The 54,988-nt window shown below is 69.8% G+C and carries 53 protein-coding genes (1 of these 53 only partly in view); 20 read left to right on the top strand and 33 right to left on the bottom strand.

Annotation, left to right across the window (positions count from 1 at the left end; all coding sequences use genetic code 11):
- The 4 genes in view from EIM47_RS04055 to EIM47_RS04045 are tightly spaced (at most 57 nt apart) and all read left to right on the top strand, a layout consistent with a single transcriptional unit that may run on beyond the window.
- On the top strand, positions 1–777 hold the 3' portion of the coding sequence (locus EIM47_RS04055) for a DUF72 domain-containing protein (protein ID WP_125076213.1). The gene continues 60 nt to the left of window position 1, outside the view; the window shows 777 of its 837 coding nt (coding positions 61–837); its start codon lies beyond the left edge, outside the window; it ends in the stop codon at positions 775–777.
- Positions 778–834: 57 nt separating this feature from the next.
- Positions 835–1,284: a DUF2238 domain-containing protein gene (locus EIM47_RS04050; RefSeq protein ID WP_240626152.1), complete on the top strand. Its 450-nt coding sequence runs from the start codon at positions 835–837 to the stop codon at positions 1,282–1,284.
- Between the two features lie 8 nt (positions 1,285–1,292).
- Complete coding sequence (locus tag EIM47_RS15880; RefSeq protein WP_240626150.1) at positions 1,293–1,487, top strand: DUF2238 domain-containing protein; 195 nt, start codon at positions 1,293–1,295, stop codon at positions 1,485–1,487.
- A 46-nt stretch (positions 1,488–1,533) separates the two neighbouring features.
- Positions 1,534–2,475 (top strand): DMT family transporter, encoded by a 942-nt coding sequence (locus EIM47_RS04045; RefSeq protein WP_125076212.1) that lies wholly within the window; start codon positions 1,534–1,536, stop codon positions 2,473–2,475.
- A 1-nt stretch (position 2,476) separates the two neighbouring features.
- Here EIM47_RS04045 and EIM47_RS04040 read toward each other — a convergent pair whose 3' ends face one another.
- The 15 genes from EIM47_RS04040 to EIM47_RS03980 form a co-directional block, all read right to left on the bottom strand.
- The gene (locus EIM47_RS04040) at positions 2,477–3,568 is read right to left on the bottom strand and encodes a sensor domain-containing diguanylate cyclase (RefSeq protein ID WP_028914755.1); all 1,092 of its coding nucleotides are present in this window, start codon (positions 3,566–3,568) and stop codon (positions 2,477–2,479) included.
- A 5-nt stretch (positions 3,569–3,573) separates the two neighbouring features.
- Entirely contained in the window at positions 3,574–4,302 is a 729-nt protein-coding gene (locus EIM47_RS04035) for a pseudouridine synthase (protein ID WP_125076211.1), read from the bottom strand.
- A gap of 64 nt (positions 4,303–4,366) precedes the next feature.
- Positions 4,367–5,974, bottom strand: a complete 1,608-nt coding sequence (locus EIM47_RS04030) for a GGDEF domain-containing protein (RefSeq protein ID WP_125076210.1) — start codon at positions 5,972–5,974, stop codon at positions 4,367–4,369.
- A gap of 179 nt (positions 5,975–6,153) precedes the next feature.
- A complete protein-coding gene (locus EIM47_RS04025; RefSeq protein WP_125076209.1) occupies positions 6,154–7,998 on the bottom strand; it encodes a DEAD/DEAH box helicase in 1,845 nt (614 codons plus the stop codon).
- 174 nt (positions 7,999–8,172) lie between these two features.
- The gene (locus EIM47_RS04020) at positions 8,173–9,357 is read right to left on the bottom strand and encodes a hypothetical protein (RefSeq protein WP_125076208.1); all 1,185 of its coding nucleotides are present in this window, start codon (positions 9,355–9,357) and stop codon (positions 8,173–8,175) included.
- An 83-nt stretch (positions 9,358–9,440) separates the two neighbouring features.
- Positions 9,441–9,839, bottom strand: a complete 399-nt coding sequence (locus EIM47_RS04015) for an MAPEG family protein (protein WP_125076207.1) — start codon at positions 9,837–9,839, stop codon at positions 9,441–9,443.
- A 421-nt stretch (positions 9,840–10,260) separates the two neighbouring features.
- Positions 10,261–10,815: a hypothetical protein gene (locus EIM47_RS04010; protein ID WP_125076206.1), complete on the bottom strand. Its 555-nt coding sequence runs from the start codon at positions 10,813–10,815 to the stop codon at positions 10,261–10,263.
- A gap of 82 nt (positions 10,816–10,897) precedes the next feature.
- Positions 10,898–11,323: a DUF695 domain-containing protein gene (locus EIM47_RS04005; protein WP_125076205.1), complete on the bottom strand. Its 426-nt coding sequence runs from the start codon at positions 11,321–11,323 to the stop codon at positions 10,898–10,900.
- An 86-nt stretch (positions 11,324–11,409) separates the two neighbouring features.
- Positions 11,410–12,969, bottom strand: a complete 1,560-nt coding sequence (locus tag EIM47_RS04000) for an RNA-directed DNA polymerase (RefSeq protein ID WP_125076204.1) — start codon at positions 12,967–12,969, stop codon at positions 11,410–11,412.
- A 75-nt stretch (positions 12,970–13,044) separates the two neighbouring features.
- Complete coding sequence (locus EIM47_RS03995) at positions 13,045–13,656, bottom strand: uracil-DNA glycosylase (protein ID WP_164514539.1); 612 nt, start codon at positions 13,654–13,656, stop codon at positions 13,045–13,047.
- Positions 13,657–13,728: 72 nt separating this feature from the next.
- A complete protein-coding gene (locus EIM47_RS15645; RefSeq protein ID WP_164514538.1) occupies positions 13,729–14,145 on the bottom strand; it encodes a hypothetical protein in 417 nt (138 codons plus the stop codon).
- Between the two features lie 129 nt (positions 14,146–14,274).
- Positions 14,275–14,808, bottom strand: coding sequence for a hypothetical protein (locus tag EIM47_RS03990; RefSeq protein ID WP_125076202.1), 534 nt, complete (start codon positions 14,806–14,808; stop codon positions 14,275–14,277).
- A gap of 1,019 nt (positions 14,809–15,827) precedes the next feature.
- Entirely contained in the window at positions 15,828–16,331 is a 504-nt protein-coding gene (locus EIM47_RS15640) for a hypothetical protein (protein WP_164514537.1), read from the bottom strand.
- Between the two features lie 93 nt (positions 16,332–16,424).
- Positions 16,425–16,898: a hypothetical protein gene (locus EIM47_RS03985; protein WP_125076201.1), complete on the bottom strand. Its 474-nt coding sequence runs from the start codon at positions 16,896–16,898 to the stop codon at positions 16,425–16,427.
- A gap of 154 nt (positions 16,899–17,052) precedes the next feature.
- Positions 17,053–17,454, bottom strand: coding sequence for a hypothetical protein (locus EIM47_RS03980; RefSeq protein WP_164514536.1), 402 nt, complete (start codon positions 17,452–17,454; stop codon positions 17,053–17,055).
- Between the two features lie 549 nt (positions 17,455–18,003).
- Here EIM47_RS03980 and EIM47_RS03975 point away from each other — a divergent pair.
- Entirely contained in the window at positions 18,004–19,011 is a 1,008-nt protein-coding gene (locus EIM47_RS03975; RefSeq protein WP_125076199.1) for an integron integrase, read from the top strand.
- Positions 19,012–19,675: 664 nt separating this feature from the next.
- Here EIM47_RS03975 and hutU read toward each other — a convergent pair.
- Positions 19,676–21,349: a urocanate hydratase gene (gene hutU / locus EIM47_RS03970; RefSeq protein ID WP_125076198.1), complete on the bottom strand. Its 1,674-nt coding sequence runs from the start codon at positions 21,347–21,349 to the stop codon at positions 19,676–19,678.
- Positions 21,350–21,430: 81 nt separating this feature from the next.
- The gene (locus tag EIM47_RS03965) at positions 21,431–21,877 is read right to left on the bottom strand and encodes a hypothetical protein (protein ID WP_028914767.1); all 447 of its coding nucleotides are present in this window, start codon (positions 21,875–21,877) and stop codon (positions 21,431–21,433) included.
- A gap of 192 nt (positions 21,878–22,069) precedes the next feature.
- Between EIM47_RS03965 and EIM47_RS03960 the strand changes: the two genes are divergently transcribed.
- The 3 genes from EIM47_RS03960 to EIM47_RS03950 all read left to right on the top strand — a co-directional run bounded on the left by EIM47_RS03960 (position 22,070) and on the right by EIM47_RS03950 (position 25,477).
- Entirely contained in the window at positions 22,070–23,308 is a 1,239-nt protein-coding gene (locus EIM47_RS03960) for an ectonucleotide pyrophosphatase/phosphodiesterase (protein WP_050992142.1), read from the top strand.
- Positions 23,309–23,405: 97 nt separating this feature from the next.
- Positions 23,406–24,932 carry an AlkA N-terminal domain-containing protein gene (locus EIM47_RS03955; protein ID WP_125076197.1) on the top strand — a complete coding sequence of 509 codons (1,527 nt, stop codon included), beginning with the start codon at positions 23,406–23,408 and terminating at the stop codon, positions 24,930–24,932.
- Positions 24,929–25,477: a methylated-DNA--[protein]-cysteine S-methyltransferase gene (locus tag EIM47_RS03950; protein ID WP_019397975.1), complete on the top strand. Its 549-nt coding sequence runs from the start codon at positions 24,929–24,931 to the stop codon at positions 25,475–25,477. The genes EIM47_RS03955 and EIM47_RS03950 overlap by 4 nt, the downstream gene beginning before the upstream one ends.
- 312 nt (positions 25,478–25,789) lie before the next feature.
- Here the strand turns inward: EIM47_RS03950 and trpA are convergent, their stop codons facing one another.
- Positions 25,790–26,593: a tryptophan synthase subunit alpha gene (gene trpA / locus EIM47_RS03945; protein ID WP_026010385.1), complete on the bottom strand. Its 804-nt coding sequence runs from the start codon at positions 26,591–26,593 to the stop codon at positions 25,790–25,792.
- A gap of 83 nt (positions 26,594–26,676) precedes the next feature.
- Positions 26,677–27,891 carry a tryptophan synthase subunit beta gene (trpB, locus tag EIM47_RS03940; protein ID WP_019397973.1) on the bottom strand — a complete coding sequence of 405 codons (1,215 nt, stop codon included), beginning with the start codon at positions 27,889–27,891 and terminating at the stop codon, positions 26,677–26,679.
- Positions 27,892–27,984: 93 nt separating this feature from the next.
- Between trpB and EIM47_RS03935 the strand changes: the two genes are divergently transcribed.
- Positions 27,985–28,872 carry a LysR family transcriptional regulator gene (locus EIM47_RS03935; protein ID WP_125076196.1) on the top strand — a complete coding sequence of 296 codons (888 nt, stop codon included), beginning with the start codon at positions 27,985–27,987 and terminating at the stop codon, positions 28,870–28,872.
- 633 nt (positions 28,873–29,505) lie between these two features.
- Here EIM47_RS03935 and EIM47_RS15635 read toward each other — a convergent pair.
- The 3 genes from EIM47_RS15635 to EIM47_RS03925 all read right to left on the bottom strand — a co-directional run bounded on the left by EIM47_RS15635 (position 29,506) and on the right by EIM47_RS03925 (position 33,266).
- On the bottom strand, positions 29,506–29,658 hold the full coding sequence (locus EIM47_RS15635) for a hypothetical protein (protein ID WP_164514535.1): 153 nt from the start codon (positions 29,656–29,658) through the stop codon (positions 29,506–29,508).
- A 73-nt stretch (positions 29,659–29,731) separates the two neighbouring features.
- Entirely contained in the window at positions 29,732–31,846 is a 2,115-nt protein-coding gene (locus EIM47_RS03930) for a peptidase domain-containing ABC transporter (protein WP_125076195.1), read from the bottom strand.
- A gap of 157 nt (positions 31,847–32,003) precedes the next feature.
- Positions 32,004–33,266 (bottom strand): HlyD family efflux transporter periplasmic adaptor subunit, encoded by a 1,263-nt coding sequence (locus tag EIM47_RS03925; RefSeq protein WP_164514534.1) that lies wholly within the window; start codon positions 33,264–33,266, stop codon positions 32,004–32,006.
- Between the two features lie 417 nt (positions 33,267–33,683).
- On the opposite strand from EIM47_RS03925, the gene EIM47_RS03920 reads away from it, so the two are divergent.
- Positions 33,684–34,049: a helix-turn-helix domain-containing protein gene (locus EIM47_RS03920; RefSeq protein ID WP_240626148.1), complete on the top strand. Its 366-nt coding sequence runs from the start codon at positions 33,684–33,686 to the stop codon at positions 34,047–34,049.
- Between the two features lie 481 nt (positions 34,050–34,530).
- Here EIM47_RS03920 and EIM47_RS03915 read toward each other — a convergent pair whose 3' ends face one another.
- The 7 genes from EIM47_RS03915 to prmB all read right to left on the bottom strand — a co-directional run bounded on the left by EIM47_RS03915 (position 34,531) and on the right by prmB (position 42,580).
- Positions 34,531–35,187, bottom strand: a complete 657-nt coding sequence (locus EIM47_RS03915; protein WP_019397962.1) for a phosphoribosylanthranilate isomerase — start codon at positions 35,185–35,187, stop codon at positions 34,531–34,533.
- Complete coding sequence (gene truA, locus EIM47_RS03910; RefSeq protein WP_019397961.1) at positions 35,184–35,957, bottom strand: tRNA pseudouridine(38-40) synthase TruA; 774 nt, start codon at positions 35,955–35,957, stop codon at positions 35,184–35,186. Before truA ends, EIM47_RS03915 begins: the two co-directional genes overlap by 4 nt.
- A 6-nt stretch (positions 35,958–35,963) precedes the next feature.
- Positions 35,964–37,730 (bottom strand): FimV/HubP family polar landmark protein, encoded by a 1,767-nt coding sequence (locus EIM47_RS03905; protein WP_125076192.1) that lies wholly within the window; start codon positions 37,728–37,730, stop codon positions 35,964–35,966.
- A gap of 421 nt (positions 37,731–38,151) precedes the next feature.
- Positions 38,152–39,177, bottom strand: a complete 1,026-nt coding sequence (locus EIM47_RS03900) for an aspartate-semialdehyde dehydrogenase (protein ID WP_125076191.1) — start codon at positions 39,175–39,177, stop codon at positions 38,152–38,154.
- Positions 39,178–39,301: 124 nt separating this feature from the next.
- Positions 39,302–40,342, bottom strand: coding sequence for a D-glycerate dehydrogenase (locus EIM47_RS03895; protein WP_125076190.1), 1,041 nt, complete (start codon positions 40,340–40,342; stop codon positions 39,302–39,304).
- A 10-nt stretch (positions 40,343–40,352) separates the two neighbouring features.
- Entirely contained in the window at positions 40,353–41,477 is a 1,125-nt protein-coding gene (gene aroC, locus EIM47_RS03890; RefSeq protein ID WP_125076189.1) for a chorismate synthase, read from the bottom strand.
- Positions 41,478–41,647: 170 nt separating this feature from the next.
- On the bottom strand, positions 41,648–42,580 hold the full coding sequence (gene prmB, locus EIM47_RS03885) for a 50S ribosomal protein L3 N(5)-glutamine methyltransferase (RefSeq protein ID WP_125076188.1): 933 nt from the start codon (positions 42,578–42,580) through the stop codon (positions 41,648–41,650).
- 122 nt (positions 42,581–42,702) lie between these two features.
- On the opposite strand from prmB, the gene EIM47_RS03880 reads away from it, so the two are divergent.
- Both EIM47_RS03880 and asd read left to right on the top strand, forming a co-directional pair.
- Entirely contained in the window at positions 42,703–43,356 is a 654-nt protein-coding gene (locus tag EIM47_RS03880; protein WP_125076187.1) for an SCO family protein, read from the top strand.
- Positions 43,353–44,201: an archaetidylserine decarboxylase gene (gene asd, locus EIM47_RS03875; RefSeq protein ID WP_125076186.1), complete on the top strand. Its 849-nt coding sequence runs from the start codon at positions 43,353–43,355 to the stop codon at positions 44,199–44,201. Before EIM47_RS03880 ends, asd begins: the two co-directional genes overlap by 4 nt.
- Before the next feature lie 96 nt (positions 44,202–44,297).
- On the opposite strand, the gene EIM47_RS03870 is transcribed toward asd, so the two are convergent.
- Positions 44,298–45,860, bottom strand: coding sequence for a transglycosylase SLT domain-containing protein (locus EIM47_RS03870; protein ID WP_039731787.1), 1,563 nt, complete (start codon positions 45,858–45,860; stop codon positions 44,298–44,300).
- A gap of 107 nt (positions 45,861–45,967) precedes the next feature.
- Here EIM47_RS03870 and EIM47_RS03865 point away from each other — a divergent pair, with 107 nt between their 5' ends.
- From EIM47_RS03865 to EIM47_RS03855, 3 genes are all read left to right on the top strand, one after another.
- Positions 45,968–47,524: a helicase HerA-like domain-containing protein gene (locus tag EIM47_RS03865; RefSeq protein WP_028914777.1), complete on the top strand. Its 1,557-nt coding sequence runs from the start codon at positions 45,968–45,970 to the stop codon at positions 47,522–47,524.
- A gap of 97 nt (positions 47,525–47,621) precedes the next feature.
- Positions 47,622–48,122, top strand: a complete 501-nt coding sequence (gene greB / locus EIM47_RS03860) for a transcription elongation factor GreB (RefSeq protein WP_028914778.1) — start codon at positions 47,622–47,624, stop codon at positions 48,120–48,122.
- Between the two features lie 95 nt (positions 48,123–48,217).
- A complete protein-coding gene (locus EIM47_RS03855) occupies positions 48,218–49,237 on the top strand; it encodes a DegV family protein (RefSeq protein WP_125076185.1) in 1,020 nt (339 codons plus the stop codon).
- Positions 49,238–49,406: 169 nt separating this feature from the next.
- On the opposite strand, the gene rimO is transcribed toward EIM47_RS03855, so the two are convergent.
- Positions 49,407–50,774 (bottom strand): 30S ribosomal protein S12 methylthiotransferase RimO, encoded by a 1,368-nt coding sequence (rimO, locus tag EIM47_RS03850; protein ID WP_125076184.1) that lies wholly within the window; start codon positions 50,772–50,774, stop codon positions 49,407–49,409.
- Positions 50,775–50,926: 152 nt separating this feature from the next.
- Here rimO and EIM47_RS03845 point away from each other — a divergent pair, with 152 nt between their 5' ends.
- From EIM47_RS03845 to EIM47_RS03835, 4 genes are all read left to right on the top strand, one after another.
- A complete protein-coding gene (locus EIM47_RS03845) occupies positions 50,927–51,628 on the top strand; it encodes a dienelactone hydrolase family protein (protein WP_019399901.1) in 702 nt (233 codons plus the stop codon).
- Positions 51,625–52,032: an HIT family protein gene (locus EIM47_RS03840; protein ID WP_037034477.1), complete on the top strand. Its 408-nt coding sequence runs from the start codon at positions 51,625–51,627 to the stop codon at positions 52,030–52,032. Before EIM47_RS03845 ends, EIM47_RS03840 begins: the two co-directional genes overlap by 4 nt.
- A gap of 29 nt (positions 52,033–52,061) precedes the next feature.
- A complete protein-coding gene (locus EIM47_RS15630; RefSeq protein WP_019399899.1) occupies positions 52,062–52,226 on the top strand; it encodes a DUF5668 domain-containing protein in 165 nt (54 codons plus the stop codon).
- Between the two features lie 110 nt (positions 52,227–52,336).
- Positions 52,337–52,516, top strand: a complete 180-nt coding sequence (locus EIM47_RS03835; RefSeq protein WP_019399898.1) for a DUF5668 domain-containing protein — start codon at positions 52,337–52,339, stop codon at positions 52,514–52,516.
- 18 nt (positions 52,517–52,534) lie between these two features.
- Here EIM47_RS03835 and dcd read toward each other — a convergent pair whose 3' ends face one another.
- Complete coding sequence (gene dcd, locus EIM47_RS03830; protein WP_019399897.1) at positions 52,535–53,107, bottom strand: dCTP deaminase; 573 nt, start codon at positions 53,105–53,107, stop codon at positions 52,535–52,537.
- Between the two features lie 118 nt (positions 53,108–53,225).
- Complete coding sequence (gene apbC / locus EIM47_RS03825) at positions 53,226–54,296, bottom strand: iron-sulfur cluster carrier protein ApbC (protein WP_232210971.1); 1,071 nt, start codon at positions 54,294–54,296, stop codon at positions 53,226–53,228.
- 214 nt (positions 54,297–54,510) lie between these two features.
- Here apbC and EIM47_RS03820 point away from each other — a divergent pair, with 214 nt between their 5' ends.
- Positions 54,511–54,951, top strand: coding sequence for a DUF2147 domain-containing protein (locus tag EIM47_RS03820; protein ID WP_019399895.1), 441 nt, complete (start codon positions 54,511–54,513; stop codon positions 54,949–54,951).
- Positions 54,952–54,988: the final 37 nt, after the last annotated feature.

Below are 54,988 nucleotides of genomic sequence, written 5' to 3'. Positions count from 1 at the left end.
ATCGGCGGCTGGACCTATGCGCCGTGGCGCGGCGGCGTGTTCTACCCGGAGAAGCTGGTGCAGCGGCGCGAGCTGGAATACGCCAGCCGCCACGTCACCGCGATCGAGATCAACGGCACCTACTACGGCGCGCAGAAACCGGAGACCTACGCCCGCTGGCGCGACGAGACCCCGCCGGGCTTCGTGTTCACCGCCAAGGCGCCGAAGCGGATCATGGCCAGCCGCCGCCTGGCCGGCACCGGCGCGCAGGTGCAGGACTTCGCCGGCGGCATCGCCACCCTGGGCGACCGCCTCGGCGCCATCCTGTGGCAGTTCGACCGCGGCCAGAGCCCGTCGCTGGAGGCGCTGGCCGACTTCGTCGCCCTGCTGCCGCCGGAGGTGGACGGCCTGCGCCTGCGCCACGCGCTGGAACTGCGCGACCCCGCGGCCTTCACCCCGGAGCTGCTGGCCCTGCTGCGCCGGCACAACATCGCCCTGGTCGCGGCCGCCTCCGACGAGCACCCGTCCTTCGCCGACATCACCGCCGACTTCGTCTACGCGCGGGTGATGCAGGCGCGCGCCGGGCTGGCGCAGGGCTATGCGGACGCGGAGCTGGACGCCTGGGCCGCACGGGCCCGCGCCTGGCATGCCGGCGAGGATCCGGCGGACCTGGCGCACGTCGGTCCGCCGCTGCCGCCCGCGAAGCCGCGCGAGGTGTTCGTGTTCTTCATCGCCGCGGCCAAGGAGCGCAACCCGGCCGCGGCCATGGCCTTGCTGCAGCGTCTGTCCGCGGCCTGAGTCCGCCCGTCGCCGGCCCCTGCCCGGCCGCGGCGGTCCGTGCGAGGATGCGCGCCCATGAGCGCGCCCGCATCCGTACGCCGTCCCGTTCCCACCCGCCATGCCCTGGCCCTGCTCGCCGCCTACGCGGCGATCTGGACCGCCCTGGCCATCAATCCCAGCTACCGCGAGGACTGGGCCCTGGAGAACGTGCTGGTGGTGGCCGCGGTGGCGCTGCTGCCGGTGCTGTGGCGGCGCATGCCGCTGGCCTGGCCCAGCTGCATCGGCCTGTTCGTGTTCGGCGTGCTGCACGCCATCGGCGCGCACTACACCTATGCCGAGGTGCCGTACGACGCGTTCTTCCGCGACCACTTCGGCTTCTCGGTCGATGCCCTGTTCGGCTTCCAGCGCAATACCTACGACCGCCTGGTGCACTTCGGCTACGGCCTGCTGCTGGCCCCGGCCTGCGTCGAGCTGCTGGACCGGGTGGCGCCGCCGCGCGGGCATGGCGCTACGTGCTGCCGGTGAGCTTCGTGATGTCCCACGCGCTGTTGTTCGAGATCTTCGAGTGGCTGGCCGCCAGCATGTTCGGCGGCGACCTGGGCCAGGCCTACCTGGGCACCCAGGGCGACGAGTGGGACGCGCAGAAGGACATGCTGCTGGCCACCCTGGGCGCGGCCTTGTCGGTCACGGCGCTGGGCCTGGCCGGCTGGCTGTCGCCGCGGCGCTGAGCCCATGGACGCGCGCCGGCGGCCCCGCCGCGGGCGATAATGCGCCATGCCGATGAACCCCCACACCCGCGCCCTGCTGCAGGTCCACTTCTGCGTCCTGCTGTGGGGCTTCACCGCCATCCTCGGCAAGCTGATCGCGCTGCCCGCGCTGCCCCTGGTGTGGTGGCGCATGCTGCTGGTGGTCGCCGCCCTGGCCCTGCTGCCGCGCGTATGGCGCGGGCTGCGCGCAATGCCGCCGCGGCTGGTGGCCGGCTACGCCGGCGTCGGCGTGCTGGTGGCCCTGCACTGGCTGACCTTCTACGGTGCGATCAAGCTGGCCAATGCCTCGGTGGCGGCCACCTGCATCGCCCTGGCGCCGGTGTTCACCGCGGTGATCGAGCCCTGGGTGGCGCGGCGCCCGTTCCGCCCGCGCGAGCTGGTGCTGGGCGTGGCGGTGCTGCCGGGCGTGGCCCTGGTGGTCGGTGGCGTGCCGGACGGCATGCGCGCCGGCGTGGCGGTGGGCGCGCTCTCGGCGCTGCTGGTGGCGGTGTTCGGCTCGCTCAACAAGCGCCTGGTCGAGCATGCCGATCCGCTGACCGTCACCGCGCTGGAACTGGGCGCCGGCACCCTGGTGCTGGGCGCGCTGGCGCCGCTGATGCCGCTGCTGGCGCCGGAGTTCGCCGGCCGGCTGCTGGCCCTGCCGGGCCTGCGCGACGGCATCCTGCTGCTGGTCCTGGCGCTGGCCTGCACCCTGCTGCCGTTCGCGCTGGCGCTGGTGGCGCTGCGCCGGCTCAGCGCCTACGCGGTGCAGCTGGTGACCAACCTCGAGCCGGTGTACGCGATCGTGCTGGCGGCGCTGCTGCTGGGCGAGCAGCGCGAGCTGAGCCTGCAGTTCTACCTGGGCGTGGCCATCGTCCTGGCCGCGGTGTTCCTGGACCCGCTGCTGTCGCGCCGGCGCCCGGCGGCGAGCACGCCGGCGGCGGACGCCGCGCGCCAGCTGGTGGACTGATTCAGTCGGCCACTTCCACCCGCGCGCGGCCGCCGACCTTGGCGCGGTACATGGCCGCGTCGGCGCGGGCCACCGCCTGCCCCGGCTCCTCGCCGGGGCGCCACTGCGCCACGCCGATGCTGGCGGTCACCCCGCCGCCGCCCTCCACCACCGCCACCGCGCGGACCAGGCTCTCGCAATGCGCGCGCGCCTGCCCCAGGTCCAGGCCCGGCAGCAGCAGCGCGAACTCCTCGCCGCCATACCGCGCCGCCACGCCCACGCCCTGCATCCGCTCGCCCAGCGCGTGGCCGACCTGGACCAGCACGCGGTCGCCGGCGGCGTGGCCGTAGGTGTCGTTGATCGATTTGAAGTGGTCCAGGTCCAGCACCGCCAGCGACAGCGGCGTGCCCTCGCGCCCCGCCCGCTCCACCGCCGCGCGCAGTGCCTCGCCGTAGCCTCGGCGGTTGCGCAGCCCGGTCAGCGGGTCGGTACGGGTCTGCTCGGCCAGGTCGGCGTTCTGCGCCTCCAGCAGCTGCGAGTAGTGCAGCAGCTGCTGCTCGTACCAAGCGCATTCGCGCACGTACAGGTTCAGCGCCTCGGTGGTGCGGCGCAGTTCGATCAGGAAGCCGGCCTGGCGCGCCAGCGCGCGCAGCGCCTCCGCGCCCTCCTCGCCCAGTACCCGCGGGCGGCTGTCGAACACGCACAGGCTGCCCAGGGCGTGGCCTTCGGCATCCAGCAGCGGCACCCCGGCGTAGAAGCGGATGTGCAGGCCGCCGGTGACCAGCGGGTTGGCGGCAAAGCGCGGGTCGCGGGTGGCGTCCTCCACCACCAGCATGCGCTGCGGCTCGAGGATGGTGTGCGCGCAAAAGGCGGCGTCGCGCGGGGTCTCGCAGGCGTCGAAGCCGGTGCGCGCCTTGAACCACTGGCGCTCGGCGTCGATCAGCGAGACCGCCGCCATCGGCGCGCCGGTGATCGCCGAGGCCAGCGCCACCAGGTCGTCGAACGCCTGCTCGCGCGGGGTGTCGAGCAGGCGGGTGGCGCGCAACGCCGCCAGCCGTTCGGCTTCGTTGCCCGGCCGCGGCGGACGCGGCGCTGGTGCTGTTGCCGGCTGCATGGTCTTCACCAGTTGTCGAACTGCGGGAGCAGGCCGCGCAGTTCCTCCGGGGTCAGGTTGCGCCACTGCCCGGGCTTGAGTGCGCCGAGCCTGACGTTGTCGATGCGCACCCGCCGCAGCTGGGTGACGCGGTAGCCGAACGCGGCTGACATCAGCCGGATCTGCCGGTTCAGGCCCTGGCGCAGCACGATGCGGAAGCCGAACTTGGCGATCCGGCTGGTGCGGCACGGCAGGGTCATCTGCCCGTGCACCGGCACGCCGCGGGCCATGCCGCGCAGGAACTCGTCGGTCACCGGCTTGTTCACCGCCACCAGGTACTCCTTCTCGTGCCCGTTCTCGGCGCGCAGGATCTCGTTGACGATGTCGCCGTTGCTGGTCATCAGGATCAGACCTTCGGAATCCTTGTCCAGGCGGCCGATCGGGAAGATCCGCTGCTCGTGCCCCACGAAGTCCACGATATTGCCCTTGACCGAGCTCTCGGTGGTACAGGTGATGCCCACCGGCTTGTTCAGGGCGATGTAGACGTGGCGGCGCTTGCCCGGCCTGGCCGCGCGCGCCTTCAGCGGCTGGCCGTCGACCCGCACCTCGTCGCCAGGGGCGACCGTGGTGCCGATGCCGGCGGGGCCGCCGTTGACGGTCACCCGGCGCGCGGCGACCAGGCGGTCGGCCTCGCGGCGTGAACAGAAGCCGGTGGCGGCGATGTACTTGTTGAGGCGGACGGCGTCTTCGGTCATGGCCCATTATCCGCTTCCGGCCGCCGCCGCGCTGCGTCGCGCGCTCCCCGTGGTCGGGAACGGCTCAGCCGGCCAGCTGGACCTGGTCGCGCCCGCCGCGCTTGGCCGCGTACATGGCCTGGTCGGCCCGGCGCAGCAACGCCGCGGCATCGGCATCGCCGTCGCGCAGGGTGGCCACGCCGATGCTGGCGGTCAGCGACAGCCCCTCCAGGCCCAGCTCGCGCGCGGTGGCGGCCAGGCGCACGCGCAGGGCATGCATGCGCTGCACCGCCGAGTCCGCGGCCACGCCCGGCAGCAGCATCAGGAACTCCTCGCCGCCCATGCGCGCCGCCTCGGAGGCACCGCGCACCGTGGCCCGCAGCGCCTGCGCCACCGCCACCAGCACCCGGTCGCCGGCCTCGTGGCCGTGGTCGTCGTTGATCGCCTTGAAGTGGTCGATGTCGATGAAGGCCACGCTCAGCGCCGTGCCGTCCTCGCGGGCGACGGCGAACATCTCGCCCAGCCGGCGCAGGCCGGCGCGGCGGTTGGGCAGCCCGGTCAGCGGGTCGGTCTCGGCCAGCTGCTGCATCTCGTCGCGCTGGCGGCGCAGGCGGCCCAGACGCAGGTTCAGCGCATAGGCGCTGACCGCCAGGAACCAGGTGATCGCCAGCTGGATCACCTCGACCCGGTACTCGATCAGCAGGCGGCTGCCGGCCAGCTCCAGCAGCGCGATCAGGGCGAACGGCAGCATCCCCGCCAGCGCCGGCAGCACCCCCGGGCGCTGCCGCCACAGCCGGTGCAGGGCCCAGCCCAAGATCAGCAGGTAGACCATGCGGAACGCCAGCTCGACCCCGACCGCCAGCGGCTCCAGCCACGCCAGCGGAGCCAGCAGCACGGTGAGGCTGGCGGCGATCCAGGTGCCGGCGGTGGCCAGGACCATGCGCCGGCGCACGCCCGGCGGGAGGCCGGGGCCGGCCACCAGCAGCCCCATGCCGCACAGCACCGCGCCCAGGCCCATGCTGGACAGGCCCACGAACCAGCGCGGCTCGTGCCCGGCCACCGGCAGCCAGGGTTCCGGATAGCCGCTGAGGCCGCTGAGCACCGCCTGCCAGACCACCGACAGGCCGCACAGCGCCGCATAGCCGAGGAAGGTCCAGTCGCGCGCGCCGGGATAGGCCATCAGCGCCGTGGCCGCCAGCACCAGGGCCACCGCCAGGCACGCGGTGCGCACCACCAGGCGCAGGGTGTCCACGTGCTGCACCTCGCTGGGCGCGCCGATGCGGATGGTCGGGATCCAGCCGGGCTTGAGTGCCGGTTGCCAGTACACGATCACCGGGTCCTGGTTACCGGCCTGCGGCACGATCACCATGCCCACGCCCGCGCGGAAGCGGGAATCGCGGGTGCGGGCGTCGTGCATCAGCCCGCACACCCGGTGCCCACCGTACTCCAGGCGCACCTCGCCGGCGAACACGTTGAACACGCTCACCGCCTGCGGCACGCCGGGCCAGCCGCCCGGCGGCGGATGCACCACCGCCCGCGCCGGCGGCACCGGGGCGTCGGCGGGGCAATCGCGGGTGCGAGGCTGTTCCTGGGTGGGCTGGCCGGTCACCAGGTGGGCGGTCGGCGGCCAGCGCTGGATGCGGCCGAAGGCATTGGCGACCACCACCGCGATCGCCAGCAACGCGAGCACCATCAAGCCGACCCTGGGCCAGGTCCATGGATGGAGCCGCGCGCGGCCCGGTCTGCTCCGTTGCGGTTTCACCCGCCCATAATACGGAGCGCGGCCACGGTCACCCACGGGCCTGGATCATCCTTTGGGATTGTTGCTTTTGTGACCGACATCAGCCTACCCCGGGGCCGGCCCCGCGCCGGTCAGGAACGCGGGCGCGGCGGTCCCTTGCGGTGCGGTTTCGGGCCGCGCGGTGCGGGGCGCGTCCCGGTCGGGCGGAAACGCCCGCGCGCCGGCGGCGCGTTGGGCGACGGCGCATGGCTGCCATCCCAGCGGCTGATGCGCAGCTGCTGCCCGACCACCCAGGCCTTCTGCAGCACGCCCATGATCTCCGGCGGCATGCCGGCCGGCAGGTCGAGGATCGAATGGTCCTCGTGGATGTCGATGCGGCCGATGTAGCGCGCCTCCAGCCCGGCCTCGTTGGCGATCGCGCCGACGATGTTGCCCGGCTTGACCCCGTGCACGTGCCCGACCTCGACCCGGTAGGTCTCCATGCCCGGCTGCGGCGCCTCGCGCGGCGGCTTGGGCGCGCGCGGGGCGCGCGGGGCGAAGTCGTCGTCGCGGCCGCGCGGCGGACGCGGGCCAGGCTCGCGCTCCTCGAACGCGCGCGGCTCGCGGGCCGGGCGCGGCTCGCGCGGGGCCGGCTCGTCGCGGGCCTCCAGCAGCAGCGGCACGTCGCCCTGCAGCAGGCGCGCCAGGGCGGCGGCGATCTCGGCCGCGCCCACGTCGTGCTCGGTCGCATAGCGGTCGACCAGCTCGCGGTATTCCTCCAGGCCACCAGCCTCCAGGGCACTGCTGATGCGCTCGAAGAACCGCGCCACGCGGCGATCGTTGACCGCCTGCACGGTCGGCAGGCGCATTTCCTCGATCGGCTGCCGGGTGGCGCGCTCGATCGCGCGCAGCATGCCCTTCTCGCGCGGGGTGACGAACAGGATCGCCTCGCCGCTGCGCCCGGCGCGGCCGGTGCGGCCGATGCGGTGGACGTAGCTCTCGGTGTCGTAGGGGATGTCGTAGTTGAGGACGTGGCTGATGCGCTCCACGTCCAGGCCGCGCGCGGCCACGTCGGTGGCTACCAGCACGTCCAGGCGGCCGTCCTTGAGCTGCTGGATGGTGCGCTCGCGCTGCTGCTGCTGCATGTCGCCGTTGATCGCCGCGGCGGCCACGCCGCGCGCCTGCAGCTTGTTGGCCAGCTCCTCGGTGGCGGCCTTGGTGCGCGCGAACACGATCATCGCGTCGTAAGGCTCGGCCTCCAGGATCCGGGTCAGGGCGTCGAGCTTGTGCAGGCCGCTGACGAACCAGTAGCGCTGGCGGATGTTGGCCGAGGTGGTGGTCTTGGCCGCGATGGTCACCTCGACCGGATCGCGCAGGTAGGTCTGGGCGATGCGCCGGATCGGCGGCGGCATGGTCGCCGAGAACAGCGCCACCTGGCGCTGCGGCGGGGTCTTCTGCAGCACCGCCTCGACGTCGTCGATGAAGCCCATGCGCAGCATCTCGTCGGCCTCGTCCAGCACCAGCGCGCGCAGGGCCGACAGGTCCAGCGAGCCGCGCTCGAGATGGTCGATGATGCGCCCGGGGGTGCCGACCACCACGTGCACGCCGCGGCGCAGCGCGTGCAGCTGCGGGCCGTAGCCCTGGCCGCCGTAGATCGGCAGCACCTGGAAGCCGGGCATCTTCGCCGCGTAGCGCTGGAACGCCTCGGCGACCTGGATGGCCAGTTCGCGGGTCGGCGCCAGCACCAGCGCCTGCGGCCTGGCCTGGGCCAGGTCCAGCCGGGCCAGGATCGGCAGGGCGAAGGCCGCGGTCTTGCCGGTACCGGTCTGGGCGGTGCCCAGCACGTCGCGGCCGGACAGCAGCGCGGGGATGGTGGCGGCCTGGATCGGCGAGGGGGTTTCGTAGCCGACTTCGGTCAGGGCAGCCAGCAACGGCTGCGGCAGGCCGAGTTCGCCGAAGCTCGGCGCGGCAGGGGTTTCTTGGGCGGGGGAAGACATCCGGGACTCCGGCGGCGGCGCCTGGAGGCGCGGCGGGGACACATGAAAGTTCGCCATTGTGCGCTGCAACGCGGGGTTTGTCGCCCCACGGCGGGATTCGGACGGGCCGTCCATTCAGCCCCATCATGCGCCGGGCCGCCGTGTACCGGCCGCGAAGCCCGGTGGCGGGCAGCCTCAGCCGCCGCCGGCAACCCCGGTGGCCGCGCCGGCCGGCGCGCTGGCAGCGGCCGCCTCGCTGGCACCCTCGCCGTCCGGTTCGCCGGCGGTGGACTCGGCGTCCAGCAGCACCACTTCCACCGCGTTGAACTCGGCCAGCGGGCTCTCCGCCGGGCAGGTGTCGTCGGGGAAACCAAGCCCGCGGCGCAGCTCCAGGCCGCAGGCATTGCGCGCGTACACCTCGCGCTCGCCGCGGCAGCGCTCCTCGAACGCGCGGATCCAGCGGTCGCGCCGCTGCATGAAGTCGTCGCCGCACTTGGCCAGCAGCCGCATCCGGTCCAGGTCGTCCTGGGCGGCGTTGTTGCCGTCCAGGCCGTAGGCGGCCAGTTCGTCCTGGTTGAGCAGGCGCAGGCTGCGGTTGGGCACGGTCTTCATCACGTCGGCCAGCAGCGGCGAGGCGCCGTTGCGTTCCAGGTAGGCGCGCACGGTCCCGTACACCGCCTGCAGCTCGGTGTTGAGCTCCTGGCGGCTGGTGGCGGTAGAGCTGAGGCGGATGATGCGGTGGATGCCCACGCGCCCGGCCAGCACCCGACTGTCGCCGCCGGCCAGCACGAACACGCAGGCGCTGTGGCAGACCGAGTCCTCGCGCACCCACAGGGTCCAGTGGTGGTTGCCGATCCAGTCGCCAGCGCGGATCGCGTCCTCGACCTGGCCGCCGGTGGAGTCCAGGTCCAGCACGCGGTGGACGATGCCCAGCTCGTCGGCGGTCACCGTGACCCGCTGCACCAGGGCGGTGAACTCGGGGCTGATCTTGCCGGTATAGCGCACGCGCACGACCTGCCCTTCGCGGCAGGCCTCGACGCCCTCGCGCAGCGCTTCGCGCTCCAGCGAGGCCAGCGCCGCGCCGTCGCCCTCGCGGTAGTCCAGGCTGCAGCTGATCCAGGCCTGGCCGGACAGCTCGCGCGGCGACCAGTCCACCTCGCCCTCCGGCTCGGCCGCCTGCCCCTGCGGCAATGCCTCCACCGACATGGCCTCTTCCGGCATCGGATCGCGGCTGACCGCGCCACCCTCTTCCGGCGAGGCCACTGGCTGGGTCTGGACCTCTTCCTCATCGGCCACGAAACGCTGGCAGGCGACCAGCACCCCAATGGCCGCGGCCAGCAGCAGGACCACGGACAGGATTTGGCGGGAGGCCTTGGACATGGAAGGACGGTCGGCTTGCATGCACCCAGTCTAGGCGGTGCCCGGCCGCGCCGGACAACCGTCGATGAACGTCGACGAACGGTTCAGCGCAACAGCGGCAGCAGCACCAGCAGCAGGCCGGCCATCGAGACGCCCCATGCCAGCGAACGCAGGTAGCGCACGCCGTACAGGTACAGCGGCACGTACACCACGCGCGCCCAGAAATAGAGCTGCACCCCGAGCGCGGTCCAGGCATCGGCCTGGCCGGTGGCGACCACCGCCAGCACCGCGGCGGCGAAGAACGGGAAGGTCTCCATGAAGTTGCGGAACGCGCGGTCGGCGCGCCCGGCCCTGGGCGGGAGCGGACCCGGATCGGCATCGCGCGGCCCGGTATTCCATTCGACCCCGCGCTGGCGGGTCACCAGCATGCCGGCCAGCAGCAACTGCGCCACGCCCAGCACCACCGACCAGCCCAGATAATGGATCTCGATGCCCACGGCCACCTCCTGTGATGTAGGCCCACAGGTTAGCAACGGCGTTGGGGCTACGATATGCGCATGTCGAACGCGCGCCTGCCCCCGGTCCCGGAGCCTCCTTCCCCCGGGCCGCAAGGCCTGCTGCGCGAGATCCGCCACGTGCGCCCGCTGCCGCCTGGCCGGCTCGGTTTCTAGCTGCGCGCCGCCCTGGCCATGGGCATCCTGGTCCTCGCCGGCTGGCTGGCCGGGGATAGGCCAGCGCCATGACCGAAGGGCGGCCTGCAACGCGGGCAAGCCCGCGACCTGATTGCCTGAGATGCTCACCGACCCGGCGCCTTCCCCGCGCTCTAGCCGATGCGATGACGCACACCACCTGCCCATTGCGTTCCCCTGCCGAAGCCCGACGCCGCATCCCCTGCTACCAAACACCCCAGCCCTAACGCCAGAATTAAGCCGTGCCGCGAAGCGGCATCGGCTTGAATGATTTGTTAGGCCGCACACCAAGCGCTTTGGCAGTCTCTTCAAGCGGTGTACTGAAACCAAGCTTCTTAGCTGGTCGGGAATTCATGTCAATTACCAGCTGGTCAAGACTGCAGCGGTTCAAGCCGCCATCCTGTTCAATGAAGGCCTCGTAATCGAGTGCACAGTTGGTCAGCACGCCGAGTTTGGAAAGATCAGCTGCTCGCGCAAATGCAACAGCGCGATACCCGTTCATCACTCGCTCCCGCACATGGTCCGGGTAACCGGCGAGCTCAAGCACTAGGGAAATGCCCCGAACCAAGCTTATGAACAGCTTTTCGGCCGTGAGGCGCTCTCCCTCCAGCATGAGGAAGCTCAGCTGAGTGCGACTGCTCATATACACAAAGGCGTTGCGCTCTGCCATTGGCAAGAACGTAACGTACCAATTGCCAAGCGGCGCGTCGGTCGCCTGAGCTTCGCCCAAGTGATCTCGTTTGATACGAGCTCTCGTAGCTATGGCGCGTGTAATGATCAGATTAGCCATGGCATGTCATATGCGGCCTAACACCTGAGTTAAGCCGCGCCGCGAAGCGGCGTCGGCTCGAATGAATTGTTAGCCGCCGCAGTCATTGCGAAAAATTGTCCACAATTGAACGGCGATACTCCCATGCTGGGTCTGGGAAGTACTCAATCTGAATTGGGTAGCGCGGCTTTCCGGCGAGGGCTTGGTTAAGTGCATAGATGAACTGCTGATAGTCTCGAACGTAGTAAGCGAGCTCGCTTGTGCCGCCGCCGCGAATGATATGAATGAGGATGCTGTTCCTCTCAGGATCATTCAAGGGAGACAAATGCTCCTCAAGCTCGTGTAGAGCCAAGAGCGTTGCCTTGCCTGGCAAACCCGCATCCCCGTAGTGCCATTCAATGATTACGGCAGTTGAATAGAGGGCTGCGTCAAAGCCGCTTGGGAATGAGTCCCGCAACTCCCAAAACTTTTCACCGTCTTCATCATCATTAGTGACGTACTGAGTCCAGTCCTCGCGAAGCTCTTCCATCAGTTCCCCTCAGAGTTGGTGCGACGGCTAACGCATGAATTAAGCCGACCCGCGAAGCGGGTTCGGCTTGAATGATTTGTTAGGTGTCAAACCAACTTTTCCAAGACCCCGTTCACCCCTTGCACGATCTTCCAGTGTCGACGCTCGTCGACCCCAAGCTTTCGAGTAGCGGACAGGATCCCAAGCCGAAGTAGAGGGGAAGCTGTGGCATACGAGTCCATGACCGCCACAGCTTGAGCTCGCGTGCCAGACTTATGAATTACCAATGCGCAGGCGCGCTTGATTACCTCTGAGCTGCTGTCGGTGAACAGTTTCATAATTTCACTGGCATGATTCCAGTCCTCAGACGAAGCAAAAATGTGCAAGATCCACATTGCGTAGTACGGTGGGGGTGGCCGCCGCTTACTTTGCAGTGGCTTGAGGAGCTTCTTTGCGATCTTCTTCCGCTCGGCAGCAGTAAGGTCATCAAAAGAGAGCACGTACGTAGCGATGTGCTCTGCCACCGGATACAAAAGTTCCGCGTTGTCGATTACAAGCTCAAGAACTTCTCGCTTTAGGTCCGCAGGGGCGCCTGGAATGCGGGGCAACTTAGTGAGTGCGTAAGTTACCGCTTGGTAGTCAACGAGTGCAGTGTCCTCCATCGAGTGCCGCAGCAATCCAACCACATCGTGACCTTGGAGGTTCTCTAAGATGTCTTGGATTTCTTCTTCCGAAGGCTCCTCCGCGTCTCCATAAAGATCGCCCGCGTCTCGGAACATCTGAACCACGGCATCTCTGTCAGTCAAAAGATCCTCATGCCCAACGAGATGATCTTCCCTGTAGCGGCCGATCGGAATGATTTGGGTCTTTGCAGACTGAAGCGTTAGGCCGTGCCTGGTGTAGAGCCACTCCCCTAGGGTAAAGAGAACGGATTGAGCTTCGTACTCGCTCTTCGTGAACATGACGAAGTCATCGACCCAGCGCGCGAACTCGATCTTTGCCGTATCTAGCTGCGTATCTACGTCAATGAGTAGCGCCTCAGCGAGAAGTCTCGACGCATACGGCCCCACAGGTATGCCATAGCTATCTTTCCCCATCAGGTTGCCGATCAACTTCCTGACGAGAACTCTTGCGACGTCACGTACGCGCTGCGTGGTTGCTACGCTTTCAATTACATTCTCGAGCCTATGCTGATAAATCCTAGCGTAGAAGTCCGCTATATCCGCTATGGCGACATATTTGAACGCAGGCCGCTGCGCTAGCTCTGCAAGTCTGCGTTTAAATGAGTCGTATGAGCCTCTTACACTATAGAGTTCACCGTCGACCAGCGACGCGCGGTAGGAAAACACCCGCTTGGATCGTGTTGGGAGGCGATTGGCCTCTATGTCGCGCTTTGCTATTAACGTCAGCGCTGTGTATATCAATAGGTCTTGAGGATGTAGCAGATGAAGCACGCGGACGTTAGCGCGATTCTTCGGAGAGAATACAGTTAACGGCTTGTACGGGATGTATGTATCTAAATCAATCTGAGCGATTGCATCTCGGACTGCCGCCCAGTTAGCAACGACCTCGCCCCATTCCGGGGGTGCGGGCAACATTGCGCTGTATCCATGTCTCTGGATGGCCGCAAACGCGTTATCTAGCTCTTGTGTGGTTAGCGAGAACATTTCATTGACACCTAACACCTGAATTAAGCCGCGCCGCGAAGCGGCGTCGACTTGAATGAATTGTTAGGGTGCATTCTAGGTTAGCTGCAAAGCGGAGAATCCCGAGACAAAGCCGGGATACCCGCGCATGCTTGGGTGTGAGAATGTGCGGAACTTAGTTGATGGATAGCGATTTTGTAGAAGAGTTGCCGAGATTGAGCCGACAGCAACAATCGTATGCGGCTTAAGTATCTGGATTACTTCATCTAGGTAGGTTATACCGATCGCCGTTTCCTCCCGGCTTGGCATTCGATTCCTGGTAGGGTCACCAGGCTGGTATGGATGAAAGGGGAACGTGTTCCAGAATGCGGGCACGGAACTCTTTCCTTCTAGTTGATTCCATACCTTTGTTGCCGTGATTTCAGTGGCGTTTCCGTTCACCGTTACCAAGCTCCTCAGCTTGACAAGAAATGGGTGGGTGCGTTCATTGATTACGCGCTGGCTAGTAAAAGGCACGCCACATTGAGTGCAACCTTTGTAGCCGGGGGCTTCTCCAACCAGTAGGTGGCCAGAGTATGGAAAGGTGAGAAGCAGCGAAAGGTAGGCGTGAAGATTTTTTGCGATATCTGGCTTCAGGTAGGGATTTGTGACGCATTCAAGCACCGGCTGATTGGAGAGGCGCTGGACGAAATTTTCAATTGCAGACATGCCAAAACCTTCCATGCACCCTAACACCTGAATTAAGCCGAGCCGCGAAGCGGCTTCGGCTTGAATGAATTGTTAGGCAGACTCGCGGCCCGCCAACACATCACGCAGCTCTTTAATGCGACGAAGTAAGAAGCACCAAAGGTATGGCAGGGAAAACAGTAGTAGAACTACAAGGGCGATCCCGGCAGCGTCCTCCTTGATGTTATCGATCCGGCCTTGTACATCAACCAACTCTCTTTGAATGCCGGTAGCTCCGCCTAGACTTTGGAGAACTTGCGGGTCGCAAACGAGCTTGGGCGAGTCTTTGCCTTGTGGCTCGGATGAGGGCGGGTCAAATTGATCAAATGGGTTTGGCTTTGTGCACTCCTGCACGAGCCTTTCAAGGCTGCGCCTCTCAGGTGCGACTCGAACCGAGTAGGTAAGGATGCCAATCCCAATCGCCGCAACCAAACCAATCAACATCAGTCGGAGCGTGCTTTTGTGGGTCACGAAAATCCCCCTTGCCTGCCTAACGCCTGAGTTAAGCCGCGCCGCGAAGCGGAGTCGGCTTGAATGAATTGTTAGGGCTTACGCGGTGGAGGCGGCGGTATATAGCCTTTGCCCGGAGTGCGTGCACCATCATTTGGTCTGTCGCCCGGCGGACGGCTTGGCGGCGTCGGCGGTGACGGGGGCGGCCTGCTTGGTGGATTGCTGGGTCTCTTGTCTGACATGTGCGGCATCCCTTGCTGATAGGTTGGAATAAATGAACGCTGCCATGAAACAAACGCCTACCACGAACAGCAACGCTCCAGAGGCATTCAAATTTCGTGTGATCTTTGAAAATATGCCACCGGGGGTTTGCTTGTAGATGCTTCCATCATCGCATTGTTGGATTGCCTGTCTCAATGCGAGGTGGCTTGCAAAGAATGAGGAGAGAATGGCCAGCGAGCTAAGCGCCCATGAGAACCATGCTATAAGGACCCATGCGGGGTGATGGATTGCACCGGGACCTATGATGTCTTTGACAAAGGCGAACGATATGCCCAAGGCGCCTCCCGATAGAGATAGAACTGCCTTGTCAAAGTCATCCTGAGCCTTTTGCTCAGCGCTTATCAACCATTGCCGATACTCGCCGGGCGGCTTTTTTGGCGGCTCACATGCTTCATCAACCATGATCTCTCCTGTAAGCCCTAACACCTAAGTTAAGCCGAGACGCGCAGTGGAGCGAAGCACATGGCAAGCTTTACCTGCCATGTGCTTTGCGGAACGAAGCGGCTTCGGCTTGAACGCATTGTTAGGCGGCACCGGCATCAGGTTGCTCCACGTGGCAAGTCGCGGAGGGGCACAAGGCTCAATGCACTCTTGGCAGCGGAAGATGGTGCAGCGCACTTTGTCTTGAAAACGACCAATCGCTTTAGACTGTTAACTTTCCGAACAAAATCCCAGTCATGAACTGGGGCGCACGCCTCAATGATAATTGCTTCCACGCTTTCCGGAATTGAGTCGTAGGCGAACGTGTCCCTACCGACGTTCTTGAGCTCTAACTGTTTAAGGGACCTCAGTGGGGGTAACGCCCGCAGGTTTCGCGCGTGTGTGATTTCGAGGTCAACCAAGTGATTCATATCGTTGATAAAATCAATAGACTCCCCAAAATACCTCACTAACTGCAGCGTCTCAACGCTTGGCGGTAATGGGAATGGGCTAGCGTTCTTGGCCCTGCCAATTTCATAAAGATACGCACTCTTCAGCGCACCCAAGGACTCGAGCCCTGAGGATTTGGGGTGCCATTGATAGCAAATCGTCTGTAACGATGTGAAGATCGAAAAATCTATAGAGAGCTTCCGGCCGACTATGCGGAGATACTTAGCGTGGCTGATTGGCAATAGCTTTGTGCAAGAGAGAGTTTTTGAGAAGTTTACGAACTCGAAATGCTCAACTCCGGTCGCATCTTCAAGAAACCCCCAGTCCGTAACAGCCTCTCCTCGAATGAAGAGCCCCACAGGCAGCCCTTGATCTAAGAGTTGGCGTGCAAAGCATGTGGCTTCGCGCTCACGCCCCGGCAGCACATGAACCAAATGCTGGTCGTGGCATCTGAAGTCATCAACTCGTAGTAAGTCCGTCATGCCGCCTAACACCTGAATTAAGCCGCGCCGCGAAGCGGCGTCGGCTTGAATGAATTGTTAGGCCGCTGCCTACGTACGTGACTCGTCATTGTGTCTGGGCTTGCCACTGCTGGCCCTGCCTTCAGCGAATGACTGGGCGATGGATCTCGCTGCCGTCTCAGCTGTGCCCCAAGCCTTCCCACTTGCTTTGGCGGCAGCGTGAATGGCTAACTCAGCCTTGTCGTTCTTGGTCGGGCTTTTTGGGTTGGAGAGAAACACACCGAGGAAACCAACTGCAAAGGCAGCAAGACTAACAGTCATAAGCGTTGCAATTGTCTGCTCCTTGCGGATCGGTGCCATCTGCTGTGCGGCTCTGAGATCTGCTTCAGCCCGCACGCGATCTCCAATAGCGCCAGTCCTTCCACTACCGCGCAGCTCGTCCCAAGTGGGGCGATAACTCAACGCCTCCTGCGCTCTTATTACCTCTGAATCGGAGGAAATGGGTCGGCTAGCCACGACCGCGACTCCAGCAAGGAGTAACACCCCTAGGGCCAGCAAGGCTAGCGAGAACGCTCTGAGCTTCTTGTTTTCCATGTCGGTGAAGTAAGAAAGTGAGTTGGAAGCGGCCTAACGCCTGAGTTAAGCCGACCCGCGAAGCGGGGTCGGCTTGAATGAATTGTTAGGCTGCTAGGTGCGATCACCTATTGCCTGCTGGTAGTCACAGATTGACTGAGCAACTGCGCGAGCGCCCGGCAGCCCGAGCCACGGAAGAGCAGAGCTGATTCTTGACGCGGCCACAAGAGTCTGGCCTTGGTTCACAAGCGAAGACACCTCAGAATAAAGCTCCTTGGTGATTGAAATATTTGAATCGCCAATTGGGATTGATACGACATCCCCGGACTGGTCGAATCCGCTGCCGCGTGTCTTGCTGAGGTAGAGCTTAGCCTTTTCCTGCTTTATGACTTCATCGAGCCTCTCAAGTAACGCTTTGAACTTAACGAGGTCTTCTTGACTTAGCGAGATGAGGTGAGTGGCGCGACGTTTGTCTGTAGGGTCTGCCACAGAAATGTAAATACGATCTGTCTCTGGAGTGTAACCAAAGGATATGGCGCCAGTCTCCGCGAACAATGTATCGACGTGGACGGTTGTCCTTGTGTTCATTGGTTAATTCCCCGATATTGCTTGGCAGCCTAACGCTCAAGTTAAGCCGAATTGCAGCGCGTAGCTGGCAACATGGCAAGCTCTTTCTGCCGTGTTGACGGCGTAGCGATGCAATTTCGGCTTGAACGCATTGTTAGGGGCGCGCGCCGAAAAGTTACAGACAAGCCTTTACAGACTCAAGACGCTTCTGCTTGCGCCACTCAAATATTCCGCCCGCGAAGTGTAGTGAAACGGTGCCACTTGAAATTTTTGCCACTTCAACAGGTGTTGCGCCGGCCGGGGCTAGTACCAAGTACGATTCGCCGCTTTTTTGTAATTGAGCTGCGACAGCTGTCCCTCCGAACTTGGTGTTCTGCCAGGTATCGCGAATGCACTCTGCTAGTAAAGAAGCTGGCTTTGATGAATCAAGCGCCGCGTAGGGCTGCTTTTGGCTGATCTCCCCAACGGAGGCACAGGAGCCGAGAAGCATAGGCAGCAGAAGAAAACACACTTTTCTCATTTCAGATTCCAAAGATGTACAAGAAACGAACTTAGGTTCAACGAAGCCCAAAAGCACCTAACGCCTGAATTAAGCCGCGCCGCGTAGCGGCGTCGGCTTGAATGAATTGTTAGGCCGCACGTCAACTGGCACGGCAATAGGTGTTTACCACGGTTCGGTCAACCGGGTTGCGTGACGACGAATCCTGCATCTCGACGGCTATCGGCCCATCTGGCTCTTGGGGCCATTTGTCCCGAGCCTGAGGCCCATACACAAGCATGATTCCCGCAGGTGGATCTCCGAGCAAGAAGGAATCTCTAGGTTGACCCATTACGGCAACCACTTGGGCAAGAGTCATGCCTGGCTGAACCTCGAGACAGTTTTCGCGAGTCTGATCGCACCCCGAAAGAAGAAGCAAGAAGCTCAGCGCTGGAAGGAGTTCTTCCACGGAGTTCGAGTGCGGCCTAACTACCAGTAGACCCCGACAAGGGGCGTAGCGCGAGTCTGCAGAGCGGCTGCTGTGGCGTCAATCAGGGGAAAACCCTACTGGCATCGCGGGGTTGACTGATTGTCGCGACGCTGCCGGCCCGGCAGGCTTCCGGTGAAAGACGGCAAGGAGGCTCCGATATGTCTTATGACGGCGAGGATGCCGCGATAACAGGGTGCGTAACGCCGCCCGGTGGGCCGCGGCTTCTGGACCAGGTGCGCGGGCGTCTGCGCCTGAAGCACTACAGCCTGCGCACGGAGCAGGCATATCTGTACTGGATCCGGCGGTATGTCCGGGCGTGGCTGCCGCGGCATCCGGCGGAGCTGGACGGGGCGGCGGTGGAGGCGTTTCTCACCGGGTTGGCGACGCGGGACAACGTGGCCGCCAGCACCCAGAACCAGGCGCTGGCCGCCCTGCTCTTCCTCTATCGGGAGGTGCTGGGCATCGAGCTGCCGTGGATGGAGAACGTGGTCCGTGCCAAGCGGCCGCGGCGGCTGCCGGTGGTGCTGTCGCGCGCGCAGGTGGTGCGGCTGCTGGAGCGCCTGTCCGGGCGGGAGGCGTTGATGGCCGGGCTGCTCTACGGCAGCGGGCTGCGCCTGATGGAGTGCGCGCGGCTGCGGGTCAAGGACGTGGACCTGGAGCGCAACGAGCTGACCATCCGCGATGGCAAGGGCGGCAAGGACCGGATGACGGTGCTCCCAGGCGCGCTGCGCGAGGCGCTGCTGCGCCAGCTGGCGGAGGTGCGCCTGCTGCACGCGCGCGACCTGGCCTGCGGACTGGGCCGGGTGCACCTGCCGCACGCGCTGGCACGCAAGTATCCCAACGCGGCCGCGGAGCCGGGATGGCAGTACGCGTTCCCGGCCACGCGCATTTCGGTCGACCCGCGCGACGGGGTGAGGCGGCGCCACCATATCGACGAGAAGGTGCTGCAGTCGGCGGTGCGCCGGGCGGCGCGCGAAGCCGGCTTCGACAAGCCGGTCACCCCGCACACCCTGCGCCATTGTTTCGCCACGCACCTGCTGGAGTCCGGCGCCGACATCCGCACGGTGCAGGAGCTGCTGGGCCACAAGGACGTGGCCACCACCCAGATCTACACGCACGTGCTCAACCGCGGCGCGCTCGGTGTGCTCAGTCCGCTGGACCGTTGACCCCTCGCCCGCCCCACGCGCGCCCTGTGACCGGGTGCGCGCCAGTGTCTGCCACCGGGCCTCGACTGGAAATCACTGGCAGTCGACTGATTTCCATGCGCGCGCGTATCGAAATCACTAGGACGCCGGCGATCTCCATTCACCGTCGTATGGAAATCGCTGGCGCGCCAGTCTTGATCACCCGTCGCCGTATGGAAACCGCTCGGCGTCCAGTGATTTCCATTCATCCGCGTATGGAAACTGCTCGACGGCCACTGATTTCCATTCGTTCGCGTGTCGAAATCGCTGGCGCGCCAGCGATTGCCACTCATCGCCGGGTGGGAATCACGCAATCAACCGTTTCTGGCCTCTACCCGGCCGGCTGCCCCCCAGGTCGAGGCTGCCCCGCACCACCGCCCCGCGTCCCGCCACGCCAGAAGCGCCATGGCGTGTGCCGGCTGCCGGGAGGTAAAGGAGGAGGTGCTGGCCCGCGAGGGCCAGGACCGGGGGCGGGACGGCAGCAGGCCACACGCCAGGGCGCCCCCGGCGACCGCCGCCGTGCCTTGACCTCAGTCCCTCAGTCCCTCAGTCCCTCCGGCATTCCGGGTAACTCGGCAACCTGGCGACCACTGAAGCGACGGGACGACCGTCACGGCCGTACCACCGCCCCCCGGCGCCCTCGGTCCTACCGCCCCAGCATCGGCAGCTGCAGCCCCTGCTCCTTCGCGCAGTCGATGGCGATCTCGTAGCCCGCGTCTGCGTGACGCATCACCCCGGTGCCGGGATCGTTCCACAGCACGCGTTCCAGGCGGCGGTCGGCGGCTTCGCTGCCGTCGCAGACGATCACCACGCCGGAGTGCTGCGAGTAGCCCATGCCCACGCCGCCGCCGTGGTGCAGGCTGACCCAGGTGGCGCCGCCGGCGACGTTGAGCATGGCGTTGAGCAGCGGCCAGTCGCTGACCGCGTCGCTGCCGTCGCGCATGGCCTCGGTCTCGCGGTTGGGGCTGGCGACGCTGCCACTGTCCAGATGATCGCGACCGATCACCACCGGCGCCTTGAGCTCGCCCTTGCGCACCATCTCGTTGAACGCCAGGCCCAGGCGGTGGCGCTGGCCCAGGCCGACCCAGCAGATGCGCGCCGGCAGGCCCTGGAAGCGGATGCGCTCGGCGGCCATGTCCAGCCAGCGGTGCAGGTGCGGGTCGTCGGGGATCAGTTCCTTGACCTTGGCGTCGGTCCTGGCGATGTCCTCCGGGTCGCCGCTCAGGGCCACCCAGCGGAACGGGCCAACGCCGCGGCAGAACAGCGGACGCACATAGGCCGGCACGAAGCCGGGGAAGTCGAAGGCGTCCTTGCAGCCGGCATCGAAGGCCATCTGCCGGATGTTGTTGCCGTAGTCGAATACCGGCACGCCCATGCGCTGGAACGCGAGCATGGCCTCCACGTGCGCGCGCATGGACCTGCGGGCCAGTTCCTGCACGCGCTCCGGCACCACCTCCTGTTCCTCCTCCCACTCGGCCACGGTCAGGCCCTGCGGCAGGTAGCCGCGCAGCGGATCGTGCGCCGAGGTCTGGTCGGTGACCGCGTCCGGGCGCACGCCGCGGCGCACCAGCTCCGGCAGGACGTCGGCGGCATTGCCCAGCAACGCGATCGAGCGCGCCTGGCCGGCCTTCGTGTAGCGCCCGATGCGCGCCAGCGCGTCGTCGAGGCCGGTGGCCTGCTCGTCCACGTAGCCGGTGCGCAGGCGGAAGTCGATACGGTCCTGGCGGCACTCGATGGTCAGGCTGCTGGCGCCGGCCATGGACGCGGCCAGCGGCTGCGCGCCGCCCATGCCGCCGAGGCCGGCGGTGAGGATCCACTTGCCGGTGAGGTCGCCGCCGTAGTGCTGGCGGCCCATCTCCACGAAGGTCTCGTAGGTGCCCTGGACGATGCCCTGCGAGCCGATGTAGATCCACGAACCGGCCGTCATCTGGCCGTACATCATCAGGCCCTTGCGGTCTAGCTCGTTGAAGTGCTCCCAGGTGGCCCAGTGTGGCACCAGGTTGGAGTTGGCGATCAGCACCCGCGGCGCGTCGGGGTGGGTCGGGAACACGCCCACCGGCTTGCCGGACTGGACCAGCAGGGTCTGGTCGTCGCGCAGCTCGCGCAGGGTGGCGAGGATGGCGTCGAAGCATTCCCAGTCGCGCGCGGCGCGGCCGCTGCCGCCGTACACCACCAGGTCCTCGGGGCGCTCGGCCACGTCCGGGTCGAGGTTGTTCTGCAGCATCCGGAACGGGGCTTCGGTCAGCCAGCTGCGGCAGGTCAGCTGGCTGCCGCGCGGCGCGCGGACGACACGGGAGGGATCGTGGCGTGGATCGGACATGCCGGTACACCTGGATGGAAGGTGCCGGCATTATCGCAGCGGCCCTGCGCCGGCCCGTTGTGCAGCGCGGGGCGCGGTGGCTCAGTGGCCGGCGCGGGGCGCTTCCTGCTGGCGCTGCAGGCGGCGCTCCTCGGCCTCGCGGGCGCGCTCGATCTCCTCGCGCTCGCGTTCGTACTGGATGCGCCGGGCCTCGAACTCCTGGCGGTAGCGCTCGCGCTGTTCGGGCGAGGCGGCGTGCAGCATGCGCCGCTCGGCGCGCGCGCGGTCGGCCTCCATCCGACGGCGGTTGTCCTCCAGCGCCAGGCGATGCCGCTCGGCGGCGGCGCGGCGGCTGGCGTCCAGCTGCTGCTGGCGGGCTTGCTCCGCGGCCTGGCGCGATCGTTCCCAGGTCTGCGCACGGGTGTCCTGGTCGCCGGCACGCTGGCGGTAGCGGTCGGGGGTGACGGACTGGGCCTGGGCCAGCGGAGACAGGGCCAGCCACAGCGCGATGGCCAGGGCCGGGAGGCGTGCGGCTCGCGGGATCGGCATCGGGTCGGCGCTCCGTATGGATACGCCCCCGTTATAACGCGCGCGGTGGCAGCCGCGCCGGCGGGAGCGCGGGCTGCTTCAGCCGGCGCTCGGGAACCGCTCAGGCGCGGTTTGGCCGGTGCACGTCAAGGCTGGCGGACGGCAACGCGCATCTGCCAAGCTTCCGCACCTGTTTTGCCCTCTCCCCATGTGATGTCCTGTTTGCCGCGCCTCGGCGCCTTCCTGTTCCTGTTGCTCTCCCTGGCCGCCTGCGCGGCCGCTCCCGCCCGCACCGCCAAGGAGCCGGCGTACACCCCGCTGCTGCTGGTCTCGGTCGATGGCCTGCGCGCCGATGCGCTCGGCCGCGGCGATACCCCGGTGCTCGACGCCCTGGCGCGCGAAGGCGTGCAGGCCGAGGGCATGCGCCCGTCCTTCCCGGCGCTCACCTTCCCCAACCACTACACCCTGGTGACCGGCCTGCGCCCGGACCACCACGGCGTGGTCCACAACTCGATGAAGGATCCGCAGCTGGGCCGCTTCGTGGTCGCGGACAAGCAGGCGGCCACGGTCGCCGGCTGGTGGCAGGCCGAGCCGCTATGGACCACGGCCGAGCGCGCCGGCATCGCCACCGCGGTGTGGGCCTGGCCGGGCGCCACCGCCGAGCGCGACGGCGTGCTGCCGCGCCAGGGCCAGGCCTTCGACGCGAACATCCCGCTGGACGAGCGCGTCGAGCGGGTTGCCGCGTGGGTGGCGGCGCCGCAGGGGCCGCGCCCCGGGCTGGTGGCGATGTACTTCGAGATGGTCGACGGCGCCGGCCACGACCATGGCCCCGGCTCGGAACAGGCCCGCGCGGCGATCCGCACGGTGGACGCGGCCATCGGCCAGCTGCTGGCGCGACTGGAGGCCGCCGGCGTGGTCCCGAACGTGGTGGTGGTGTCCGACCACGGCATGGCCGACGCCCGGAACTTCCTCGCGGTGGAGGACATCGCCGCGATGGAGGAGGCCGAGGTGGTGAGCATCGGCCAGGTGATCGGCCTGGTGCCGCGCGCCGGATACGGGGACGTGCTGCGCGCGCGCCTGCCCGGCCGCCACGCGCAGTACCAGTGCTGGGAGAAGGAGCGCATCCCGGCGCGCCTGCACTACGGCAGCCACCCGCGCATCCCGCCGATCGTGTGCCAGATGGACGAAGGCTGGAACGCCCTGCCGCGGGCGATGATCGAACGGCGCAATGCCGAAGGCCGCCGCGACGCGGGCGCGCACGGCTACGACCCGGACCTTCCGTCGATGCGCGCGGTGTTCCTGGCCCATGGCCCGGCGTTCCGCCGCGGCCTGCGCCTGCCGGTGTTCGACAACGTCGACGTCTACCCGCTGCTGGCGCGCCTGGTGGGCGTGCAGCCGCAGCCGGGCGACGGCAACCCGCAAACCCTGCTGCCGGCGCTGCAGGCGCCCTGATCCGCGGCGCCGCCGGCGGCCGGGCCGTGCCGGCGGCGTCCGCTTTGATGTCCGGAAACGGCCAGTCGGGCCCGGGCGCCGGTGCTAGCCTGCGCGCATGTCCTCCGTCGCCGCCCTGCCCGATCCGCGCGTATGCGAACGCGCCCGCCTCAGCCGCGACCCGCGGTTCGACGGGCTGTTCTTCACCGCGGTGCGCAGCACCGGCATCTATTGCCGGCCGGTGTGCCCGGCGCCGCCGCCGCTGCCGGCCAACGTCGACTACTACCCCAGCGCCGCCGCGGCCGAGGCGGCCGGCTTCCGCCCCTGCCTGCGCTGCCGCCCCGAGCTGGCGCCGGAGGACGGCGCCTGGCGGCGTGGCGATGCGCTGGTGGCGCGGGCGCTGGCGCTGATCGAGCAGGGCTTCCTGGCCGAGCATCCGGTGGCGGCGCTGGCCGAGCGGCTGGCGGTCGGCGAGCGCCAGCTGCGGCGGCTGTTCGTGCAGCGCCTGGGCGCGGCACCACTGGGCGTGCACGTTACCCGCCGCCTGCTGTTCGCCAAGCAGTTGCTGACCGAGACCACGCTGCCGGTCACCGAGGTGGCGCTGGCCGCCGGCTTCGGCAGCCTGCGCCGCTTCAATGCCGCGTTCCAGGAGGCTTATCGCATGGCGCCGCGCGAACTGCGCCGCAGCCTGCAGCAGCGCCCGGCGCTGGCGGCCGACCGTTCGCTGGTGCTGCGCCTGGGCTACCGGCCGCCGTACGACTTCGCGGCCATCCTGGATTTCCTGCGCGACCGCGCCCTGCCCGGGGTGGAACGGGTGGATGGTCAGTCCTATGCGCGCGTGGTCGGCGACGCCAGCGCGCCGGCCTGGCTGCGGGTCAGCCATTGGCCATCGGCCCGGGCGCGCCCGGTGCATGCGCTGCGGCTGGAACTGCACGGCGTGGCGCCGGCCCGGCTCGCGGATACGGTGCAGCGGGTGCGGCGGATGTTCGACCTGGATGCCGACCCGAACGCGATCGCCGCGGTGCTTGGGGCCGATCCGCGCCTGCGGCCGCTGCTGCGCCAGCGACCCGGGCTGCGCCTGCCCAGCGGCTGGGACGGGCTGGAGATCGCGGCGCGCGCGGTGATTGGCCAGCAGGTCAGCGTCGCCGCCGCGCGCACATTGGCCGCGCGCCTGGTGCAGCGCCATGGCGCGCAGGTGGCGCTGGACGCCGCACCCGGCCTGGACCGGCTGTTCCCGGACGCGGCCACCCTGGCCGCGGCGGACCTGGACGGCCTGGGCCTGACCGGTGCGCGCATCGCCAGCCTGCGCGCGATCGCGCGCGCGGTGCTGGAGGGCAAGGTCGGCTTCGGCCCGGAACAGACCCTGGAGGAATTCGTCGAAGCCTGGTGCGCCCTGCCCGGGATCGGCCCATGGACGGCGCAGTACCTGGCCCTGCGTGCGCTCGGCCATCCGGACGCGTTCCCGGCCGAGGACCTGGTGCTGCAGAAGGCCGCGTCCGGCGACGGCACGCGCCTGTCCACCCGCCAGCTGCGCGAGCGCGCGCAGGCCTGGCGCCCCTGGCGTGCGTACGCCGTCATCCATCTCTGGCGCGAGGCCGCCTTGCCCGCGTCCCGTGCCGGCACCGAAGCGGAGGTCATCCCATGAGCGCCATCCATTACTGCCGGTTCGACAGCCCGGTCGGCCCGCTGACCGTGGCCGCCTCCGATGCGGGACTGCACGCAATCGAGTTTCCGCAGAACCGCCATCCGCAGCGCCGGCTCGGCTGGGTGCCGAAGGAGCACCCGGTGCTTGGCGAGGCCAGGCGCCAGCTGCAGGAGTACTTCGACGGCGAGCGCCGCGAGTTCGACCTGCCGTTGGCGCCGCAGGGCACGCTGTTCCAGCGCCAGGTGTGGCTGGCGCTGGCCGACATCCCCTACGGCAGCACCATCAGCTATGCGCAGCTGGCGATGCGCGTCGGCCGCCCCGCGGCGATGCGCGCGGTCGGCGCGGCCAACGGCCGCAACCCGCTGCCGATCGTGCTGCCCTGCCACCGCGTGATTGGCGCCGACGGCTCGCTCACCGGCTTCGGCGGCGGCCTGCCGACCAAGCGCTTCCTGCTGCAGCTGGAAGGCGCGATCCCGCCGCAGGAGGCCGCGCGCGATCTGTTTGGTGGGGTTCGGGATCCGGGACTGGTGATTGGTGATTGGTGATTGGTGATTGGTGATTCGGGATTCGGGATTCGGGTTGATACGGGCGTCACTGGCTACGCCCGTAGTGGCGGGCGTGGCTTGCGGGCGGTTCGAGGAGCAAGCCACCGGGTGCTGGCGTTTGCCGGCCTGAGCGCTGGTGGACGGATTCGCAGCCCGGCCAAGCGAAGCGCACCAGGGCTCCCGGCGTCCGACGCCAGGGCTGACGCGCGCCCGCCCCGGATGCGGCCCGGGGCCTTGTCCAGGGGTATGCGCGAGCGCCGAACGAGGCCACGGTCGGGACCGCCCCGAAGACGTGATGTGCCGCGCCGTCGTTCAGCCGGCGTCGATTGCGGCGCGCAGCGGGGCGAGGAAGGCGCGGGCGCGGGCGGCGGCATCGTCCGCATCGGCGGCTTCGGCCAGCACCGATACCAGCGCCGAGCCGACCACCACGCCATCGGCGCCGGCCGCCATCGCCTTGGCGCTGGCCGCGTCCTTGATGCCAAAGCCGGCCACCACCGGCACCTTCGCCGCTGCCCGCAGTTCCTCCAGGCGGCGGCTGGCGGCATCCGTGTCCAGGCGGTCGGCGCCGGTCACGCCGGCATAGCTGACGTAGTACAGGTATCCCTGCGCGCTGGCGCTGAGCATGGCCGCGCGCTCGTCCGAGGTGGTCGGCGAGGCCAGCATCACCAGGGCCAGGCCCAGTTCGTTGAACGCCGGCTGGAACTGCGGCGCTTCCTCCGGCGGCAGGTCCACCAGCAGCACGCCGTCGACGCCGGCGGCCACCGCCTCGGCGGCGAACCGGGCCGCGCCGCGGATCTCCACCGGGTTGAGGTAGCCCATCAGCACCACCGGCGTGTCCGCGTCACGCTCGCGGAAGCGGCGCACGCAGTCGAACACGTAGGCCACGGTCGCCCCGCGCGCCAGCGCGCGCTCGGAGCTGCGCTGGATCACCGGGCCATCGGCCATCGGATCGGAGAACGGCACGCCCAGCTCGATGCAGTCGGCGCCGGCCTCGACCAGCGCGTGCATCACCGGCACGGTCGCCTCCAGCGCGGGATCGCCGGCGGTGATGAAGGGGATGAGTGCCTTGCGCCCGTCGGCGCGCAGTCGCGAGAAGGTGGTTTCGAAGCGGCTCATGGATCGCCCGTGGGTTGCGTCGCGCCGGTGGCGCGTTTGCGCGGTGTGGATGCGGTTCGGCGCCAGCGCGGCCGGCGCCGGGTTCACAGCTGGATGCCCTCGCGCGCGGCGATGGTGTGCACGTCCTTGTCACCGCGGCCGGAGAGGTTGCACAGGACCAGTGCGTCCTTCGGCAGCTCGCGCGCCAGCTTGATCGCCTGCGCGACCGCGTGGCTGGATTCCAGCGCCGGCAGGATGCCTTCGGTGCGGGTCAGCCGGTGGAAGGCCCCCAACGCCTCCTCGTCGGTCACGCCCACGTACTCGGCGCGGCCGCTGTCCTGCAGGAAGGCGTGCTCCGGGCCCACGCCCGGGTAGTCCAGGCCGGCGGAGATGGAATGGGTCTCGATGATCTGGCCGTCGTCGTCGCACAGCACGTAGGTGCGGTTGCCGTGCAGCACGCCAACACGCCCGGCCGACAGCGAGGCCGCATGGCGCCCGGTGTGCACGCCGTCGCCCGCGGCCTCGGCGCCGACGATGCGCACCTGGCGGTCGTTGAGGAAGGCATGGAACAGGCCCATGGCGTTGCTGCCACCGCCGACGCAGGCGGTGATCACGTCCGGCAGGCGGCCGAAGTCGGCCAGCATCTGCGCCCGCGCCTCGCGCCCGACCACGGCATTGAAGTCGCGCACCATGCGCGGGTACGGGTCCGGGCCAGCGACGGTGCCGATGATGTAGAAGGTGTCCTGCACATTGGTCACCCAGTCGCGCATGGCCTCGTTGAGCGCGTCCTTGAGCGTGGCCGAGCCGGAGGTCACCGGGACCACGGTCGCGCCCAGCAGCTTCATGCGGTAGACGTTGATCTTCTGCCGCTCGATGTCGGTGGCGCCCATGTACACCACGCACTCCAGGCCCAGGCGCGTGGCCACGGTGGCGCTGGCCACGCCATGCTGGCCGGCGCCGGTCTCGGCGATGATCCGCTTCTTGCCCATGCGCGCGGCCAGCAGCGCCTGGCCGATGGTGTTGTTGATCTTGTGCGCGCCGGTGTGGTTGAGGTCCTCGCGCTTGAGCAGGATCTGCGCGCCGCCCACTTCCCGGCTCAGGCGCTCGGCGTGGTAGATCGGGCTAGGCCGGCCGACGTAGTGCTTCAGGTCTTTCTCGAAGGCGGCCTGGAAGGCCGGGTCGGCCCTGGCCTCGTCATAGGCAGCGGCCAGTTCCTGCAGCGGGCCGATCAGGGTTTCGGCGACGAAGCGGCCACCGTGCTGGCCGAAGTGGCCACTGGCGTCGGGATAGGCGTGGAAGTCCTGGATGGGGGCGCTCATCGGCTTGACGGTATGTAAGGTGGGTTGACCTTAACGCACGACATGCCGCCCATAAAGCGATAAAGTCTGGCGCGACACGTCAGGAAAACTCACATGTCACGCGACCTGCCCCCGCTCAATGCCCTGCGCGCCTTCGAGGCCGCCGCCCGCTTGGGCAGCATGGCCGCGGCGGCCGAGGAGCTGCACGTGACCCACGGCGCGGTCAGCCGCCAGGTCAAGCTGCTGGAGGACGCGCTGGGCACCCCGCTGTTCACCCGGCACGGCCGCGGGCTGGCGCTGACCGCCACTGGTCGCCGCCTGGGCGAGGCCGCGGCCGCCGCGTTCGAGCCGCTGCGCAAGGCCTGGGCCGACCTGCTCGCGCCCGACCCGACCTCGGCCCTGGTGCTGGGGTGCCCCGGCAGCCTGCTGGCGCGCTGGATGATCCCGCGCATGGAACGGCTGTCCGCCGACCTGCCCGGCCTGCGCCTGCACCTGGTCGCCAGCGAGGCCTCGCCCGACCCCCGCCTCAATGGCCTGGACGCGGTGCTGATGATCGGCAATCCGCCCTGGCCACCGGGCTGGCAGGTCCACCGCCTGGCCCCGGAACGGATCGGCCCGGTGCTGAGCCCGCGCCATCCCGCCCACGCGCGGCTGGAAGGAGCGCCCGCGGAAGTCCTGCTGCAGGAGCCGCTGCTGCACACCAGCTCGCGGCCCACGGCCTGGCCGGAATGGGCACGTCGCAACGGCCTGCAGCCCGAAGCCCTGCAGCTGGGGACCGGATTCGAGCACCTCTACTACCTGCTGGAAGCCGCAGCCGCCGGGCTGGGCGTGGCGATCGCGCCGGAGGAACTGGTGGCCGACGACCTGCGTGCCGGCCGCCTCGCCGCACCCTGGGGCTTCGTCGGGACAGGTGGCCAGTGGGCGCTGTGCACCCTGCGTGGGAACAGCGATGCGCGCATTCCTGCCTTCGTCGGCTGGTTGCGGACGCAGCTGGAAGGTTGAGGCTTCTTCCCCGCCGCGCTGGCGGGACTATTCGCTGCCGCGTTGTTTACGAACCGGGCAGGTCGCGCCCCGCCCCGCCCCGCCCCGGCGCCTGTCCCTGTCCCTGTCCGTGCCGATGAGTACATCCGGCGGCAAAGCACCGAGCGGCATCGGCGAGATACCGGCACTTGTCCTGGGATCGCTGGAACCGCGTTCGAGCGGCGCGGCATCCGGGCCGGCCCTAAACGCACCCGCCCGCCGCACTTTCCGCGGCGGTCGCCGGAACACGACGCGGCAACACTGCCCTCGCTCGGGGATCCGGCTGCCGGCCCGAATCCATGAACCAGCGCTGGTACAGATAGCCACACCCAAGCGCGAGGCTGGCCACCGCGAGCAAGCGCGCCGCTGGCAACGCCACACCGCCCCTGGAACGAGACGAGTATCGCCACGCCAATGGTCGCGACCACCGCCCCGACGAGACCCCACCTCCTCCCGCGCCACGCAGGTGCAAGCACCGCGATACCTACGAACGGAGCCAGGAAAGAGGCGATGAAGAAGGTGAGCGGCGACATGGGCGAAGCATAGCCACGCAGGGATCTGAAGTTGCCGCGAGCCGGACGGCAGCAGGGACGACCCTGCTGCCGGCGCCGGCGGTCAGGGTTTGAGCAGCTTGGCCCGCCGCTCCGCCTGGCGCTCCTCGCGGCTGGGGTAAACCGGCTGCGAGATCTTTGGGATCTCGTCGGACGGCGGCACTTCGGCAAGGCCACCCGCCACGTCCCGCAGCTCTTCCTGGTTCATGTCACGCATATCAAGCCTCCTTGCTCTGATGCATGTCGGTGCGAACCCCGCACCAGGGGTGCCGGCCATCTGGCCGGATTCATCAAGCCGCGGGCACGGCCAGCGCGGGCGCAGCTCCATTGCGCCACTGCTGCGCGACGCGGCCGCCTTCCATGGCGAGCACGCGGTCGGCGCTGGCGATCGTCTCCGGTCGATGGGCGACGATCACCCGGGTCAGGTCGAGTCCCTTGACCGCCTCGTTTACCTGCCGCTCGTTGGCCACGTCCAGATGGCTGGTCGCTTCGTCCAGGAACAGCAGCCGCGGCTCACGGTAAAGCGCACGCGCCAGGATCAGGCGCTGCTTTTGTCCGCCCGACAGCGAGCTGCCCATGTCGCCGATCAGGCTGTGGTAGCCCATTGGCATGGCCATGATCTCGTCGTGTACCGCCGCCATCCGTGCCGCCACTTCCACCCGCTCCTGGGTCGCCTGCGGGTCGAAGAAGCTGATGTTGTCGGCGATGCTGCCGGCGAACAGCTGGTCGTCCTGCATCACCGCACCGACGATCGCGCGCACGTTGCGCGGCCCGACCTTCTGGATGTCGTAGCCGCCGATGCAGATCCTTCCCTCGGTGGGCCGGAGCAGGCCCAGCATCAGCTTGACCAGGGTGGTCTTGCCGCAGCCGGAAGCGCCGACGATGGCCACCGACTCGCCAGGCTCGATGGTGAAGCTGCAGTCCCTGATCACCCACGGCTCCGCGTCACCGTAGCGGAACGACAGCCCCTCGACCTCGATCCGGGTATCCGGCGGCGGCGGCAGTTCCGAGCGTTCGCGCTCGTCCTCCGGCGGCGTCAGCACGATGTCGGCCAGGCGCTCGCCGTGCAGGCGCAGCATGCGGAACTCGATCCACTTGTCGATCAGCGCTGCCATCCGCGTGGCGAACTGGTCCTTGTAGGCCAGGTAGGCGATCAGCATGCCCACCGACAGCACGTTCTGCAGCGCCAGCACCGCGCCGATCCAGATCACCACCACCCGCTCGATGCCGAACACCAGCTGGCTGGCGCTGTTGAAGCCCAGGCCCATGCGCGCCAGCCGCACCTCGTGGTTGACGGTGTCGACCATCAGGTTCTCGTACGCGGCGCGCCGCCGCGGTTCCTCGCCGGCGACCTTCAGGCTCTGCATGCCGCGCAGCGATTCCAGCAGGTGGGTCTGCTGCCTGGCCGCGGCGACCAGCTGGCGCTCGGTGCCGTCGCGCACCGGGCGGTAGGCCAGCGCGCGGATGCCGATGTACAGCGCCACCGCCAGCAGCGTCACCAGGGCGAGCTTCCAGCTGTACAGCAGCATCAGGCCGAGGGTGACGACGGCCATCAGGCCGTCGATGAGCGCCTCCACGAAGCTGGTGGTGAGCGTGCGCTGGATCGCCTGCACCGAGGACATGCGCGAGGTGATGTCGCCCAGGTGGCGCTTCTCGAAGAAGTCCAGCGGCAGGCGCAGGGCGTGGGCGAACACGTTGCCCATCCACTGCAGGCCCAGCCGGGTGGACAGGTACACCACCGACCAGCCGCGCAGCAGGCCGATGCCGACCTGCAGCAGCAGCGCCAGCAGGAAGCCCAGGCCGAGCACGGTCAGCAGGTCGCGATCGGCGGACACCAGCACCTGGTCCACGACCCACTGCATGAAGAACGGCGCCAGCACCACGAACACCTGCAGCGCCACCGACAGCACCAGGATCTGCGCCAGCGCGCCCCACAGCCCGCGCACCGGGCCGGTGAGCTGGCGCACGCCGACCGAGGCCGGCGCCTTGCGCGGGCGGAACTCGGCCGCCGGGCCCAGCTCCAGCGCCACCCCGGTGAAGTGGTCGGACGCCTCGCGCAGCGACACCCGGCGCTCGCCGCTGGCCGGATCCAGCAGCACCACGCCGGAGCGGTCGACCCGCGCCAGCACCACGAAGTGGTTGAAGTCCCAGTGCAGGATGCAGGGCAGCCGCAGCTTGTCCAGTTCCTCCAGGTCCAGCCGCAGCGGACGGGTGGCGAAACCCAGCTGCTGGGCGATGCGGATCAGCTGGTCCAGGCGCGCGCCCTTGAGCGAGAGCGGGAAGCGCTGGCGCAGCTCGGACAGGCTGGTCTGGTGCCCATGCGCGGACGCCACCATGGCCAGGCAGGCCAGTCCGCATTCGGCCGCCTCGGCCTGCAGCACCACCCGCGGGGAACGGCCTAGCATGCGCGCCCGCCCTCCCGCAGCCGGCACGCCGGCGCGCGCGCCGCCGCCTGCCCTGCCAAGCGCGCCGTCGCCATCCTTTCCTGCCGTTGCCGCCACATCCGCATCGCCTTCTCCGTCCACCGCCGGCGCGCCCGCGCGCGCCGGATCCCGCCGCCGCTCAACCGGCAACCCGTCCCTGCACCGACCACAGCGGCTCCAGCAGCCATTCGATCAGCGTGCGTTCCTCGCCGAGGATGTCCGCGTCCAGCACCATGCCCGGCTTGAGCGGCTCGGCGCGGCCGTAGGCGCGGATCGCCTGCGCCGGCAGCGTCACCGTCACCCGGTAATAGGGCTCGGGTGCCTGCGCGTTGCCGGTCAGCGTGGCCAGTTCGCCCGGACCAAGCGCGCTGCGGCTGATCCGGTCCACGGTGCCGCGCTGGTGCCCGAACTTCTGGTAGGGGAAGGCCTGGTAGCGCAGCATCACCGCGTCGCCAGGCTCGATGAAGCCGATCGCGCGGCTGGGCACCAGCAGTTCCGCCTCCAGCGTGCCCTCGCCCGGCAGCACCGACAGCAGCGGCTGCCCGGCCTGCACCGACTGGCCCGGCTTGATCAGCTGGGTGGCGACCACCCCGCTGATCGGCGCGGTCAGCACCAGCTCGCCGCGCGCCTGGGTCTCCACCAGCTCCTGCTCCAGCGCCGCCAGCTCGCGCGCGAACGAGGCCTCGCCGGCGCTGCGCTGGCCGGGAATCTCCGCCAGCGCCTGCTGCAGCTGCGCGATCATCCGCCGGGTGGACACGGCCTGGCGCTGCAGCGCCTGCATCTCGCCGACCTGGGTCAGCGCCACCGATTCCTGCTGCTTGATCTGCAGCAGGCTCACGTAGCGCTCGTCCTGCAGCTGGCGCAGGCGGTCCAGGGTCTCGCGCGCCAGCCGGATCTGCTCCTCGCGGGTGCGGATCTCCGCCTCCACCTGGGCCAGTTCCTGGCGCGCGGTGGCCAGCTGCACGCGCAGCCCGGATTCCTGCGCTTCCAGCTGCGCCAGTTGCGCCGCGTGCGCCGATTCCAGGCTCTCGCGGCGGCGGCGCAGGCGCTCCTCCAGGGCGGCGTTGGTGTCGCCGGCGGCGCGCGTGGCGCGCGGGACCGCCACCACCGCCACCGCCTGGCCGGCCTGCACGCGCGCGCCTTCCTGCACGTGGGCGGCCACCACCACCCCGGTGGCCGGCGCCACCACGGTGGCCATGCCCGCGCTGGGGACCAGCTGGCCCACCACCGGCGACCGCCGGGTGTAGGTGCCGAACAGCAGGAACAGGATCACCGCCAGCGCCACCACGGCGGCGGCAGCGGTCAGCAGCCACAGCCGCAGCGGCTGGGCCAGCGAGATCGCGCCCAGCCAGCTGCCGCGACGCGCCTCCAGCGCTTCCCTGCGGAACAGTTCCTGGCTCATGCCGCGTCCGTGTCCGTTGCCAGGGCCCGCGCCGTCCATGTGCGCCGGATGGCTGCCGCGCTCCGCGCGGCGCGCGGCGCTTCGTGGGTACCAGATGACTCCTTCATCCCTCTCCCCTCGCGCTCGATGTGCGCCGCGTCACAAAGATGACGCAACGCGCACTCGCTTCGTCCCGATACTTGCCCGCCGGGATTTGCGACGACAAGCCCGACGATGGTGCGTGGCACGTGCAAAGCCGCTTGCGGCGCAGGCCTCGCGCCGCGTCACACAAGCAACGCACCAGGCGGTGCAAGCGAAACTGCACGAAATGCAGCCAGAATCGCTTGCATTTGCGCCGGTTGCGCAATCGCATTTGGCAGGGCTAGGCTCCAAGCCAATGCCACGGACAGGGCAGGAAGGGAACGCATGAATCTCTCGATGAGAATCCGCATTGCGCGCCAGCGGGCCCGATTGTCGCAGGAGGCGCTGGCCGCACTCCTCGGCGTCACCCGCGGCGCGGTGGCGAACTGGGAATGCGCGGTGGGCGCGCAGCCGGCGACGGCCAGGCTCGTACGCCTGGCGCAGGTCACCGGCGTGTGTTTCGAATGGCTGGCCACCGGGCGCGGTCCGCTCACCTACGACGGCAGCGACGACCTGCCTGCGGTGGATGCGGAACTGGTGCACGATCCGGCCGAGCGCCGCCTGCTGCACGCCTACCGCCTGGCAAGCCGCCCGGTGCAGAAACTGCTGCTGCAAATGGCCGAGGTCCAGGTCCAGGGCGTGGAGGGCCGCCGCCGCGCCTGAGCAGGCGCCGATCGCGCGGCGCGATGGCTCCGGCGCGGAGCACCGCCTGCCTGGCCGATGCGCGCCGAACGGCCGCACCCGCGGCTGCCTGCACGAGCGCCTGTGCGGCCACCAACCCCGCCCCGCTGCGATCACCCGGCAGCGGGTGCGGGCAACAGTCTCCCGTCCTCGTTCCTCAGGAGCGGGGCAGCAGATGCATTGTCCGGGCGCCCCTGGCAAGGTGCGCTTGATCCGGCCCGAAGCATCCGGACCGGCGCCTTGCGCTACGAAGGGGAACCGCCCACGCGGCCGCAGGCTCGCGTACGCGCCGATGGCGGGCAGGCAGTGGCGCGCGGCTACCGTTGCGCTTGTCCAGGGCGCTCATGCCTGCGCGACGCGCGGCAGCGCATGGAACGGCGGGAGCAACAGACGGCTCTTCGGCCCGAATGCACGCGCGGACGCTGGCACGGCTGCGCGGCTGGCCTGCGCCCTCGCGTGCCGCTCAGTCCAGTTCGGCGCAGTCCGCGCGCCGCACCTCGGCGACGAAGCGGCGCATCCTGTCGCCGTCCTTGATGCCCGGGGACAGTTCGATGCCGCTGGCCACGTCGACCGCCCAAGGCAGGGTCGCGGCGATGGCCTCGGCCACGTTGTCCGGGTCCAGGCCGCCGGCCAGCACGAACGGCCGGTGCAGGCCGGTGGGCAGGCGCCGCCAGTCGAACGCCTTGCCGCTGCCGCCGGAGCCGCCGGCGCCATGGCTGTCGAACAGGAAGGCGGCCGCGTTGGGCCAGCGCTGCTGCAGCGATTGCGCGTCCCAGGTGCTGCCGTCGCCCATGGGAATGGCCTTCATGTATGGCACCCGGAAGGCACGGCAGAACGCGTCGTCCTCGTCGCCGTGGAACTGCAACAGCGCCGGGCGGATCTGCCGCACCACCTCGCGCACTTCCTCGGCGCTGTTGTTGCGGAACAGCGCCACGGCGCTGACCAGCGGCGCCATCGCCAGGCGCAGCTGCCGCGCCGCCATCGGCGTCACCTGGCGCGGGCTGCCCTCGGCGAAGACGAAGCCCACGGCGTCCACGCCCAGCTCGCTGGCCAGGCGCACGTCGCCGGGGCGGGTCATGCCGCAGAACTTGATGCGGGTGCGGTACAGCGCTCGGCTCACAGCGTCACCTCCTCCGGCAGGCCCCATTCGGCGGGGTAAAGGGGACGCAGGAAGACCAGGCCCTGCGGCGGCGCTGTGGGCCCGGCCAGGGTGCGGTCGCGCCCCGCGAGCAGGCGGGCGATCCAGCCCTCGTCCTGGGCACCGGCGCCCACCTCCAGCAGCGAACCGACGATGTTGCGGACCATGTGGTGCAGGAACGCATTGGCCTGTACCTCGATGGTGACGGTTTCGCCACTGCGGCGGACCTGGATGTCCTGCAGGTTGCGGCGTGCATGCGGTGCCTGGCAATGCACCGTGCGGAAGGCGCTGAAGTCGTTCTCGCCCAACAGCGCCTGGGCCGCGCGGTGCATGGCATCGGCATCCAGCGGGCGCCGCTCCCAGGCCATCGTGGCGCGGTACAGCGCGGGCCGCACCGGACGATTGACCAGGGTGTAGCGGTAGCGTCGGGCGCGGGCGGAGAAGCGGGCGTGAAAGCCCGCGTCCACCGGCACGCACCAGCGCACGCACACGGTCGGCGGCAGGCGCCCGGTCACGCCCAGGGTCCAGGCGCGCGGATCGCGCTCGGCGGTGCTGTCGAAGTGCACGACCTGGCATTCGGCGTGCACCCCGGCGTCGGTGCGCCCGGCGCAGCTGACCGTGATCTCCTGGTCGGCCACCGAGGACAGCGCGCGCTCCAGCGTGGCCTGCACCGTCGGCGGCCCGGACGGCCCCAGGCCCTGCCAGCCCTGGAAGGCGCCGCCGTCGTACTCCACGCCCAGCGCGTAGCGCATCGCCGCTCAGCCGATCTCGCGAAGCAGCTGCGCCGCCTCGTCGCGGGCGGCCGGATCCTGGCCGGCGAGCACCTCGCGCAGCAGGGTGCGCGCGGTGTCCACGTCGCCCAGGTCCAGGTAGGCCACGGCCAGCTCCAGGCGCTCGCGCCCGGCCGGGGCCGGGTTGAGCGTGGTGAAAGCGGACGCGTCATCGTGCCAGGCCGGGGCCGCGGACTCGCGCGCGGCCGGTGCCGGCGGCGGCAGGTCGTCGTGGCGCAGCGGCAGCTCCGGTTCCACGTCCGGCTCCGGGGCCTGCTCGTCCACGTACGCCTCCGGCTCGACCGGATGCGGTTCCAGTTCCGGCGCCTCCACCGGCACCACCGGGTCGGCCGGCACGTGGGTGGACGGCGCGGCCGCGGCCAGCGCGGCGGCATCGAAGCCGGCGCCGCGGCCGACCGGGATCGGCAGCGGCTTGGGCCGGCGCGCGAACCACCAGGCCGCGCCCGCGGCCGCCGCCAGCAGCAGCAGGACCAGCGGCCACAGACCCAGGCCGCTGTGCGCGGATTCCTGTTCCATCTGCGCCAGGCGCTGCTGCGCCGCGGCCAGCTCACTGTCCTTCAGCTCGATCAGCTTCATCTGCTGCTGCTGCAGCTTTTCCAGTTCCTCGACCCGGCTGCGCAGCTCCTGCACCTCCGACTCGCGGGCGGCCAGGTCTTCCTGCGCCTGGCGCAATTGTTCGTTAGCCAGCATGTCGCCCTCGCCCCCACTGCCCAGTCCGGATGTCGCCGCCTGCGTGCCTTCGGCCGCCACCGCCGGCGCGATCTCCAGCCGCGCGCCGGCAGCAGCCGCGGCCGCTGCCGGGGCGGGAGCCGCGGCGGCGCTGTCGCCGATGGTGCCCTGCTGCTCCGGTGCGCCGGCCACCGCCGGCTGCGGCACCGGTTGGGCCAGCTGGCGCCACTGCGCGGTCTGCTCGCGCACCAGCGCGGCCGCGGTGGCCGCGTCGGCATAGTGTTCCGCGCCCGGCATGCGCAGCACCGCGCCGGCACGCACGCGGTGGATGTTGCCGCCGATGAAGGCTTCGGGGTTGGCGCGCAGCAGCGCCACCATCGCCTGTTCGCGGCTGTAGCCGCCGCGGTCCATGGCGGCGACCACGTGGGACAGGGTCTGCCCGCGCTCGACCCGGGCCAGGGTCTCGCCGGGGGCGGCCGCCACCGTGGGCTGGATGGCCGCAGCCGGAGCCCGTGCCGGGGCCGGCGCAGGCGCCGGTTCCACGGGCGCCGGCGGAGGCGGCGGCAGCGGCTCGGGCGCGCGCACGATCATGTCCGAAGGCAGTGCCTGCGGCGCCTCGATCACCGGGGCCTCGATCGCCACCGCGCTCTGCGGCGCCTCCACCAGTGCCGAGTATTCGCGCACCAGGCGGCCCTGGCCCCAGTCGACCTCGACCAGGAAGGACACCGCCGGCACGTCGACCGGGGCGCTGCTGGTGACGCGTACCACGGCGCGGCCGTGGGCGTCGGCGCTGATCGCGAACTGCAGGTCGCGCACCAGGCCGGTCGGAGGCTGCAGGCCGACGCGGGCGAAGGTCTCGGCCGAAGCCAGGCGCACCCGCGCGTTCTCAAGCTCCCCGGGCTGGTTGGAGATGATCGGAATCTCGGCCAGCAGCGGCTGTCCCGGCCCGGACAGCACCCGGATCTGGCCCAGGCCCAGCGCCAGTGCGCTGCTGCTGGCCAGCAACAGGGCGGTCGCCACCAGCCATTGCAACGGGCGCCACGCGCCCTGTCCCCTCTTTTCCATGGCGCGAACTATAGCGGTTTCGCCGTTCCCACCGCAGCGCCGGCAGCCCGGGAACCGTCCGGCGCGGCACGGAACGCCCGCTTGCAGCCGGCCGCCCCGCCCGGCCGGAAGCGGCCGTTGCCCCTCCCCCGGGCCTTGCGGCAATCGCGCGGCCACCCATGGCTGCCCGCGGCACGCGTTTGCGACCGGGACCGGCATGGCCGGCCCAGGCGCAGCGGCCCAGGGCGGGGCCTGCGTCGCCGGCCTGGCAAGCCCGCATCGGCCAGGCGGCTTGCGCGGATGCAAACTGCGGCCTTGTCCGGGCCAAGCCCCCTTTGCAGCCCGGCACGCATCCAGGTCCGGCCCAACGAAAAGGCCGGGGCATGGAGCCCCGGCCTTGCCGTGGTGCAGGAGGCGGCGGCAAGGGACGCCGCCGTCCGGATCAGCCGCCGGCGGCGACCAGTTCGGCCAGCTGCACCGCGTTGAGCGCGGCACCCTTGCGGATGTTGTCGGCCACGATCCACAGGTTCAGGCCGCGCGGGTGCGAGAAGTCCTCGCGGATGCGGCCCACGTACACCGGGTCGTTGCCCGAGGCGTGGGTGACCGGGGTCGGGTAGCCGCCGGCCTTGCGCTCGTCGATCACTTCCACGCCCGGCGAACGGGCCAGCAGCTCGCGCGCGGCCTCGACCGTGACCTTCTTCCTCGTCTCGATCGCCACGGCCTCGGAGTGGCCGTAGAACACCGGCACGCGCACCGCGGTCGGGTTCACCTGGATGCCGTCGTCGCCGAGGATCTTGCGGGTCTCCCAGACCAGCTTCATCTCCTCCTTGGTGAAGCCGTTGTCCAGGAAGTCGTCGATGTGCGGGATCAGGTTGAACGCGATCTGCACCGGGAAGCGCTGCGGGTCCGGATCCTGGAAGTTGAGCAGCGCGCCGGTCTGGCGCCCCAGCTCCTCCAGCGCCGAGCGGCCGGCGCCGGACACCGACTGGTAGGTGGCCACGTTGATGCGCTCGATGCCGTACTCGCGGTGCAGCGGGGCCAGGGCCACCAGCATCTGCATGGTCGAGCAGTTGGGGTTGGCGATGATGCCGCGCGGACGGTTCTTCGCCGCCTCCGGGTTGACCTCGGACACCACCAGCGGCACGTCGTCGTCGTAGCGGAAGGCCGAGGAGTTGTCGATCACCACCGCGCCGGCGGCGGCGAACTTCGGCGCGTATTCCTTGGACACGCTGCCGCCGGCCGAGAACAGGGCGATGTCCACGCCCTTGGGGTCGAAGGTGGCCAGGTCCTGCACCTTGACCTTGCGGCCGGCGTACTCGACCTCGCCGCCGGCCGAGCGTTCGGAGGCCAGCGGGATGATCTCGGCGACCGGGAAGTTCCGCTCGGCCAGGATGTTCAGCATGGTCTCGCCGACCGCGCCGGTGGCGCCTACGACTGCGACGGTGAAGCGGCGTTCTGCGTTGCTCATTGGAATGTCCGTGGTTCGTGATTGGTGACTGGTATTCGGAAAGCAGGAGCGCGATGCGCGGGGCCGGGTTCGGGGAACCTCTGCCGGGGTGGGCGCCGTGCTGCGTGGCGCGGGCGGAGGTTCCCTATCGTTTGCCGGTCGCGTCTTTCCCCGCACCGGCAATGGCGCCGGTGGTTTTCTTCGCGGTGACCGGGGTGGCCGGGCGGCCGGCATCCGGGCCCAGGTCCAGCGCGGCCAGCAGGTTGTCCACGGCCAGCTGCACCATCGCCCGGCGCGTGGCCAGCGAGGCGCTGCCGATGTGCGGGGTCAGCACCACGTTGCGCAGTGCCAGCAGTTCCGGGCGCACCTGCGGCTCCTCCTCGTAGACGTCCAAGCCGGCCGCGGCCAGGCGGCCATGGGCCAGGGCATCGGCCAGGGCCAGCTCGTCGACCAGGCCGCCGCGGGCGATGTTCACCAGGGTGGCGGTGGGCTTCATCTTCGCCAGCGCGGCGGCGTCGATGATGTGGTGGCTGGCCGGGGAATACGGCAGCACCAGCAGCAGGTGGTCGGCCTGCGCCAGCAGGGTGTCGAGGTCCACGTAGCGGGCGCCGACGCCGCGCTCCACGTCCTCCGGCAGGCGCGAACGGTTGTGGTAGAGCACCCGCATGCCGAAACCGTGGTGGCCGCGGCGGGCGATGGCCTGGCCGATCCGGCCCATGCCCAGGATGCCCAGGGTGCTGCCGTGCACGTCGGCGCCGAGCATGGTCGAGAACGACCACTGCCGCCACTGGCCCTCGCGCAGCCAGCGCTCGGACTCGCTGATCCGGCGCGCGGCCGCCATCAGCAGGGCGAAGCCCAGGTCGGCGGTGGTCTCGGTGAGCACGTCCGGGGTGTTGGTGGCGATGACGCCGGCCGCGTCCAGCGCGGCGATGTCGAGGTTGTTGTAGCCGACGCCGACGTTGGCCACCGCGCGCAGGCGCGGGGCCTGCGCCAGCTCGGCCGCGCCGATGCGTTCGTTGAGCGTGACCAGGGCGCCGTCGGCCTCGCGCAGGGCCGCGGCCACGTCGGCGGGCGCGTGCACGGTCACCTCGCGCACCGCGTCCACGTCGCAATGGGCCGCGAGCTGGTCGACGATGTCGTCGAACAGCGGCTGCGAGACCCATACGCGCGGACGCTGGCTGGCCATGGCCGCGTGCCTAGCTCCCCTGCCCTTCGCCCAGCGCGCCGGCGCCGGCGGGAATGCGCGGGCCGACCTCGCCCACGTCGCCGCACTGGGCGCGGTGGCGCAGGGCCTGGTCCATCAGCACCAGGGCGACCATCGCCTCGGCGATCGGGGTGGCGCGGATGCCCACGCACGGGTCGTGGCGGCCGGTGGTGATGACCTCGACCGGATTACCGTGCACGTCCACGGTCGGCCCGGGCAGGCGCAGGCTGGAGGTGGGCTTGAGCGCGATCGAGGCCACGATCTGCTGGCCGGTGGAGATGCCGCCGAGGATGCCGCCGGCGTGGTTGCTGGCGAAGCCGTCGGGGGCGATCAGGTCGCGGTGCTGCGTGCCCTTCTGCGCGACCACGCCGAAGCCGTCGCCGATCTCCACGCCCTTGACCGCGTTGATGCTCATCAGGGCCGCGGCCAGCTCGCCGTCGAGCTTGCCGTAGACCGGCTCGCCCCAGCCCGGCGGCACGCCGTCGGCGACCACGGTCACCCGCGCGCCGACCGAGTCGCCGGACTTGCGCAGGGCGTCCATGTACGCCTCCAGCTCCGGCACCTGCGGCGCATGCGGCCAGAAGAAGGGGTTGGCTTCCACCGCGTCCCAGTCGAAGCCGGCCGGGACGACGTCGCCGATCTGGGCCATGAAGCCGCGCACGGTCACGCCGTGGCGCTGCCTGAGCCACTTCTTGGCGATCACCGCCGCGGCCACGCGCATGGTGGTCTCGCGCGCCGAGCTGCGGCCGCCGCCGCGCGGGTCGCGGATGCCGTACTTCTGCCAGTAGGTGTAGTCGGCGTGGCCGGGACGGAACTGCGCGGCGATGTTCGCGTAGTCCTTGCTGCGCTGGTCGGTGTTGCGGATCAGCAGCGCGATCGGGGTGCCGGTGGTGCGGCCCTCGTACACCCCGGACAGGATCTCGACCTCGTCGGCCTCGCGCCGCGCCGAGGTGTGGCGGGTCTTGCCGGTGGCGCGGCGCTGCAGGTCGTGGGCGAACTCCTCCGGCGCGATCTCCAGCCCGGGAGGGCAGCCGTCGATGACGCAGCCGATGGCCGGGCCATGCGATTCGCCGAAGGTGGTGACCGACAGCAGCCTGCCGAAGGTGTTGCTGCTCAAGACGCGCCCCGCGCTGTACCTCTACAAGGCCGCCAAGCATCGCATATCGCGACGCCTGCTGCAGCGCGTCAGCAGCGGGAAAAAACGTTGCCGCGGTAACGGCTTAGACGCGGCCGGCGACCCGGCCGGCGCGCCCCGGGGACGGCCCCGCGGCGCGCTTTCCCGGAGCCTCAGCCGCGCGCGGCGGCCAGCTCGGCGATGCGCGCGTTGTGCGCGATCAGTTCGCGGCACTCGACCGCGAACACGCCCATCTGCCCGACCTTGAACTCGATCCAGGCCAGGTCCAGTTCTGGCAGCAGCTTGACCAGGTGCTGCTCGGACTCGCCCACCTCGCAGACCAGCAGGCCGTCCTGGCTCAGGTGCAGCGGCGCGTCGCGCAGGATCTTCAGCACCAGGTCCAGCCCGTCCGGGCCGGCGCGCAGGCCCAGCTCCGGCTCGTAGTCGTACTCGCGCGGCAGGGCGTCGGTCTCCGCGTCGGTGACATAGGGCGGATTGGTGACGATCAGCTCGTAGTGGCGACCGGCCAGGCCGGCGAACAGGTCGGACTTCACGAACTCCACGTTGGTCGCGTGCAGCCGCTCCTTGTTCTCCGCGGCCAGGGCCAGGGCGTCGTCGCTGATGTCCACGCCGTCGACCTGCCAGTCCGGGTTGTAGTGGGCCATGGCGATGGCGATGCAGCCCGAACCGGTGCACAGGTCCAGCGCGCGGCGCACCTCGCGCCCGCCCAGCCACGGCTCGAAGCCGCGCTCGATCAGTTCGGCGATCGGCGAGCGCGGCACCAGGGCGCGCGGGTCGGACTTGAAGCTCAGGCCGGCGAACCAGGCCTCGCCGGTCAGGTAGGCCGCCGGGACGCGTTCCTCGATGCGGCGGCGGAACAGCTCCAGGATCTTCGCCTTCTCGGCCGAGGTCAGGCGCGACTGGCCGTACACCGGGCTGAGGTCGTGCGGCAGGTGCAGCGCGTGCAGCACCAGCTGGGTGGCCTCGTCCATGGCGTTGTCGTAGCTGTGGCCGAAGGTCAGCCCGGCCTCGTTGAAGCGGCTGCCGCCATAGCGGATCAGGTCGATGATCGTGTGCAGCTCGCTGGCCACGTCGGCGTCGGTCATGGGGGGGTGCGCGCCTGCGGCGCCGGCTGGAAAGGGCCGGGAATTATAGGGCAACGGCCGCCTTTTCCCCCGCAACGGCTATCATGGCCGGCCCGACGCCACGCCCCACGGACGCTGACGCCATGTTCAACCGCACCTTCGGCTACATCCTCGCCGCCGCGCTCGCCGCCGGGCTGGGGCTGCTGGTCGCACGCCAGCTGCTCGACCGCCCCGCCGCGCCCGCCGCCCCTGCGCTGCAGGCGGTGACCCTGCTGCCGCAGCCGCGCGAGCTGCCGCCGTTCAACCTGCGCCAGTCCGACGGCACGCCGCTGCTGCCGGGCGAGCTGGCCGGGCACTGGACCCTGGTGTTCCTCGGCTTCACCTTCTGCCCGGACGTGTGCCCCACCACCCTGGCCGAGCTGGCCGCGGCGCAGAAGCAGTGGGAGGCGCTGCCGGAGGCGGTGCGCCCGCGCGTGCTGTTCGTGTCGGTGGACCCGGAGCGCGACACCCCGGCCAAGGCCGGCGAGTACGCCCACGCCTTCCACCCCGACACCCTGGCCGCCACCGCCGACGTGCCGGCGCTGGAGAAGTTCGCCACCTCGCTGGGCTTCGTGTTCATGAAGGTGCCTGGCAAGACCTACGACGAGAATCCGCAGGACTACAGCGTCGACCACTCGGCCAACATCGCCGTGCTCGACAGCCAGGGCCGGCTGGCCGGCCTGATCCGGCCGCCGCTCAAGCCGCAGGCGATCGCCGAGGACCTGGCGGTGCTGACCGCGAAGGAGCGTGGACAGTGAGCCTCGGCACCTACCTGACCTGGGCCCTGCCGCACCGCCTGCTGTCCTCGTTGGCACGGCAACTGGCCTACTCGGAGAACCCGGCGGTCAAGCAGCGCTTCATCGACGCGGTGGTGCGCCGCTTCGACGTGAACCTGGAGGAGGCCGCCGAACCGGACCCGACCGCCTATCCCAGCTTCAATGCCTTCTTTACCCGCGCGCTGAAACCGGGGGCACGCACGCCCGACCCCGACCCGCGCGCGATCCTGATGCCGGCCGACGGCCGCATCAGCCAGCTGGGCCGGATCGAGGACGACGGCCGCATCTTCCAGGCCAAGGGCCGCTCGTTCACCGCCGCCGAGCTGCTGGGCGACGCCGAGGCCGCGCGCGTGTTCGCCGGCGGCAGCTTCGCCACCGTGTACCTGTCGCCGCGCGACTACCACCGCGTGCACATGCCCTGGACCGGCGTGCTGCGCGAGACCGTGCACGTGCCGGGCCGGCTGTTCAGCGTGGGCCCGGCCGCGGTGCGCACGGTGCCGCGGCTGTTCGCGCGCAACGAGCGGCTGGTGTGCCACTTCGACACCAGCTTCGGGCCGATGGCCTCGGTGATGGTCGGGGCAATGCTGGTCTCGGGCGTGGAAACGGTCTGGAGCGGGGTGGAGATCCCGGAGTACGGCGACGGCATCACCCGCAAGGACTGGCGCGGCAAGGGCATCGTGCTGGAGCGCTTCGCCGAGATGGCGCGCTTCAACTACGGCTCGACCGTGATCGTGCTGCTGCCGCCGGGCGCCGCCACCCTGGCCCCGGGGCTGCAGGCCGAGTCGCCGGTGCGGCTGGGGCAGGCGCTGGCGCACCTGGCGCGCTGAGCGGCGGCGGGGACTCCGGCATCTGGCGCCCCGGGTGCGCCTCGCTACCCGGGCCACGTGCGCGACCCGCACCGTTGATGCGCAACGGGCAGCGCTCTACTTCGAGCAGCCGACCAGCTGCAGCTTCTGCCCCTGGCGCAGGGCGTAGGCCGGGGCCTTGAGGCCGTTGGCCGCCGCCAGCTGCTTGATCTGGCAGCCGTGGCGCTGGGCGATGCGCCCCAGGGTGTCGCCACGGGCCACGGTATAGGTGCGCGCCTGCGCCGCCTTGGGCCGCGCCGGCTGCGGACTACCGGTGGCGATCGTGGTCGCCACGCCCGGCACCGGGGTCACGTCGCCCACCGCGACGCTGCCCAGCGGCGCCGCCCCCTCCAGCGCCGCATTCGGGTCCGCGGTCACCAGGGCATGGGCCAGTTCGGCGCGGGCCCCGCCCTCGCAATGGCGGCGGTAGAGCTGGGCCACCCGCGCGGTGGCCGCCAGCACGGTGCCGGCCGGGATCACGGTCTCGGCGTCGAAGCGCGGGTTGAGGTTGCGCAGGGTGCGCATGTAGCCGTCGCGGTTGCCGCTGTTGCCCAGGCACACGGTCAGCTCGTAGATGCTGGCCGGGCGCACCAGTTTCAGCGCCGCCGGGGTGGCCTCCACCTTCGGGAAGGTCACGCCGAACTGGCGCGGGTGCAGGAAGATCCAGGCCGCGGCGATCACCATCGGCACGTAGTCGCGGGTTTCCGGCGGGAACTGCTCGTAGGCCCGCAGGTTCCAGAAGCCGGAGCCGCCGCTGGCGCGGTGCACGCGCAACGCGCGGCCCTCGCCGCCGTTGTAGCCGGCCAGGGCCAGTTCGACGTCGTTGTTGAGCTCGCGCAGGCGCTCGTTGAGGTAGGCGGCGCTGGCCTCGGCCGCCGCGCGCGGGTCGTAGCGGGTGTCGAAGCCGGTGCCGTCCGGGCCCAGGCCGAAGCGGCGCGCGGTGGAAGGCATGAACTGCATCGGCCCGGCGGCGCCGGCGCGCGAGACCGAGTGCACGCGGCCGTTGGATTCCTTGGCCAGGATGCCGAACAGCAGCGCCTCCGGCAGGCCGCGCTTCTCGAACTCCGGCCACATCAAGTGGCGCATGACCTGGTAGTTCTCGTAGCTGGTCATCAGCTGCGGGCGCATGTCGGTCAGCCAGCGGCGGATGCCGGCCTGGATCGCCGGGTTGTAGCGGACCATGCGGTCGAAGGCATGGCGGCTGTCGTCGCCCAGCAGGCGCGCGGCGCGTACCGCCTCGGGCACGTCGGCGGCCAGCGCCGGGTCGGCCTCCAGCAGCTCGTCGTCCTCGCCAGCCTCGTCCGGGCCGGCGCCGCTGTCGTCGATGCCCTCCTTGAGCAGGCGCTTGTAGCTGGCCAGCAGGTCCGACAGCGGGCAACCGCGCTGCTTCACGCAGGCGTCGATCACGTCCTCCATGTCCTCCAGCGCGGCATTGCCCTCCTCCGCGCCGCGCGGGTCGCCGTTGCCGGCCAGCACGGTGGCGGCGCGGAAGCGGGTCTCGGCCTGGGCCATGCGGGCCACCAGGGCCTCGGCGGCGGCCCGGTCGCGCGCGGAGACGCGCTGGGCCAAGGCGGATGGAACGATGCAGGCGAACAGCAACACGGCCAGCAACGGCCGCGACAACGATGGACGGGAGGACATCGGCAGCGGGTTCCAGAAGCGACAGGCAGGGTAGCCCCCGCCGCCGCGCAGGGGCAACCCGCGCCGACGCCGCTAGAATCCCGGCCATTCCACCGCGCGAGGCCCCAATGGACCCGATCCTGCTCGGCAAGGGCACCACCGACGACGTCCCGGTCACCCTGCTGCCGGCGCTCGCCAACCGCCACGGCCTGGTCGCCGGCGCCACCGGCACCGGCAAGACCGTGACCCTGATGACCCTGGCCGAAGGCTTCTCGCGCATCGGCGTGCCGGTGTTCGTGGCCGACGTGAAGGGCGACGTCGCCGGGCTCGCGGTAGCCGGCGAAGGCGGCGAGAAGCTGGCCGCACGCGCCGCGGCCATCGGCGTGAAGGACTACGCGCCGGAAGCCAGCCCGGTGGTGTTCTGGGACCTGTACGGCAAGCTCGGCCACCCGGTCCGCACCACCGTCAGCGAGATGGGCCCCACCCTGCTGGCGCGCATCCTCGAGCTCAACGACACCCAGGCCGGGGTGCTGGACATCGTGTTCAAGCTGGCCGACGACCGCGGCCTGCTGCTGCTGGACCTGGACGACCTGCGCGCGCTGCTCGGCCTGGTGGCCGAGGAGCGCAAGGCGGTCTCGGCCGAATACGGCCTGGTCAGCGCGCAGACGGTGGCTGCGATCCAGCGCGCCCTGCTGCGCCTGTCCCAGGACGGCGGCGAACAGTTCTTCGGCGAGCCGGCGCTGGAACTGGCCGACATCATGCGGGTCAACCATGACGGCCGCGGCGTGGTCGGCATCCTCGCCGCCGACCAGCTGATCCTCAAGCCGCGGCTGTACTCGACCTTCCTGCTGTGGCTGCTGGGCGAGCTGTTCGAGAGCCTGCCGGAGGTGGGCGACCTGGACAAGCCGAAGCTGGCCTTCATCTTCGACGAGGCCCACCTACTGTTCGACGACGCGCCGCCGGCGTTGCGCCAGCGCATCGAGCAGGTGGTGCGGCTGGTCCGCTCCAAGGGCGTGGGCGTGTACTTCTGCTCGCAGTTCCCGGACGACGTGCCGGACAACATCCTCGGCCAGCTCGGCAACCGCGTGCAGCACGCGCTGCGCGCGTACACCCCGCGCGACCAGAAGGCGGTCAGGACCGCGGCCCAGACCTTCGTGCCCAACCCGAAGCTGGACGTGGCCGCCACCCTGCCCCAGCTGGGCACCGGCGAAGCCCTGGTCAGCACGCTGCAGGCCGGCGGCATCCCCGCGCCGGTGCAGGTGACGAAGATCGCCCCGCCGCGCTGCCGCATGGGCGCCATCACCGCGGCCGAGCGCGCCCGGGTGCGCGCCGCCAGCCCGGTCGGTACCCGCTACGACACCCCGGTCAACCGCGAATCGGCGGCCGAGCTGCTGGCCGCGCGGGTCCAGGCCGGCACACCCGCCGGCACGCCGCCGGCGCAGCAGGACGGCGAAGGCGGCATCGGCCAGAAGATCGGCGAGTTCCTGTTCGGCACCAAGCGCCGCCAGGGCGTGGTCCAGACGGTGGCCAAGCAGACCGCGCGCAACGTCGGCGGCTCGGTTGGCCGCAGTCTCGGCAGCAGCATCGGCGAGTCGGTGGCCGGCAAGGCCGGGAAGAAGTACGGCGGGCAGATCGGCAACCAGATCGTGCGCGGCATCCTCGGCGGCATCTTCGGCCGGCGTTGAGCGCCCCGGCGCCGCGCAGGCGGCGACGACCGCCGACTCCCCGCCCACGCCACCAGGCGCTAGCATCACGCCCCCGCAATACCCATCGGTTGTCCGCATGTCGCGCTGGCGTCCGCCCCCCGAGAAAAGCACCGCCCTGATCACCCGCGACGGCCACGACCGGCTCAAGGCCGAGCTGGACGACCTGTGGCGGGTGCAGCGCCCGGAAGTGGTGAAGGCGCTGGCCGCCGCCGCGGCCGAGGGCGACCGCTCGGAGAACGCCGAGTACACCTACCGCAAGAAGCAGCTGGCCGGGATCGACCGCCGCGTGCGCTACCTGTCCAAGCGCATCCCCGCCCTGCGGGTGGTCGATACCGTGCCCTCCGACCCGGAGGCGGTCTACTTCGGCGCCTGGGTGGAGCTGGAGAACCTGGCCACCGGCGAGTGCATGCGTTACCGCATCGTCGGCCCGGACGAGACCGATGCGGCCCAGGGCCATATCAGCATCGACTCGCCGCTGGCCCGTGCCCTGCTGAAGAAGCGCATCGACGACGAGGTCGAGGCGCAGCTGCCCGGCGGCCCGGCGCGCTTCGTGGTGGTGGACGTGAGCTACGGCTGAGCCGCCGGCGGCGGCCATACGGCGACGCAGCTTGACGTCCCCCGCGCCGACCGGCGACCTTCCCGCCTGACTGCAATCGCATCAGGGGAAGTGCTTTGACGGCTATTGAAACCGGCCTGGCCGCCGCGCCGGCCGCTGCGCTGGCGCCCGCGCCCCGCACCCATCGCGCCCGTACCGGCATCGTGATCGACGCCTCGGTCGACGTCTCGGCGGAGTTCCTGGCCGACCCGGACGTGGCGGTGATCCCGATCCCGATCAGGATCGGCGCCAGCACCTACATCGACCAGCACGACCCGGAGGCCAGCGCGCGCTACATGCGCGAGAACGGCAACGGCGAGGGCGTGGCCGGGCAGTCGATCCCGCTGGACGCGGCGCAGATGAAGAACTTCTTCATCGAGCGCTTCGCCCTGGACTACGACTCGGTCTACTGCCTGACCATCACCTCCACCCGCAGCCCGATCCACGAGGCCTGCAGCGAGGGCAGCGCGCTGGCGCTGCACCACATCCGCGGCCTGCGCCAGGCGGCCGAGATGCGGCGGCCGTTCCAGTTCCGGGTGATCGATACCCGCAACATGTTCGCCGGGGCCGGCATCGCGGCGATGGCGCTGCGCGACATGCTGCAGGCGGGGATGTCGCCCAAGGACGTCCGCGCCGAGCTGCTGCGGATCGTCGATACCACCTACACCTACTACATCCCCGACGACCTGGGCTATGCACGCACCCGCTCGCGCGTGCGCGGCGACCGCAGCATCCACCTGACCAGCGTGCTGCTGGGAAGCGCGCTGGACATCAAGCCGATCATCCGCGGCTACCAGGGCGATACCCACCCGGTGAGCAAGTACCGCGGCCGCGCCCAGGCCTGGGGCAAGCTGTTCCGGCACGCCGCGCGCAGGGTGGCCGAAGGCCAGCTGCACACCCCGCACGTGATCGTCTCCTACGCCGGGGCGATGGGCGAACTGCACGCGACCCCGGAACTGGGCGAGCTGCGCCAGGCCTGCGAGCGCGCCGGCGTCTCCCTGCACGTGCTGCAGATGAGCATCACCGGGATGATGAACATCGGCCCCGGCGGGCTGACCCTGGCCTATTCCGGTCCCGTCCCCAACGAGGCGCCCTGAGCGGCGACGGCCCGCACCGCTCCCGGCCGCCGGGAGAGCCCGGGCCGGAAATCGGCCGCGGCGGGCCTGGCCTGCCGCCGGATTCGCGCCGCCAAGCTGCGGCGGCGCTCCCCGGAAACGAAAGCGGCGCCTTGCGGCGCCGCCCTCGAGGTTGCCGCCTGCGCGGGGCTCAGAGCACGCGCAGCGCCAGCGGCGAGGTGTCGCCGGTTTCGGCGTATTCGACCTCGCCGTAGAGGTCGTGCTCGTCGCTGCCCATGATCCGCACGTCGACGAACTCGCCCGGCTGCAGGCCGGCATCGCGGCCGTCCTGGATCTGCACGGTGCCATCGATCTCCGGCGCATCGGCCATGGAGCGGGCGATCGCCAGCTCGCCGTCGAGGAAGTCCACCAGGCAGCGCTGCACGCTGCCGACCTTGGCCTCCAGGCGCGCGGCCGAGATCTCGCCCTGGCGCTCCATGAAGCGGGCCAGGCGCTCCTGCTTGACCTCTTCCGGCACCGCGCCGGGCAGGTCGTTGGCGGCCGCGCCTTCCACCGGCGAATAGGCGAAGGCGCCGACGCGGTCCAGCTGGGCCTCGTCGAGGAAATCCAGCAGTTCCTCGAACTCGGCCTCGGTCTCGCCGGGGAAGCCGACGATGAAGGTCGAGCGGATGGTCAATTCGGGGCAGGTCGCGCGCCAGCGCTGGATCCGCTCCAGGGTCTTGTCGACCGCGCCCGGGCGCTTCATCAGCCTGAGGATGCGCGGACTGGCGTGCTGGAACGGGATGTCCAGGTACGGCAGGACCTTGCCCTCGGCCATCAGCGGGATCACCTCGTCCACGTGCGGGTACGGGTAGACGTAGTGCAGCCGCACCCAGGCATCCAGCCCGGACAGGCCCTCGCACAGGGCCTTCATCCGGGTGGCGTACTCGCGGCCGCGCCAGGTGCCCGGCGCGTACTTCAGGTCCACGCCGTAGGCCGAGGTGTCCTGCGACACCACCAGCAGCTCGCGCACGCCGCCCTTGACCAGGCGCTCGGCCTCGCGCAGCACCTCGTCCACCGGCCGCGAAGCCAGGTCGCCGCGCATGGACGGGATGATGCAGAAGCTGCAGCGGTGGTTGCAGCCCTCGGAGATCTTCAGGTACGCGTAGTGGCGCGGGGTCAGCTTGATGCCGTAGTCCGGCACCAGGTCCACGAACGGGTCGTGCCTGGGCGGCAGCGCCTTGTGCACGGCCTCCATCACGCTGGCGTAGTCCTGCGGCCCGGACACGGCCAGCACGTCCGGGTACTGCTCGCGGATCAGTTCCGAGCGCTTGCCCAGGCACCCGGTGACGATGACCTTGCCGTTCTCGTTCATCGCCTCGCCGATGGCGTCCAGCGATTCGGCCACGGCCGAGTCGATGAAGCCGCAGGTGTTGACCACCACCACGTCGGCATCGTCGTAGGTCGGGACGATGTCGTAACCCTCCACCCGCAGCTGGGTGAGGATGCGTTCGGAATCGACCAGCGCCTTCGGGCAGCCGAGGCTGACGAAGCCGACCTTGGGGTTGTGCACGGACATGGGAAGCTCGGGAACGGCGGGCGGGCGCGACCGGCGGGCCGGTGCGCGGGGCGCGCGATTATACCCGCCCCGGCCACCGCGCCCGCAGACGCGGCCGGAACGCCCGGGCGACGCATAATGGCGCCCCCCCCCCCACAACCGAGGACGACGCCATGGGCCAATGGATCCAGCTCGACACGCCCCGCGGCCAGGTCGCGACCTGGCAGGCCGGTCCGCCGTCGGCGCCGCGCGGCGGCCTGGTGGTGATCCAGGAGATCTTCGGGGTCAACCCGCACATCCGCGCGGTGGCCGAGGACTTCGTGTCCGAGGGCTACGCGGTGCTGGCGCCTGCGTTCTTCGACCCGGTGGAGCCCGGCGTGGAGCTGGGCTACGACGAGGCCGGCTTCGCCCACGGCCGCAAGCTGGCCGGCGAACTGGGCTTCGACGCCGCGCTGCAGATCCTCGATGCGGCCGCGCAGCGCCTGCGCCGCTACCTGGGCGCGTTCAACGAGCCGCGCGGCGCCGTGGGCACGGTCGGCTACTGCTGGGGCGGCACCCTGGCCATGCTCGGCGCACTGAGGCTGGGCCTGCCCTCGGTCAGCTACTACGGCGCGCGCAACACCGCCTTCCTCGACGACCCGGCCCTGGTCGCCAGCCCCAGGGCGCCGGTGATGTTCCACTTCGGCGAGCAGGACCCCTCGATCCCGCCGGAGGCGGTGGAGCAGCACCGGCTCAAGCTGCCGGGCATGCCGGTCCACACCTACCCCGCCGGCCACGCCTTCAACCGCGAGGTCGATCCGAAGGCCTACGACAAGCCCAGCGCGCGGCTGGCGCGCGAGCGCACCCTGGCCTTCTTCGCCGAGCACCTGCAGTGAGCGGGTTCGAACTGGACCCGCGCCTGGCCGCCGACAGCGTGTTCGTCGCCGACGGGCCGCTGTCGCAGGTGCGGCTGATGGACGACACCCGCTTCCCCTGGCTGCTGCTGGTGCCGCGGGTGCCCGGGGCGCGCGAGTGGATCGACCTGGACGGCAACCAGCAGCGCCTGCTGCTGGCCGAGCTCAACCGCGCCGCGCAGGCGCTGCGCGCCACGCCCGGGGTGGAGAAGCTCAACATCGGCGCGCTGGGCAACGTGGTGGCGCAGCTGCACGTGCACCTGGTCGGCCGGCACCCGGGCGACGCCGCCTGGCCGGGGCCGGTGTGGGGCAGCGGCAGCGCGGTGCGGCACGCCCCGGAGGCGCTGGCGGCGGCTGCCGCGGACTGGCGTTCGCGGCTAGGATAGGCGCCCTTTCCACTGCCGGTTACGCGCCCATGGGTTCCAACGTGTTCGCCGCCCTCGTCCTGATCGTCGTGGGCCTGTTCTTCCTGGCCCGCAACCTGGGCTGGATCGACACGGGGCTGGGCGCGCTGCTGGCCACCTGGTGGCCGGCGGGCCTGGTGGTGGTCGGCGTGGCCATGCTGCTGCGGCGCAAGTAAGCCGCGCGGCCGCCGGTGACAGGGGGCGGCAGCGGTGGCTGACGCCTGTCACCTGACGCCGGTCCGGCGGCGGCGCAAGATGCGCTCCATCCCCCAAGGAGGAAGCCGCCATGTGCCGTCGCCTGGTTCCCGCCCTCGTCCTGATCGTGCTGGGCGTCCTGTTCCTGCTCGACAACCTCGGAATCGGCATCGATGCCGGCCGCGTGCTGTCCACCTGGTGGCCGCTGGCGCTGATCGCGGTCGGCGCCGGCTGGCTGCTGCGCCGCGGCGACGGCACCCGCTGCGGCTGAGCCGGCGGGCGCGCCTGCTCAGGTGCGCGGCAGGGTGACCCCGGTCTGGCCCTGGTACTTGCCGCCGCGGTCCTTGTACGAGGTCTCGCACACGTCGTCCGCGTCGGACTGGAGGAACAGCATCTGGGCCACGCCCTCGTTGGCGTAGATGCGCGCCGGCAGCGGCGTGGTGTTGGAGAACTCCAGGGTCACGTGGCCCTCCCACTCCGGCTCCAGCGGGGTGACGTTGACGATGATGCCGCAGCGGGCGTAGGTGCTCTTGCCCAGGCACACCACCAGCACGTCACGGGGGATGCGGAAGTACTCCACCGTGCGCGCCAGCGCGAAGCTGTTGGGCGGGATGATGCACTCGTCGCCGACCACGTCCACGAAGCTCTTCGGGTCGAAGTTCTTCGGGTCGACGATGGTGGAGTTGATGTTGGTGAAGACCTTGAACTCGCGCGAGCAGCGCACGTCGTAGCCGTAGCTGGACGTGCCGTAGCTGACGATGCGCCTGCCGTCGACCTGCTTCACCTGTCCGGGCTCGAACGGGTCGATCATGCCGTGCTGTTCGGCCATCGTCCGGATCCAGCGGTCGCTCTTGATGCTCATGCAGTGGTTCCCTGGGGCAAGGCGCGTGAACGCGCGATTGTAGGGGGCCAGCCGGGCCGCGTGTACCCGCGCCCGGCCGGGCCTCCCGCCGCGGCGGCGGGAAGCGCGGACCGGGGCGTCAGGCCAGCCGGGCCGCGATCGGAATCGAGGCGCGCGGGCGCCGGGCCAGCGCGGTGGCCAGCGCCTGCGCGGCGGCCAGGTAGGCCTGGGCCGGAGCCGCGTCCGGCGCGGCCACCACCACCGGCGCGCCGGCGTCGCCCTGCTCGCGGATGCGCAGGTCCAGCGGCAGCGAGCCCAGCAGCGGCACGCCGTAGCGCTCGGCCATGGCCTGCGCCCCACCGTGGCCGAACACGTGCTCGACGTGGCCGCAGTTGCTGCACACGTGCATGGCCATGTTCTCGACGATGCCCAGCACCGGCACCTCGACCTTGTTGAACATGGCCACGGCCTTGCGCGCGTCCAGGGTGGCGATCTCCTGCGGCGTGGTCACCACCACCGCACCGGCCACCGGGATCTTCTGCGCCAGGGTCAGCTGGATGTCGCCGGTGCCCGGCGGCAGGTCGACCACCAGGTAGTCCAGGTCGCCCCACAGGGTGTCGGTGAACAGCTGCATCAGCGCCGAGGTGGCCATCGGCCCGCGCCAGATCATGGGCGTGTCCTGCTCGACCAGCAGGCCGATGGACATGGCCTCGATGCCGAACGCGCGCATCGGCTCGATCGACTTGCCATCCGGGCTCTCCGGCCGCCCGGACAGGCCCAGCATGGCCGGCACGCTGGGGCCGTACACGTCGGCGTCGAGCACGCCGACGCGCGCGCCGAGCCTCTGCAGCGCCAGCGCCAGGTTCACCGCGGTGGTCGACTTGCCGACGCCGCCCTTGCCCGAGCCGACCGCGACCACGTTGCGGATGCGCGGATGCGGGGCCAGCCCGCCCTGCACCGCGTGGGCGGCGATCCGCGGGCGCAGTTCGAACGTTTCCAGCGCCTGGCCGGCGGCGGCCAGGGCCGCCTCGGCGCGCGCCTGCAGCTGGGCCGCCCAGGCGGCGGAAAACGGGAATCCGGTGGTGCCCTGGACCTGGGCGCCGCGGCCGCCCGGGCGCGCGTCCCAACGCACGGCCGCACCGAGCGGGCCGCCGCCGGCCGGGTCTTCCAGGATGGCGAGGATGTCTTGGAGGGGGGAAGCAGCAGTCATGTGTAGGTCACGCCAGGCCGGCCCCGCCCCGGGTGGCGCGGGCGACCGGCTCGATATCGGTTAAGCGCGCCACGGTACAAGAATGCGCGCCGCTTGGCTGCCCCCCGGCGGCGCCACGCAGCGTCCGCATCCGGTCAGCCGTACGGGGGCGGATGCTGGTATAAGAGGCCAGGCCCGCCGCATCCGGCAGGCCATCTGCATCCGGGAGGAAAACATGCGCAAGACCCTGCTGGCCGGCCTCGCCCTGCCGCTTCTGGCCCTGGCCTCGATGACCGCCGCGGCCGCCGATCCGGTCGTCGGCCGCTGGAAGACCATCGACGGCGAGACCGGCAAGCCCAAGTCCTACGTCGAGATCACCCAGGCCGCCGACGGCAGCTTCAGCGGCCGGATCGTCGAACTGATCAACCCCAGCCGCCCCAACCCGACCTGCGACAAGTGCAGCGACGACCGCAAGGGCAAGCCGATCACCGGCATGGAGATCATCCGCGGGATGAAGGCCGACGGCGGCGGCAAGTATTCCGGCGGCACCATCCTCAAGCCCGACGAGGGCAAGGTGTACAAGTCCAAGCTGGCCCTGATCGACGGCGGCAGGAAGCTGGAGGTTTCCGGCTGCGTCGCCTTCATCTGCAAGTCGCAGACCTGGATCCGCGAGTGACGCCGCATTAAGCAAGGCACAGGATCCGTGAAGGGGC

Origin of the sequence: Pseudoxanthomonas sp. SGT-18, assembly GCF_003931645.1 — a bacterium.
Classification (GTDB): Bacteria; Pseudomonadota; Gammaproteobacteria; order Xanthomonadales; family Xanthomonadaceae; genus Pseudoxanthomonas.
This window is presented reverse-complemented; position numbering and strand designations above follow the sequence as displayed.

What these genes read in the sequence shown, in the direction of transcription:
- EIM47_RS15635 (WP_164514535.1), bottom strand. Translation starts at nt 29,658, where the DNA reads ATGCGTGACATGAACCAGGAAGAGCTGCGGGACGTGGCGGGTGGCCTT.
- EIM47_RS03920 (WP_240626148.1), top strand. Translation starts at nt 33,684, where the DNA reads ATGAGAATCCGCATTGCGCGCCAGCGGGCCCGATTGTCGCAGGAGGCG.
- EIM47_RS04005 (WP_125076205.1), bottom strand. Translation starts at nt 11,323, where the DNA reads ATGGAAGAGCTTCGCGAGGACTGGACTCAGTACGTCACTAATGATGAT.
- EIM47_RS03905 (WP_125076192.1), bottom strand. Translation starts at nt 37,730, where the DNA reads ATGGAAAAGAGGGGACAGGGCGCGTGGCGCCCGTTGCAATGGCTGGTG.
- EIM47_RS04030 (WP_125076210.1), bottom strand. Translation starts at nt 5,974, where the DNA reads ATGGTGCTCGCGTTGCTGGCGATCGCGGTGGTGGTCGCCAATGCCTTC.
- EIM47_RS03990 (WP_125076202.1), bottom strand. Translation starts at nt 14,808, where the DNA reads ATGGTTGATGAAGCATGTGAGCCGCCAAAAAAGCCGCCCGGCGAGTAT.
- EIM47_RS03950 (WP_019397975.1), top strand. Translation starts at nt 24,929, where the DNA reads ATGAGCGCCATCCATTACTGCCGGTTCGACAGCCCGGTCGGCCCGCTG.
- EIM47_RS03845 (WP_019399901.1), top strand. Translation starts at nt 50,927, where the DNA reads ATGGGCCAATGGATCCAGCTCGACACGCCCCGCGGCCAGGTCGCGACC.
- dcd (WP_019399897.1), bottom strand. Translation starts at nt 53,107, where the DNA reads ATGAGCATCAAGAGCGACCGCTGGATCCGGACGATGGCCGAACAGCAC.
- EIM47_RS03835 (WP_019399898.1), top strand. Translation starts at nt 52,337, where the DNA reads ATGTGCCGTCGCCTGGTTCCCGCCCTCGTCCTGATCGTGCTGGGCGTC.
- EIM47_RS03985 (WP_125076201.1), bottom strand. Translation starts at nt 16,898, where the DNA reads ATGAACACAAGGACAACCGTCCACGTCGATACATTGTTCGCGGAGACT.
- EIM47_RS04025 (WP_125076209.1), bottom strand. Translation starts at nt 7,998, where the DNA reads ATGTCTTCCCCCGCCCAAGAAACCCCTGCCGCGCCGAGCTTCGGCGAA.
- EIM47_RS15630 (WP_019399899.1), top strand. Translation starts at nt 52,062, where the DNA reads ATGGGTTCCAACGTGTTCGCCGCCCTCGTCCTGATCGTCGTGGGCCTG.
- EIM47_RS03900 (WP_125076191.1), bottom strand. Translation starts at nt 39,177, where the DNA reads ATGAGCAACGCAGAACGCCGCTTCACCGTCGCAGTCGTAGGCGCCACC.
- prmB (WP_125076188.1), bottom strand. Translation starts at nt 42,580, where the DNA reads ATGACCGACGCCGACGTGGCCAGCGAGCTGCACACGATCATCGACCTG.
- EIM47_RS03895 (WP_125076190.1), bottom strand. Translation starts at nt 40,342, where the DNA reads ATGGCCAGCCAGCGTCCGCGCGTATGGGTCTCGCAGCCGCTGTTCGAC.
- EIM47_RS03975 (WP_125076199.1), top strand. Translation starts at nt 18,004, where the DNA reads ATGTCTTATGACGGCGAGGATGCCGCGATAACAGGGTGCGTAACGCCG.
- hutU (WP_125076198.1), bottom strand. Translation starts at nt 21,349, where the DNA reads ATGTCCGATCCACGCCACGATCCCTCCCGTGTCGTCCGCGCGCCGCGC.
- EIM47_RS03870 (WP_039731787.1), bottom strand. Translation starts at nt 45,860, where the DNA reads ATGTCCTCCCGTCCATCGTTGTCGCGGCCGTTGCTGGCCGTGTTGCTG.
- EIM47_RS04035 (WP_125076211.1), bottom strand. Translation starts at nt 4,302, where the DNA reads ATGACCGAAGACGCCGTCCGCCTCAACAAGTACATCGCCGCCACCGGC.
- EIM47_RS04045 (WP_125076212.1), top strand. Translation starts at nt 1,534, where the DNA reads ATGCCGATGAACCCCCACACCCGCGCCCTGCTGCAGGTCCACTTCTGC.
- EIM47_RS04050 (WP_240626152.1), top strand. Translation starts at nt 835, where the DNA reads ATGAGCGCGCCCGCATCCGTACGCCGTCCCGTTCCCACCCGCCATGCC.
- EIM47_RS04040 (WP_028914755.1), bottom strand. Translation starts at nt 3,568, where the DNA reads ATGCAGCCGGCAACAGCACCAGCGCCGCGTCCGCCGCGGCCGGGCAAC.
- apbC (WP_232210971.1), bottom strand. Translation starts at nt 54,296, where the DNA reads ATGACTGCTGCTTCCCCCCTCCAAGACATCCTCGCCATCCTGGAAGAC.
- EIM47_RS03935 (WP_125076196.1), top strand. Translation starts at nt 27,985, where the DNA reads ATGTCACGCGACCTGCCCCCGCTCAATGCCCTGCGCGCCTTCGAGGCC.
- EIM47_RS03925 (WP_164514534.1), bottom strand. Translation starts at nt 33,266, where the DNA reads ATGAGCCAGGAACTGTTCCGCAGGGAAGCGCTGGAGGCGCGTCGCGGC.
- EIM47_RS03880 (WP_125076187.1), top strand. Translation starts at nt 42,703, where the DNA reads ATGTTCAACCGCACCTTCGGCTACATCCTCGCCGCCGCGCTCGCCGCC.
- EIM47_RS03960 (WP_050992142.1), top strand. Translation starts at nt 22,070, where the DNA reads ATGTCCTGTTTGCCGCGCCTCGGCGCCTTCCTGTTCCTGTTGCTCTCC.
- EIM47_RS03865 (WP_028914777.1), top strand. Translation starts at nt 45,968, where the DNA reads ATGGACCCGATCCTGCTCGGCAAGGGCACCACCGACGACGTCCCGGTC.
- truA (WP_019397961.1), bottom strand. Translation starts at nt 35,957, where the DNA reads ATGCGCTACGCGCTGGGCGTGGAGTACGACGGCGGCGCCTTCCAGGGC.
- EIM47_RS03820 (WP_019399895.1), top strand. Translation starts at nt 54,511, where the DNA reads ATGCGCAAGACCCTGCTGGCCGGCCTCGCCCTGCCGCTTCTGGCCCTG.
- trpA (WP_026010385.1), bottom strand. Translation starts at nt 26,593, where the DNA reads ATGAGCCGCTTCGAAACCACCTTCTCGCGACTGCGCGCCGACGGGCGC.
- rimO (WP_125076184.1), bottom strand. Translation starts at nt 50,774, where the DNA reads ATGTCCGTGCACAACCCCAAGGTCGGCTTCGTCAGCCTCGGCTGCCCG.
- EIM47_RS04000 (WP_125076204.1), bottom strand. Translation starts at nt 12,969, where the DNA reads ATGTTCTCGCTAACCACACAAGAGCTAGATAACGCGTTTGCGGCCATC.
- EIM47_RS04020 (WP_125076208.1), bottom strand. Translation starts at nt 9,357, where the DNA reads ATGTCCAAGGCCTCCCGCCAAATCCTGTCCGTGGTCCTGCTGCTGGCC.
- EIM47_RS03995 (WP_164514539.1), bottom strand. Translation starts at nt 13,656, where the DNA reads ATGTCTGCAATTGAAAATTTCGTCCAGCGCCTCTCCAATCAGCCGGTG.
- EIM47_RS03965 (WP_028914767.1), bottom strand. Translation starts at nt 21,877, where the DNA reads ATGCCGATCCCGCGAGCCGCACGCCTCCCGGCCCTGGCCATCGCGCTG.
- EIM47_RS15880 (WP_240626150.1), top strand. Translation starts at nt 1,293, where the DNA reads ATGTCCCACGCGCTGTTGTTCGAGATCTTCGAGTGGCTGGCCGCCAGC.
- EIM47_RS03955 (WP_125076197.1), top strand. Translation starts at nt 23,406, where the DNA reads ATGTCCTCCGTCGCCGCCCTGCCCGATCCGCGCGTATGCGAACGCGCC.
- EIM47_RS03930 (WP_125076195.1), bottom strand. Translation starts at nt 31,846, where the DNA reads ATGCTAGGCCGTTCCCCGCGGGTGGTGCTGCAGGCCGAGGCGGCCGAA.
- greB (WP_028914778.1), top strand. Translation starts at nt 47,622, where the DNA reads ATGTCGCGCTGGCGTCCGCCCCCCGAGAAAAGCACCGCCCTGATCACC.
- EIM47_RS04010 (WP_125076206.1), bottom strand. Translation starts at nt 10,815, where the DNA reads ATGGCTAATCTGATCATTACACGCGCCATAGCTACGAGAGCTCGTATC.
- EIM47_RS15640 (WP_164514537.1), bottom strand. Translation starts at nt 16,331, where the DNA reads ATGGAAAACAAGAAGCTCAGAGCGTTCTCGCTAGCCTTGCTGGCCCTA.
- trpB (WP_019397973.1), bottom strand. Translation starts at nt 27,891, where the DNA reads ATGAGCGCCCCCATCCAGGACTTCCACGCCTATCCCGACGCCAGTGGC.